Origin of the sequence: Streptomyces sp. 5K101 (assembly GCF_046506645.1) — a bacterium.
Taxonomy (GTDB): domain Bacteria; phylum Actinomycetota; class Actinomycetes; order Streptomycetales; family Streptomycetaceae; genus Streptomyces.
In genome coordinates this window covers 285,478-340,056 of record NZ_JBKFFO010000002.1, presented here as the reverse complement: position 1 = coordinate 340,056, position 54,579 = coordinate 285,478, and the positions used below count along the sequence as shown (strand labels likewise).

Sequence of the window (54,579 nt, the reverse complement as noted above, 5' to 3'; positions counted from 1 at the left end):
CAGGCCGTTCCCAACCGGAAGAGGTCGACTGGCGGTCCCCTATCTACAAGACCTTTTCCGCCGGACGCCATCCTCCAGGTGGCAAGAAACCAAACCGCAAACCGACATGGTTTGAGGTCTTCCTCACGGTAACAGCGATGCTGGGGATGACGCCCAGCGAAAGGCAGTCGTACTTCGACGGCGTGCAGCCGGGCGTGGACGCCATATGGACGGAGGGGACCGTCACCATCTGTTGGCGGCGAAGGTTACTCGCCGGCACCCGTCGACGACGAGCCCGACGACGACGCGTAGCGGTGCCTGTCCGGCCAGTTCACCCCACTCCGGAGTTCCGGTGACGTCGCGTCCAGTGCGCACGCGATAGCGGATCTTTGTGCCTGCAGGTCCCGAGGCACGAATAGTTCCCCACGGGATCGTTGACCGGTCTTGAGGCCGGTGAAGTTGCGGTCCTCGTTGACCAGGTCGAGATTGATGCCGTTCAGGCGTCGGCTGAGCGTGAGGGTGTCGCGGGGCTCAAGGATCTCGACGGTGGCCTGCTTTGCCACCGCCAGGTGCAGCTGCTCCAACCGGTTCGAGCCAATGCTTGCAGTCTTGTCCCGAACGGCCAAGACGACACCTCGTTCCTCGTCGGGACAGCGCTGCCGCGCAGCGAATTCCTTACCATGCGCCGGTGATCATAACGGTGCGTCAGCGGATACTGCGGCGTGACACGGACCGCTTATTGAGAATCACCGCACTGATCCGCTGAGAGCGCCCTGGGCGCCTGCTCCGCACGGGTGGTTATGTCGGTGATCTTGGTGAATTCCGGTGCCCCATGCCGAGGGCCCTCCTGAAGGAACGGCGTCGGGCTGCCATTGTCTGCGGGCGATCAGCACCGCCCGCCGGTCGCTGGACCGGAAGGAGAGGGATGAGCAGAGCCAGACAGGGGGACGCATGTTGAACAACTGCAGGCAACGGCGTGCCCTTACCATCGTCAGCAGCATTCTCCTCGTACTGCAGGCGCTTGTCTTCGCCGGACCCGCCCCCGCATGGGCAGGTCAGGACCAAGCACTCGAGACCGGCTTCGAGCCGCACAACGCCACGGTGAATCCTCGCAAACCATCGCAGGTCGCCGTCATGCGGGGATGCACGATCCGTATCGACAACAACTTTGGCAAGGACGGCTTCCCGATCACGCGGACGTCGACCGTCCCGTGCTCGGGGGACCCGTCTCTCGCCTTCGACTCACAGGGGAGCCTGTTCGTCACCCATCTCTCGACCAGCTTCAACACCACCCCCAACCGGTTCGGAGTGGGCGTCGGCCAGATCAACGACCTGACGACGACGGGGAACCAGACCTACACACCCGTCCAGGTGAGCGCGAACAGCCCGAACAACCAGGACAAGCAGTGGCTGGTGGCGGATGCCACGCCCACCAGCCCCTACCGGGACAACCTCTACGTCGTCTGGTCGGACCTCGGCACCCCGTGGGAGATTCAGTTCTCCCGCCTGGAGAGCGGCGCCACGAACTGGTCGGCGCCGCAAGTCCTCTCCACAGCCGGGGACGGGAACTCTTGGCCCTCCCACGCGGCTGTCGGTCCGAACGGCGACCTCTACGTCGCCTATCACGCCGACATCTGCGACGAGGGGACCGACGGGGCGCCCGGGGCGGGCACAGTACAGCTCCTCCGCGACGGCTCCGGCGGGGCCGACTTTGCCGCCGGTGCCGTTCCGCAGCGAACCTCCGCGTTCGGGCCCGGACAGGCGAGCGTCTCCTGCAACGTGCAGGACAACTCGGGGGGTGAGATCCCGGGGACCGACTTCTGGCTCCAGGGCTCCATGCAGCCGTGGGTGCTGCCCGACCCGGCCCGGCCGGGCAACGTCTACGTCGTCGCCAACGACGACCCCAACGACAACTTCGGGAACGGCGACGACGGTGACGTCCGCATCGCCCGCTCCACGGACAACGGCGTCTCCTTCGGCCCGCCCACCAGGATCGACCACGGACCGGGCCAGACCCTCGCGGTGATGCCCACCGCGCACCTGGACCAGGACGGGAACATCGTCGCCCACTGGTACGACACCCGCAGCGGCGAGCGGAACGGCGGCACCGGGCCGAACGGGAACGACAACTTCCTGCTCGAGGTCTACGGCACGGCGAGCCGGGACGGCGGACTGACCTGGTCGCAGGACTTCAGGGTCAGCGACGCCCCGTTCGACCCCGACCTCAACGCCCGGTGCCGCTTCGGGCCGACCTGCCCAGCCCGGCCGGCCGACCCCGAGCAGACTCTGCGCATCGGCGAGTACAACGGTGTGTGGACGGTCGACGGCGTCGGCTATGCGACCTGGACCGGTAATGCCACCCCGCCGACCGGCGGCAACCCGGCCGCCGGAAACCAGACCACGTACTACGACACGTTCTCGCTGCTCGGGGCCTTTCCCGACACGTTCGAACCGAACGAGTCCATCGACACGGCCGTCGCCGCCGCGCTCGGCTCGGACGACCGGTTCAACGGGGGCCGGCTCAGCCTGCACAGCGCGACCGACGTCGACTTCTTCCGGATCGCACCCCGCCACACCGGGCACCTGGCCGCCGACATCGCCTTCAACGAGGTGATCTCCGGGCTCCAGGTCCGCGCGTACGACAAGTTCGGCAACAGGGTCGCGACAGGCACGGTGGCGACGATCAGGCCGGGCAGCTCGACCAGCAGGCTCGCAATCCCGGTCATCGAGGACGAGCCGTACTTCATCGTGGTCAGCGACAGCGGCATCACCGACCCCACCAAGCCGGGTGACGCCTCGCCGACCGACCCACCGCAGGCGACGTACGACCTCTCCGTCGTCAACCGCGAGGCCCCCGAACCCTTCGGCCTCGACCTCAAGCGCGAGTCCGACTCGGGCCGGTTCGACAACGACGACGTCACCAGCACCACCGGACCGGAGCTCTTCCTCCGGGTCGACGACGCGGACCTGCGGACCGCGAATATCCCGCTGTCGCCGGAGAACGGCACGTCCACCCTCGTAGACGACGCCCCCGGCTTCAAGGTGGCCGTGGAGCGCGACGGCGAGCGCGTCGGCTTCGCACAGCCCGTGAACCCGGTCACCAAGCCGGGCCTGTACGCGATCGACCTGGACCCTGTCCTGACGGAGGGGGAGAACCTGATCACCGCCGAGGTGATCACCGTCGACCCGTCCGACGACCCGGCCGTTCCCAGCACCGCCCACGTCGTCGGCTCGGGCCCGGAGAGCGCCCACCGGCTGGGGATCACACTCGACACGACGGCACCGGCCACACCGGCCGCGGCCCCGGACCTGCTCTCGTCGAGCGACACCGGCGGCAACAGCATCGACAACATCACGACCATCACCGAGCCCGCCTTCCAGGGTTCACCGGTCGAACCGAACGCGCTGGTGCGGCTGACGGCCGACCCGCCGTCCGCCACCGGGCCCACCGTGGTCGGGAAAGACACCATCACCCCGGCCGGTGAGTACGAGGTCGTCAGCGATCCGCTTGACGACGGAACGTACGACTTCGCCGTGCGGCTCGAGGACCTCGCGGGCAACGTCAGCGCCCCGTCACCGTCCCTCGCGGTGACCATCGCCAACCAGTCGCTCACGCTCACGGGCGCCACAGCCGACCTCGTCGTCGACGTCGACCAGAACACCGTGACCGGCTACCCGGGCGTCCCCGGCGGCTTCGTCGGCATCCGCGGTATCCCCGTGGTACACCTGGACGCGGCCGGCCACGAGGTCGCCATCCAGGGCGGTGCGGGCGACGAGTCGCTCACATTCACCCCGACCAGTGCCAACAGCGGGCGGCTGACCCGGTCCAACTCTGCTCAGGTGCTCAACTTCACCGGAGTCACGGGAGATGTGGCAGTCAACCCCGACGGCGGCGACGACGAGGTCACCATCGTCGGCACCACCGGGGCCGACTCGGTCTTCGGCACCGTGGACCTGCTGACCCTGCTCCGGGTCCAGGGTCTGCTGGGCCTCGAGATCACCACCGACCAGACCGAGCGGATCGGCGTAAGCGCGCGCGGCGGCCGGGACACGGTGGACATCACCGCCATGGACACAGTCAGCGCCCTGCTGTCCGTCAACTCAGGTCCCCCGAACACGGCCGCACCGCCGCAGGGTGACACCCTGATCGTCCGCGGCGGCTCGCCCAAGGACCAGCTGGCCAACGCACCCGGCGGCCCGTTCTCCGGCGAGGGCTCGGCCTTCGTCCGCTACCCGCACACCACCGGAGCCGAGACCCGCATCGACTACACCGAGACGGAGCGCGTGATCCTCGACCACTCGTAAAACACGGAGGCGAACAACACAGCGCCCTTCCCCGGCAGCACCGGAGAAGGGCGCCGGCGCCTTGTCAGAGGTGTTCTGCGTGGCTTGCCAGGGACCTAGGTGTTGCGGGACAGGACGTTGGTGACGCAGGCCGATGCCTGTGAAACCAGGATGCTTCGACGGGCAGCGGTCGGGTAGCGTGCGGGCCATGTCGAGTCCTGAGTCAGACAAGGTGGGGGCTTTCGGTCACGCCGTCAGCCCCCTGCAGCACTGAGCTCGTAGCCCTGTCGTCGCGCCGCCTTCTGTGGTGGGACGAGTGTGCGCTCGCGGCTGGCCGCGGTGACGAGATGACCTTCTCGTGCCTCTCCTCACCTCGGAGCCACTCGATGCCTCTCCCGCTGTACCTGCTTGCCCTGGCGGTCTTCGCCATGGGCACCTCGGAGTTCATGCTCGCCGGCCTCTTGCCGGACATCGCCTCGGATTTCGACGCCACCGTCGGGACAGCAGGCGTGCTCACCTCGGCTTTCGCGATCGGCATGATCGTCGGCGCTCCCCTGGTGGCCGCGCTTGCCCGCAACTGGCCCAGGCGCCCGGTCCTTCTCGGGTTCGTCCTCGTGTTCGCGGCAGCTCACATCTTGGGCGCCGTCACGACGAGCTTCCCCGTCCTGTTCGCTACCCGGGTCGTCGCCGCGCTCACGAATGCGGGGTTCCTTGCCGTCGCTCTGACGGCTGTGGCCGGGCTGGTCTCACCCGACAGGAAGGGACGCGCGCTGGCCGTGCTGCTGTCGGGCACGACGGTGGCCACGATCGCCGGTGTCCCTGGTGGGTCGGTGCTCGGCACGGCACTCGGCTGGCGGGCCACCTTCTGGGCCGTCGCCGTTCTCTGCCTGCCTGCCGCTCTCGGCATCCCGAAAGGCATCCCAGCAGGACGTGATGAGGATGAGGCGACTGGCAGGCTGGCGTTGCGAGCGGAGCTCGCCCAGCTCGCCCGGCCGCGGTTGATCCTGGTGATGCTGCTCGGAGCGCTGGTGAACGCGGCGACCTTCGGCAGCCTCACCTTTCTTGCCCCCGTGGTGACCGACAGTGCCGGGCTGGGCCAGTTGTGGATCTCTGTCGCTCTGGTGCTCTTCGGTGCCGGTTCCTTCGTGGGCGTCACCGTCGCCGGACGGCTGTCCGACCGAAATCCCGGTCCGGTCATCGCAGTCGGCGGTCCGTTGCTGCTCATCGGCTGGCCGGCTCTGGCGATGCTGGCCAACGAGCCGGTTGCCCTTGTCACCCTCGTGTTCGTGCAGGGCGCGCTGTCGTTCGCGCTGGGCAGCACGCTGATTACGCGGGTCCTCTACGAGGCTGCGGGAGCCCCCACTATGGCCGGTTCCTATGCGACGGCGGCGCTCAACGTGGGTGCCGCCGTCGGCCCCGTTGTGGCTGCGGCCACGCTCGGCACTGAAGCCGGAGTCCTCGGGCCGCTCTGGGCGAGTGGACTTCTCGTCGCGGTCGCGTTGCTCATCGCGTTCCCCCTCCTCACCGTCGTCGCGGCCGGCCGGAGTACCGAGGTGCTGCGGTGACACATGCGAACGCTCCTTTGAACATCGAGGGACGCCGGCGGCTTGTGGAGCGCTGCCGTACCCGTCCGATCTCGCACGTCGCCGCCGAGGCCGGTGTCTCCCGCGCCGGCCTGTCCAAGTGGAAGAACCGGTACGACACGCACGGCGAAGCCGGGCTGCGGGACCGTCCGAGCGTCCCGCTGTGTTCACCGACCCAGATCCCGCCCGATGTCGTCGAGCGGATCAAGCAGTTGCGGCGGGACAACAAGTGGTCCACCCGCCGGATTACCCTTGAACTCGTGAGCCAAGGTGTGCGTAGCGAGCGCACTGTAGGCCGGTGGCTGGCGCGCCTGGCATCAACCAACGCCGCTTCCTCGACCCCGACGGCTCGACCAGCGCGTCCGAAACGGATCGTGGCCAGCTACCCGGGCCACACGGTCCACCTGGACGTCAAGAAGGTCGGGCGTAACTCTGCCGTCGATGGATTCTCCCGCCTGGGCTATACCGAGCCCCTTGCCGACGAGAAGGCCGCCACCACCGTGGCGTTCCTCAGCCGGGCCCGCGCGTTCTTCGCAGCCCACGGCATCCACCGGGTCGTGCGTGTGGTCACCGACAACGGCGCGAACTACCGCGCCGCGGCCTTCGCGCGCTCCCTGATCTCGTGGGCCTCCCGACACCAGCGGACCAAGCCCTACATGCCCCGGCACAACGGCAAGGTCGAGCGCTTCAGGCCATCCTCGCCGAAGAACTCCTGTATGCAAGGCAGTGGTCCTCACGTTCCCCTCCCCCGCCCCTTCCCAAAACCGGGACAGGCCCCGGACCCCCGTGGCCCTGCGCCCTGGCGGGCGCGGGCTTCGGGGCTTCGCCGCGGGCCCCGTACCGCGCTTCGCGCGGTGTCCTCAAGCTCCCCCTACGGCCTGGCGGCCGTGGGGCACGGCGCCTCCAGCAGGCCCTGGTCCGCGAGCAGTTGAGCGACCGGGCCCGTGCGCAGGCCCGTCGGCGTGAGCACGACCGCGTCGTCCGCCCAGCGCAGGGCGAGGTCCACGTCATGCGTCGCCATGACCACCGTCGTACCGTTCGCGGCCAGCGTGCCCAGCACCTCCAGCAGCCGCTCCTGCCCGTGCGGATCGAGCCCCGCCGTCGGCTCGTCCAGGATGAGCACGCGCGGCCGCATCGCCACCGCGCCCGCGATAGCCGCCCGTTTGCGCTGCCCGTACGACAGGAGATGCGTCGGCCGGTCCCGCAGGGCCACGATGTCCATCGCCGCCAGCGCCTCGTCGACCCGGGCGCGTACCTGCTCCTCCGGCAGCCCAAGGTTCATCGGGCCGAACGACACGTCCTGTTCGACCGACGCGGCGAACAACTGGTCGTCCGGGTCCTGCACCACCAGCTGCACGCTCGTCCGCAGCCGGGTCAGCCCGGCCCGGTCGTACGTCACCGGCTCGCCGTCCAGCCGGACATGGCCCGTCACCGGGCGCAGTCCGCCGCTCAACAGCCGCAGCAGGGTGGTCTTTCCGCTGCCGTTGCGCCCGAGCAGGGCTGTGGAGCGGCCCTCCGGGAGCGCGAGGCCGACCCCGCTCAGCACGGCGGGTCCGTCCTCGTACGCGAATCCGGCGTCGATGAGCTCAACGATCACAGGACGAACCTTTCCAGCAGGACGGTGAGCAGCACGATGCCGGCCAGCAGCGCGGCCACGGCGGCGAGGAACGGGCGGGAAACGGACGTACGCGGCACGAGGACCCGCAGCGTGCCGTCGTAACCGCGTCCGGCGAGCCCCGCCTGCAGCCGGCCGGCCCGGTCGAAGGCACGGACGAACGCGGTCGCCCCCAGCCCCGCCAGCGAACGCCACGCCGCCGCCCGGCTCGTGTGGCCGAGACGGGCCGCCTGCGCCTGACGGACCCGGCTCAGCGCGTCCAGCAGCAGGAAACTGATCCGGTACATCACCAGCGCCACGTCCACCACCGCCGGGGGCACGCCCGCCCGCACCAGCCGGGGCAGGACGTCCGACACCGGCGTGGTGAACGCGAACAGCAGCACACCGAGCGACGCCGCCGAGGTCCGCAGCAGCAACGCCGCGGCGTGTTCGGGACCGTCCGGCGCGAACGTCACCGGCCCGGCGGCGCCGCCCACGGCGAACAGCAGCGGCAGCGCTCCGGTGACACAGAACCCGAGGGGGATGCGGAAGGCCCGCCACAGCTGCCGGGGCCCGACCCCGGCCGGGCCCAGCAGGACGGCGAGGGAGGCGGCCGCCACGAGAACGGCGCCGGGCCAGGGCGGCAGGCACACGGCTGTCACCGTCAGACCCAGCCCGAGCACGGCCTTCTCACAGGGATGGCGGCGGCGCCAGCGACTGCTGTGCGCCGCCGCGTCGATCGGCAGCATCGGCGGCTACGGCAGCTTCGCGGCCGGGGCGTCCCCGCCGTCGGACGCGGCTCCGGGCGCTTGGTCGGCACCCTCTTCCTGGCGGGCGCCGGACCGCGCCGCCGCCCGCTCCTCACCCTGCCTGCGTCCTCTGCGCAGGCCGAAGTAGTACGCCAGCACCCCCGCGCCGAGCGCGGCCTGCAGTGAGAACAGAGCCGACTCGATCTCGCCCGACGGCGGCTCGTACAGCGGGGAGAACCACGGCTCGTAGTCCGGCTCCAGTTCCGTGATCGCCGTCTCCGCCTCGCCGTCGGCACCGGTGAACGGCTCCTCCTTGTGGTCGCCGAGCCCCAGCACGAGCGGCAGGACGGCCAGCGCCGCGACGGCCAGCAACAGCAGCGTGTTGATCCTCGCGTGACGGCTCATCGGGCCACGGCCTCCTTCTTCGCTCCCGGGACCAGGACGCCGAGACGAGCCAGGTCGCCCTTGCTGGACTGGCTCAGCAGCCGCATCACCAGCACGGTGAGCAGCCCCTCGCTCACCGCGAGCGGGATCTGGGTGAACGCGAAGATGCCGCCGAACTTGGCGAGCGCCCCCGCGACTCCGCTGCTCGGGTCGGGGAAGGCCAGCGCGAGCTGCACGCTGGTGACGCAGTACGTCGACAGGTCGGCGACGAACGCGCCGAAGAACACGGCGACCATCAGCGGGACGCCCGACCGCCGCAGCAGCCGGTAGACCCCGTACCCGGCCCATGGACCGACGACCGCCATGGAGAACACGTTGGCGCCGAGCGTGGTGAGGCCGCCGTGCGCCAGCAACAGGGCCTGGAACAGCAGGGTGATCGTGCCGAGCACCGCCATGACCGGCGGCCGGAACAGAATCGCGCCCAGCCCGGTGCCGGTCGGGTGCGAGCAGCTGCCCGTCACCGACGGGATCTTCAGGGCGGACAGCACGAACGTGAAGGCACCGGAGGCGCCGAGCAGCAGGGTGGACTCGGGGTGGTCCTTGACCTCGCGGGTCAGGGCGCGGACACCGTGGACGACGAACGGGGCGGCCGCGACGCTCCAGGCGGCGGCGTGCAACGGGGGCAGATACCCCTCGGCTATATGCATGGTCGGGAGACCCTCTCCAGCACCTCGTGGATGGACAACGCGCCCTGGCCGGTCTCCTGGCTGACGGGTCATGCCGCCCGTGACTCCGCCTTCCCAGGTACCGCGGTCTCCCGCGGTGGCCCAGTGACTTCCCCTGCGGGGGTGGAGCCGGACTTCCCGATCACAGTGGCGAGGGCCGCACCGGTACCGCACCGGTTTCCCGAACACCAAGGCTCCGTGACAGTAGTGCGCCGACCAGCGACATCACAAGCCGCGCACGGGTGCACCGGCCCGCGGCCGGGTGAGCCGTTCGCCACACCCGGCCGCACGCGCCCCACCCGTCACTCCTTGCGGTACCCGTACGCCTCCGAGGCCGCCGCCTCCACCGCGTCCAGGTCGGCCCCGGCGGAGGCGGTCACCACCGCGGCCACCGCGCCCTCCAGGAACGGGGCGTCCACGAGCCGGGTGCCGCGGGGGAGTTCGCCGCCCTCGGCGAGGAGGGCCTTCACGGTGAGCACGGCGCTGCCCAGGTCGACCAGCACGGCCACGCCCGCGCCGCGGTCCACCTCCGCCGCCGCGGCCGCGATGAGCTCGGAACTGGTGCCGAGGCCGCCGTCCGGCGTGCCGCCCGCCGCGGCGACCGGCGCGAGCTCCCCACCGCCCGCGAGCCCGCCTGCGAGCGCGGCGACCGAGCGCGCCACGTCCGCGCTGTGCGACACCAGCACGATCCCGACCCGCTTGCCCGCCTCGCTCATCCGGCCGCCTCCGCCGTCTCGGCGAGCGCGGCCACGAGCAGCGCCGACGACGTCGCCCCCGGGTCCTGGTGCCCGATGCTGCGTTCACCCAGATAGCTGGCCCGGCCCTTGCGCGCCTGCAACGGCACCGTCGCCAGCGCCCCCTGCTCGGCCGCCTCGCGGGCCGCGGCGAACGAGTCCGTGCTGTTGCCGAGCGCCGCCACCGCGGGCTCCAGGGCGTCCAGCATCGTCTTGTCGCCCGCCTTCGCCCCGCCCAGCTGCGCCACGGCCGCCACGCCCGCCCGCAGCGCCTCGGCCAGCTGCCCCGCGCTCACCTCGGCGTCGTCGCCGAGGGACTTGCCGGCCCGCCGCAGCAGTGTCCCGTACAGCGGTCCGGAGGCCCCGCCGACCGTCGAGATCAACTGCCGTCCCGCCAGCACCAGTACGGCTCCAGGCGCGGCCGGCGGCTCCTTGTCCAGGGCCGCGACGACCGCCGCGAACCCGCGCTGGAGATTGCTGCCGTGATCGGCGTCGCCGATCGCGGCGTCCAGCTCGGTCAGACGGTCGGCCTCACGGTTCACGGCCGCGGCGGCGGCCGCCAGCCAGCGGCGGAAGAATGCGGCGTCGAGCACGAGGACTCCTCGGGTCGGATCGATCGGGAGGGGGAGCAGGGCGGGCGGGGCTCAGCGTCCCCACCGCAGGGCGGGCGTCTGCACCGGCGCGTCCCACAACCGCAGCATCTCCTCGTCCACCTGGCACAGCGTCACCGAGCAGCCGGCCATGTCGAGCGAGGTCACGTAGTTGCCGACGAGCGTGCGGGCGACGGCCACGTCACGCTCGGCGAGTACCCGCTGCACCTCGGCGTTGAACCCGTACAGCTCCAGCAGGGGAGTGCCGCCCATCCCGTTGACGAGGGCGATGACCGGGCCGGTCGGGCGCAGGTCGTCGAAGACCGCTCCCACGGCGAAGTCCGCGATCTCCCGCGCGGTCATCATCGCCCGCCGCTCCCGGCCCGGCTCGCCGTGGATGCCGACGCCCAACTCCAGCTCGCCGGGCGGCAGATCGAAGGTGGGACCGCCCTTGGCGGGGGTGCTGCAGGCGCTGAGCGCGACGCCGAAACTGCGGGAGGACGCGTTCACCCGGCGGGCGACGGACTCGACCCGCTCCAGCGGGGCGCCCTCCTCGGCCGCGGCGCCCGCGATCTTCTCCACGAACAGGGTCGCACCCGTGCCGCGGCGGCCCGCCGTGTACAGGCTGTCCGTCACGGCGACGTCGTCGTCGACCAGCACGGTGGCGAGCCGCACGCCCTCGTCCTCGGCCAGCTCCGCGGCCATCTGGAAGTTGAGCACGTCGCCGGTGTAGTTCTTGACGACGAACAGCACCCCCTCCCCGCTCTCGACAGCGGCGGCGGCCCGCACCATCTGGTCCGGCACCGGACTGGTGAACACCTCACCCGGACAGGCCCCGTCCAGCATCCCCGGCCCGACGAACCCGCCGTGCAGCGGCTCGTGTCCCGACCCGCCCCCGGAGACGAGCGCGACCTTGCCGGCGACCGGTGCGTCCCGCCGGACGATCACCCGGTTGTCCACGTCGACATTGAGGTCGGGATGCGCGGCGGCCATCCCGCGCAGCGCATCCGCGACGACGGTCTCCGGGACGTTGATGAGCATTTTCAACGGTTCCTCCTGGGGGAGTTCCTGCGCTTCGATCCTGCTGCCGCCGCTGATGGCCGCCACAGCCAGTATCGAAGAGACGCGCCGAGGAGACACGCAGGATCGGGAAACGACGCGTTGACGGGATCCTCCGACGTGCTCGTCCGCCGATCGATCGGGCGAGGCGACGCCGCTCTGCTCACCCGTTCGCGGGCATGCTGATGCTCGGCCGGGAGCTCGGCGTCGTGCTCCGCGCCGGGCTCGGGACCGCGCTCGGGGTCGGCAGGGGCGTCGGGGAAGTGATTCCGGGTGGGACGGCCGGTGGGACGGGGCGAGGGTCGGCCACTTCGGGGCCCAGCGTCAGGTAGGCGGCGCAGGCCAGGGCCGCGGTCGCGAGGCCGGCCAGGGCGACGAGGCCGGCCCGGGACGCCGTGGACCCCAGCCACCTCCGGGTGGCGCGCGGCGGCGCGGCCGGACGCAGATCTCTCACGGTGACCGACTCCGCCCGGGCTTCCAGTGCTCGCCGGAGCCGGCGTTCCACGGGACGTTCGCGTTCCGCGTCGTGGGTCATATCCGTCCCTCCAGGATCCGTTCCAGCGCGTCCAGGGCTCGGCTGGCGTTCGACTTGACCGCCCCCCGGCTGATCCCCAGGGTCTGGGCGATCTCGGCCTCGCTGAGGTCGGCCCAGTACCGCAGGACCAGGACCTGGCGGCGGCGCGGGGTGAGCCGGCTCAGCGCCGCGAGCACCTCGCGGTGCGCCTCGTCCAGCACGACGTGCTCCTCGGCGGAGGGGATGTCGGCCGGGGCGGGTGGCGTCCAGGCGCGGGCGGTTCTGCGGCGGCGCAGCACCGAGCGGGAGGTGTTGACGACAGCGGTGCGCAGGTAGCCCAGGGCGTTGTCAACCTCGGCGATGTGATCGCCGTGCCGGCGGTAGAGGGCGGTGAAGGCGTCCTGGACGACGTCCTCGGCGGTGGCGAGGTCGTCGACGAGGAGCACGGCAAGGCGCACCATGCCGAGGCGGTGCGCGTGGTAGAGGTCGGTGACGGTGGGAGGTTGCGGGGCCATGGTGCCGTACGGGGCCACGGGCGACGGGCGGCGTGCGAGCGGGTGGTCGGCGGGCGGGGCCGAGCGGTCGCGGCGCAGCAGCAGGGCGCGCAGTGCCGCGCGCACGCCCCGCCCGCCGCCGGGCCGCACCCGGGGGATTCCGGGCGCGGCGGGGCGGAACGGCAGGGCGGGGAGCAGCACAGGGTTCTTCGGGGAGAACACGTCAGCGATGTGCGCGCCGCCGAACGACGAACAGGGTCCCGGCCCCGAGCGCGACGAGTCCGGCGGCGCCTGCCCCTATGGCGGCGTTCGTGGCGCCGGAACCCCCCGTCTGCGCGAGCTCGGGCTCGGCAGCGGGCTGCGCGGCGCCGGGGGCGCTGCTGGTGACCGGGGCGGGTGTGGCTTTCGGCGGGACGCTGACGGTCGGGGTGGGGGCGGCCGAGGGTGTGGCCTTCGGCGGGACAGTGACAGCCGGGCTCGGCGCGGTCGACGGTGTCGCGCTCGGTCCTGTCGCCGCCCACGCCGGCACGGCGACGGCGGCCAGTGCGCTGGTGGCGGCGGCGGTGACAAGTGCGCGCTTCAGGTTCTGCACGGTGGTTCTCCCGACTGGGTCCGGGGGCGCGGGATCACGCCCTTCACCCCTCACGACGCGCGAGTGGCCGGGGGGTTGCCGCCCTCCGTACATTCTTTTCGGCGGGGCGGCAGCGGACTCGCCCGGCCGGCGGCGCAGTGGCCACGAGGGAACCGGCACGCCGGTCAGATCTCCAGCACGGCATCGCAGTCGGGGCAGACCGCGGATGCGTACTCCTCGGGGAACCACTGCGTCCCAGGGCGCTCGGCGAGCCTCCGGCCGGTTGTCTCCATGGCGAAGGTGTCCTTGCCGCAGAGTGTTCGCGGTCCCGTCGCGGTGGGTGTCCCGGGGGCGGTGGGCGCCGCGTGCACGCGGCGGACGCGCCATTCATCGCCACGCGGTACGTGCGTATCCGCCGCCTTGTCGAGCTCGTACACGACGACGATCTCTCCCATGCCTCCACGATAGGCGGCCGCGCACGCCCCGTCCGACCGCTTGATCTCGGGCAGGGAGCACACTGGACATCGGACCCCGTGAACCATGAAGTCACGTGCGAGGCGAGTCATGAGCACTCTCGAAGAACATGTGGACATAGACGTCCCGCTCGATTTTGCCTGGGAGCGTCTGCACCGCGTGGAGACCTATCCGCGCTTCGTCAAAGGCATACGTCAGGCGCGTCCGGAGAACGGAGACCGAGCGCACCTCGACGTCGACACGGCTGGCACGGCCCGGGAGCTCGACGCCCGGATCACCGACCGTGTCCAGGAGCACACCATGGAGTGGCGGACGACCGGCGGGCCCGATCTCGCGGCCACCCTGTCACTTCTTCCCCTCGACGCGGAGCACACAAGGCTGCAGGCCCGGATCGCGTACGACCCCGGCACCGTCAGGGAGGCGTTCGGCGGACCGAAGGGCTTCGCCCAGGCGACGGCGATCGAACGGCTCCTGCGCGACGACCTCGATCACTTCAAGGAGCTGGTGGAGCAGGAAAGGTGACCCAGGCGCGATCGCCGGATCCGTGCCTACGCTGATGGTGTGGCTCGGTCCAACGACGAGGTCGCCGCACTCTTCCGGGAGTACGCGGACCTGATCTCGATCACCGGAGGAGACGCGTACAGGGCGCGTGTCTACGAGAAGGCTGCCCGGTCGGTGGGCGGCTACCACGCCGACGTCGCCAGGCTTGACGTCAAGGGCCTGCAGGAGATCCCCAACGTCGGCAAGTCGATCGCCGAGAAGATCCTCGAGTATTTCCGCAGCGGCAGCGTGTCCGCGGTCGACGAGCTGCGGGCGAGAATCCCCGCCGGTGTCCGGCGGCTGACGGCCATCCCCACGCTCGGCCCGAAGAAGGCCTGCCTCCTGTACGAGGAGCTGGGCATCTCCTCCGTCGAGGAACTGGCCGACGCCATCCACGAGGAGCGGCTGCGCGATCTGAAGGGCTTCGGGCCCAAGACGGAGCAGAACATCCTGCACGGCATCGAACTCCTCCAGTCCTCCGGCGACCGCGTCCTGCTCGACGTGGCCCTGGACCTCGCCGACGACATGGTCGCCGCACTGTCCCGGGCGACCGGCTGCCGCCGCTGCGCCTACGCCGGATCCCTGCGCAGAGTCCGCGAGACGGTCGGCGACATCGACATCCTCGCCACGGCCGAGGACTCGGCGCCGCTGATGCGGGCCTTCAGCGAGCTGCCGTACGTCGCGGAGGTCGTGGCTCGCGGCGAGACCAAGACGTCGATCCGCACCACCAAGGGCCTGGCCGTCGACCTGCGCGTCGTGCCGCCGGACTCCTGGGGAGCGGCGCTTCAGTACTTCACCGGTTCGAAGGCGCACAACATCCGCACCCGCGAGCTGGCGGTGCATCACGGGCTCAAGCTCTCGGAGTACGGGCTCTTCGACATCGAGAGCGGCGAGAAGATCGCCTCCGAGACGGAGGAGGACGTGTACGCCAGGCTCAGCCTGCCGTGGATCCCGCCGACGCTGCGCGAGGACCGGGGCGAGATCGAGGCCGGACTGCGCGGTGAGCTGCCCGACCTGGCGGTGGAGTCCGACATCCGGGGTGACCTGCACACGCACACCGACCTCACCGACGGTCTGGCCCCACTGGAGGAGATGGTCGCCGCGGCCGCCGAGCGCGGCTACGCCTACTACGCGATCACCGATCACGGACCCGACATGGCCATGCAACGGATGACCGACGAGCGGATGCTGGCCCAGCGCGCACGTGTACGGGAACTCGACGGCACCTGCGGCCGGGGCCGGGGCATGCGGCTGCTGCACGGCGCGGAGCTGAACATCGACCCCGACGGCGGCGTGGACTGGCCCGAGGAGTTCCTCGCGGGGTTCGACCTGTGCGTGGCCTCGGTGCACTCGCACTTCAACCAGGGGCGCGAGGCGATGACCCGGCGGATCGTGCGGGCATGCGAGAACCCGTACGTCAACATCATCGGCCACCCCACCACCCGGATCATCGGCAAGCGTCCGGGCGTCGACGCCGACCTCGACGCGATCTTCGCCGCCTGCGCGCGCACCGGCACCGCCCTGGAGATCAACGCCCACCCGGACCGGCTCGACCTGCGCGACGAGGACATCCTGCGGGCCAGGCGGTACGGGGTGAAGTTCGCCGTCGACAGCGACGCCCACGCCACCCTCCACCTCGCCAACATGCGCTACGGCGTGGGCACCGCGCAGCGCGGCTGGCTCACCAAGGCCGACCTGATCAACGCCTGGCCGGAGACACGCCTACGGCGATTCCTGAGCAAGGGACACAAGGGGCGGGTGACGCGCCGCTCCGCCGCGTGACCTGTGCTGGTGCGCAGGCCGTCCTGGGCAGTTCGCAAAAGTTGTTCGCTCGTGTCACATCGCGCCGAGCCGTTCCGTCATGTGTGTGCAAGCCACCGACGACGGCAGAGGAGCACACCCATGGATGCCCGTTTGAACATCTTCGGCAGCCCGACCGCAGGCACGTTCCTGAAGCACATCGTCTCGGCGGGCCGGGTGGTGACGGACTCGGCACTGCCGGCCGCGACACAGGAGTTGGTGAAGATCCGCGCGAGCCAGATCAACGGCTGCGGCTTCTGCCTCGACATGCACACCAAGGAGGCTGCCGTCGCCGGTGAGACCCCGACGCGCCTCAACATGGTCGCGGCGTGGCGCGAGGCCACCGTCTTCACCGACGCCGAGCGCGCCGCGCTGGAACTGACGGAGCAGGGAACGCGCCTGGCCGACGCGGCCGGTGGGGTCACGGACGAGGCATGGGCGGACGCCGCCAAGCACTACGACGGGGAACAGCTGGCCGCCCTCGTGTCGCTGATCGCCCTCATCAACGCCTTCAACCGGATGAACGTCATCATCCAGCAGCCCGCCGGCGACTACCAGCCCGGCCAGTTCGGATGACGAGAAGTACCCGTCCGAGTACCCGTCCGGTCCGGAGGGCTGCTGCCGGCACGCGCCGGCGGCAGCCCTCCGGGCTGCCGGCACCGCTCGCCGGGGACCAGCGCCCGGTCCGGACCCCTCACGTCGCCTTCGTGTCGGCACCGCCCGTCGGGCGAGCGGCGGCGTAGGTCCGGTTCGCCCAGGCCCGGAAGTGCGGGGCCTGGGCGACGAGTTCGCGGTAGGCCGCGGCCGCGTAGTGGTGGAGAGCCTCCGCCGTCACCTCGTCGACGCTGTCGCGCCGCCGGATCAACAGGTGGCGGAGCCACAGCGGCGTACCGGCCAGCGGTTTGATCAGCACGCCGTCGACGGGCACGTGGGTGGCCTGGATGGCGGAGACGCCATGACCGTCGGCGATCAGGGCCTGCAACTGGTCCAGCGGGCTGAACTCGTGCACGGCCGCCGGCGTGAAACCGGCTGCCCGGCACGCAGCGTAGAAGGCGCCCGGCCAGCCCACCCCGTCGTCGGGCGCGACGAACCAGGTGTCCTCGGCCAGCTCCTCGAGCGGCACCTCCACCCGGTGCGCCAGCCGGTGATCGGCGGGCAGCGCGACGAAGACCGGCGCCGTGACGATGGCGCGGTGAGCGAGTGCGGGGGAGTGGTGCAGATCCTGCCCCGGACAGTCGATGCCCAGTGCGGCATCCAGCTCGCCGGCCTCCACGAGTCGCGCTGTTGGCGATCGTCGGAGCCCTCCCCGGCACCCCATCCGGGGCCGTCGGCCGGCCCGTTCCCCAACCGGCCGTCTCCTCCGCCGCGTCCGTCGTGGCCGACCAGGCAGGGACAGGGACGGCGAACCCCCTGACGGACCGCCAGCTCAGGCCGCTGACGCCGGGCGAGCTTCCTCCGCAGTCCGGCCCCGGATCCGGGAACGGACCGGCCCCGGCCTCGCGGACCGCCCCGACGGCCGGGACCGCAGCCGCCTGCTCACCCACGGAGTTCGGCTCCCGTGACGGCGCAGAGCTCGTCGGTCTCATCACGTCGTCCACCGACGCCTGCCTGAATAGCCTGTTCGCCGTCGGTGCAGCCGACGCGCACAGTGTGTTCCGCGAGGCGAAGATGGTCACCGTCGCCGACGCGTTCCGCACCGCCGCGCTCCGCTACGACGGGACCAACGCGGGCGGCACCTACCAGCTCGTCCTCTTCCTCCGGGCCGGCTACTACGTCCAGTACGGTCATCCCGACCAGGTCGGCGAGTACGGAGTGCCGCTCAGGACCGCGATTCGCGGCGGGCTCGACGCGTTCACCGGGAGCAGCCACTACCTGGACGTCACCGAGGAGCACGGCCGTACGCTCAGTGAGTCGATCATTCTGGTCGACAGCGCTGCCGAGGCGGGCCGCTACCTCGGGCCCCTCGAGCGGGTCCTGAACGGCTACAACAGCAGCTGGAACACGTCGAGGAGCATGGTGGCGTCCGCCAACGCGGTGTACACACCGTTGTTCCGCGGCCACCAGTTCCCCGACTTCGTCAAGGCGGTCACCGCCGACCGGAGCATTCTGCGCACCCTGAACCGGTTCGCCCTCGGGCACCTGGACCTGCTCGGCACCGACCGCGCGTACCTGACCAGCAACGCCGGAGCCGAGCTCGCCCGCTTCCTCGGGGACGCCCCGCTCAGGAAGGCAACCCGCCCGCTGGTCAAAGAGGTGCTCGACGCCACCGGCATGACCGGGCCGACCGCCCGGCTGTGGCTGGCCACCGCGAACCTGGCCGACTACTACGACGCCGCGGCGTGTGCGTACTACGACATCTGCGGCTTCAGGGACGAACTGGCCAAGGTCGCCCTGCCGATCACCCACTCGTGTGATCCGGCCCACACCATCCGGGCCCAGGAGCTGACGGCCGCCCAGGGCTGGATGCGTCGTGCGGCAGCCTGCGGAACCAGGACGCGTACGTCCACGACATCATCGCCGACAACGGTCCGGTGGCCGACGACCACAACACCACCATCGAGGTCGTCGTCTACGACAGCCGTGCGGACTACCAGATGTACGCGGGGGTCATGTTCGGCATCGACACCGACAACGGCGGCATGTACCTGGAGGGCGACCCCTCCCGCCCGGGCAACCAGGCCCGCTTCGTCGCCTACGAACAGGACGGCGAGGTCTGGAACCTCAACCACGAGTACACGCACTACCTCGACGGCCGCTTCAACACCCACGGCGACTTCGCCGACTCCGTGGCCGTGCCCACCGTCTGGTGGATCGAGGGCTTCGCCGAATACGTCTCCTACGGCTACCGCGGCATCGACTACACCGCCGCCATCAGGGAAGCCGGCAAGCACACCTACGACCTGAGCACCGTCTTCCGGACCACCTACGAGAACGGCGACCAGGCCAGGATCTACCAGTGGGGTTACCTGGCGGTGCGCTACATGCTGGAGAAGCACCGCCCCGACGTGCTCGCCGTCCTCGCGAAGTTCCGCACCGGCGACTACAACGGGGCCTACGCCCTCTACGCCGACGGCATCGGCACCCGCTACGACGCGGACTTCGACGCCTGGCTCACCGCCTGCGCCGCGGGCGCGTGCGAGGGTGGCCCGTCCGCGACGCCGTGCACCGGTGACGACACCCGGATGCTGGGCCGGAACTGCTCACGCACCGGCCGCTCGGCCACGGCAGGCGGCACCGACCACCTCTACCTGTGGATGCCGGCCGGCTCCACCACCCTGACCGTCACCACCAAGGGCGGCACGGGCAACCCCGACGTGTACTACAACGCCGGCACGTGGGCGTCACCGACGGCGTACAGCGCCCGCTCCACCGGCACCGGCACCACCGAACGCCTCACGGTCACCAACACCACAGCCGGGTACCGCTACATCAGCCTGTACGGGGCCACGGCCTTCAGCGGCGTGACGGTGACCACGTCGTACTAGGCCGCGTTGTGCCCGGTCACAACGACGGGGCCGTACTTCCCGACGCTGCCTCGCAACGAGGCAGCGTTGGGGAGTGCGCAGCTGATCAAGCAGGCGGGACAGGCGGGCCCGGACTGCGATCCTGTCGTCGCGGCGGCGGTCGATCCGCTCAGGGGCCCTCGGGACCGAGCCCTCGGTTCTCAGTGGGCTCCAGGCGGATCACGATGCTCTTGGCGGTCGGCTGGTTGCTGGTCGCGGCCACGCTGTCCAGCGGCAACAGGACGTTGGTCTCGGGGTAGTACGCGGCGGCGCAGCCGGGCGTCGTCGGGTAAGGGACCACCTCGAAGTCCTCCGCGCGGCGCTCCGTGTTGCCGCCCCACACGCTCACCAGGTCGACGCGCCGGCCCTTCGACAAGCCGAGCCGGGACATGTCCTGCGGGTTCACCAGGACGACGCGGCGGCTGCCGTGGATGCCCCGGTAGCGGTCGCTGTCCGTGTAGGGGATGGTGTTCCACTGGTCGTGGGAGCGCAGGGTCTGCAGCAGCAGGTGCCCCTCCGGGGCGTGCGACATCTCCCAGGCGTTGCAGGTGAACAGGGCCTTGCCGGCAGCAGTGGGGTAGACCCCTTCGTTGACCGGATTGGGCAGCCTGATGCCGCCGGGACGGACCACCCGGCGGTTGAAGTGGTGGAGTCCTGGCACGACGCGGGAGATCCGGTCACGGATGGCCCCGTAGTCCGCCTCGAACTCGTCCCACGGAATACCGGCCTTGCCGTCGAGAGTCCGGCCGGCGAGCCGGCACAGGATGGCGACCTCGCTGAGCAGGACCTTGGACGCCGGCTCCAGGCGCCCGCGGGAGGTGTGCACCTCGCTCATCGAGTTCTCCACCGTGACGAACTGCTCGCCCGTGGCCTGGGTGTCCACTTCGGTGCGGCCCAGGGCCGGAAGGATGAGCGCGGTGCGGCCGCAGACCGTGTGGGACCGGTTGAGCTTGGTGGAAATGTGCGCGGTCAGGCTGCATCGCCGCATGGCGTCCTCCGTGACGGCACTGTCCGGAGCGGCCCGGACGAAGTTGCCCGCGACGCCGAGGAAGACCTTGACACGGCCTTGGCGCATGGCCTTGATCGAGTCCACCGAATCGAGCCCGTGGGCGCGCGGCGGATCGAAGCCGAACTCGCTGTGCAACGCGTCGAGGAAGGAATCCGGCATCCGCTCCCAGATGCCCATCGTGCGGTCGCCCTGGACGTTGCTGTGCCCGCGCACCGGGCAGGCCCCGGCGCCGGCCTTGCCGAGGTTCCCGCGCAGCAGCAGGAAGTTCACGATCTCCCTGATGGTGGCGACCGCGTGCCTCTGTTGTGTCACCCCCATGGCCCAGCAGACGATGACGCGTTCGCTGCGCAGCACCTCGTCCCGCACGTCCTCGATCTCTTCCCGGGGCAGTCCGGTCGCGGAGAGGATGTCGTCCCAGGCGATGGTCCGGGCGTGCTGCGCGAACTCCTCGAAGCCGCTGGTGTGGGAGCGGATGAAGGCATGGTCGAGCACGGTGCCCGGCCGGGCGTCCTCCGCCTCCAGCAGGAGCCGGTTCACGCCCTGGAACAGCGCGAGGTCACCACCGCTGCGGATCTGAACGAACCGATCGGCGATCCGGACACCGCGGCCGATCACCCCACGGGCCTTCTGCGGGTTCTTGAACCGCAGCAGACCGGCCTCCGGCAGGGTGTTCACCGCGATGATGCGGGCGCCGTTGAGCTTGGCCTGCTCCAGCGCGGCCAGTTGCCGGGGGTGGTTGCTGCCGGGGTTCTGCCCGACCACGAAGATCAGGTCGGCGTGGTGGAGGTCCTCCAGGCTCACCGTGCCCTTGCCGGTGCCCAGCGTCTCGTGCAGGGCGAAGCCGCTGGACTCGTGGCACATGTTGCTGCAGTCGGGCAGGTTGTTGGTGCCGAAGGCCCTGGCGAAGAGCTGCAGGACGAACGCGGCCTCGTTGCTGACCCGGCCGGACGTGTAGAAGACCGCCTCGTCGGGCGAGTCCAGCGCCTTCAGCTCGTCGGCCAGCAGGCCCAGGGCGTCGTGCCAGCTGATCGGCTCGTAGTGGTCCGCATCGGGCCGCTTGACCATCGGCTCGGTGAGCCTGCCCTGCTGGTTGAGCCACAGATCGGACCGCCGGCCCAGTTCGGAGACCGGGTGCCTGCGGAAGAAGCCGGCCGTGACGCGCCGTGACGTCGCCTCGTCGTTGATGTGCTTGGCGCCGTTCTCGCAGTACTCGTTGCGGTGCCTGTGGCCGGGAGACGGATCGGCCCAGGCGCAGCCGGGGCAGTCGATTCCGTCCACCTGGTTCATGGTCAGCAGCGTCACTCCGGTCCGCCGGACCGATGTCTCCTCGAGGGAGTACTCCACGGCGTGGGTCACCGCCGGCACTCCCGCCGCCCACGTCTTGGGCGGGGTCACGGTGAGTCGTTCGTCCGGCTCTCGGCTGGGTGGCTTCTTCATCGGGAAGGTCTCTCGCTCTCTTGCTCGTTTGCTTCGAGCGGGCGGATCAGCCGACGGGCCAGTGAGGGACCCGGCTTCTGGGCGGTTCCGGCTCCAGGGGCTGGACGTGGCCGTCGTGGATGACTCCCCGCCAGGCTCCGCCTTCCTGTCCCAGCCCCTCGATGAACTCCTTGAAGTGACCGAGTTCGGCCCGGACCACACGACGCGTGAATCCAGGGGCACGGGTGAGGCGGTCCCGGACGGTGTGCGGCTCGACGCTCATGCGTACCAGGACCGCGGTACGGTCCGATGCCGTCGCGCGGAACGACACCTCACCACGGTGGCCGGACCGCCGGCCCAGGCTCCGCCAGGCCACGAGGGAGTCGGGCACCTGCTCCACGATCTCGGCGTCGAACTCGTGCCGCAACGGACCGACCCCGATCACCCAACGGGTGAGATTGGGGCGGACCTGCTCGACCTTCTTCACCGCGGACATGAACCGCGGGAAGCTCTTGAACTGCGTCCACTGGTTGTAGGCGGTGCGCACCGGCACCGCGACTTCGATCGTCTCTTCGACGGTGTACATGGCCCCACCTGTTCTCGGGCGCTGCTGATCTCAGTGTCACCGCCTGCCCGCGGGGCCGCCATGTGAGGCCACGCACCGTTACCCTCGGCTACCGCGCCGACCGGTATCGCTCTGCCTCGCGCCCCCGGGGGGTATCTGAGCTGGTACGCCACGAGTCGGTGGCGACACGTGCCGGACATCGCCGCATAGGTTCCCTTCTCACGGGCACGCGCATCGAAGCCACGGCGGACGGCCGAAGGCCCACGCCGGGACACGACTTCCGAGGCGCGACAGGACGGGATGATGAACACTACGGACGGCAACGGCGGTTCGGCCGCCGAGAAACGGATCGAGGTTTCCACGGCCATGCGCCGTGCCTCCGACCAGCTCGCCGAGTTGCTCCGGTGCGAACCCGGCGCCGTTTCCGCGCTGCGCGCCACCGATGAGGGGTGGCGCGCCGACGTGGAGGTCGTCGAACTCGAAAGAGTCCCGGACACCATGAGCGTCATGGCGTCCTACCGCGTCGAACTCGACGCCGACGGCCGACTCGTCGCCTACGAGCGCAGGCACCGGTACGCGAGAGGCCGCATCGACCGCCGCTGAATCCACGGGACCCGGCCCGTCCGGAGACCGACCGGGTCCGAACCAGCTCATCGGATGGAGTTCTGCTGTGACTGTCGTCCAGCAAAGCAATGCAACGACCAGTGGGAGCGGCTCGGGAACCCTGTACGACGTCCTCGAGCTCATCCTCGACCGTGGGCTCGTCATCGACGCCTTCGTGCGGGTCTCCCTGGTCGGGATCGAAATACTCAAGGTCGACGTGCGCGTCGTCGTCGCCAGCGTCGACACCTACCTGCGGTTCGCCGAGGCGTGCAACCGGCTGGACCTCGAATCCGGGCGCAAGGCGCCCACCCAGCTCACGGAGATCGTCGGCGACATGACCGAGAACGGTGCGAAGGGCAAGTCGAAGGGCGCGCTGAGCGGAGCGGTGGAGGCCTTCACCGACACGATCAAGGGCAACCACGACGAACCCGAGGAGGAGCCGCGCAAGCGCTCCACCCGCAAGACCTCCCAGTCGTCCCAGAGCAGGGGGGAGTGACCGGTGCCCACCTATGTGTACGCCATCACCCGGGCCGACCACCCACTGCGCCTGGACGGTGTGTCCGGCGTCGGTGACCCGCCCGCGGACCTGCGCACGGTCACGGCGCAGGACCTCACGGCCGTGGTCAGCGAGGCGCCGCCGGGCCTGCGGGCCAAGCGCCGCGACGTGATGGCCCACCAGAACGTCGTCGAGCGGCTCATGGACGACGGTGCGACCCTGCCCATGCGCTTCGGCCTGCTCGGCCCCGACGACGACCAGGTGGCCGCCGTCCTCGAACAGGAGCAGTCCGGCTACCGCGAACGGCTCGCCGAGCTGGAAGGCCACGTCGAGTTCCATCTCAAGGCGTCCCGCGACGAGGACGACCTGCTGCGCGAGATCATGAAGCAGAACGATGAGATCCGCCGGCTCAACGAGCGCACCCGGGACGACCCCTCGGCCCACCAGGAACGCGTGGCGCTCGGTGAGATGGTCTCCGACGCCGTCACGGCCCGCCGGCAGAGCGAGGCCGACGAACTGGTGGCCCTGCTGGAAGGGGCCGCCGCGCGCACCGCACGGGGCGAGGCCGCCACGAGCGTCTTCCTCAACGTGTCGTTCCTCGTCAGGGACGAGGAGGCGGCGGCCTTCACCCGGCTCGTCCGGGAGGAGGCGGAGCGGCGGGGGACGACCTACCAGCTCACGCTCACCGGGCCGCTCCCGCCGTACAGCTTCGTATGACCGTCCCGTCGGAAGGGGTCAGCCGTGGGGCTCGTCACCGGCCTCCTGACGTTCCCGCTCGCCCCCGCGCGCGGTACCGCCTGGGTGCTCGACCAGGTCGTACTCGCCGCGGAACGCGAGTACTACGACCCGGAACCGGTGCTCAGGGAACTGGCGGCACTGGAGCGGGACCTCACCGGCGGCCGTATCGGGGCCGAGGAGTTCGACCGGCGGGAGGACGAACTCCTCGACCGGCTGGAGGCGATCGAAGCCCACCGGCGCGGAACGCGCGGCCCCTGAACGGGGCCGCGCGGCCCGGTGACCCGCCGCGCGACGCGGCACCGAGACAAGGAGGGATGCGGACAATGACGGACAACGCCGGGCCGGGCGCAGCCCCGGCAGGGGATCGCACCACGTCGCCGGGCGAGGCGCAGGCGGTGCGGAGGGGACGGACACCGTGACCCACCCGCTCACCGGCCGCGCGGCCGCTTCCCCGTACGGACAGCAGGGCTCGTCGACCAATCTCGCCGACATCCTGGAACGCGTCCTGGACAAGGGCGTCGTCATCGCCGGCGACATCCGGATCAACCTGCTCGACATCGAGCTGCTGACCATCAAGCTCCGGCTGCTCGTCGCCTCCGTCGACAAGGCGAAGGAGATGGGCATCGACTGGTGGGAGCACGACCCGTCGCTGTCCTCCCGGGCCGCGCCGCCGCGGCAGGCCGCCCCGGGCGGTCCCCGGCCCGCCGTGGTGGAGGCCGCACACGACGGGCAGGGGGGCCTGGCGGACGAGAACGAGCGGCTGCGCGCCGAGCTCGCCGCGCTGCGGGCCGCGGCGGGACTGCCCGGCGCGGCCGCCGGCACGGACGGGCACGCCACCACCGAAGGGCGGGACGAACAGTGAACACAGCGGCCGACACCCCGCCGGTTCGCCGGATCGCCGACGAGCTGTCGTACGTGTACGCGGTCGGCCGGGACCACGACGCGCTGCGGCGCACCGCCGCGCAGCTCGCCGGTGTGGACGACCGGCCCGTGCGCGTGGTGTCCTGCGTCGGCGGACTCGCCGCCCTCGTGTCACGCGTACCGGCCGCCGCGTACGGCGAACACGGCCTGAAGGCACAGCTGGAGGACCTGGCCCGGCTCGAGGCGGTCGCCCGTGCCCACCACGCGGTGGTCGACGCCGCGTTCGCGACGGCGACGGTGCTGCCCATGCGGCTGGCCACGGTGTACCTGGACGACGAGCGCGTGACCGCGATGCTGTACGAACGGCACCACGAGCTCGACGAACTGCTCCGACGGCTCGACCGGCACGTCGAGTTCGGGGTCAAGGTCTACGCCGACCCGAGCGGCGCCGCCGTGCCGGAGACGGCCGGGTCACCGGCGGCCGAGAGCCCCGGGCGCGCCTACCTCCAGCAGCGGCGGGCGCAGCGGCGCGCGGGACGGGAGGCCCACCGGGCTGCCGCGGCCGCGGCCGCAAAGGCCGCCCCGGCCGTCCGCGACATCGCTCCCGAGCGGGTGGTGCACCGCCCCCAGCAGGGCGAACTATCCGCCCGGAACGGGGAGAACGTCGCCAACGAGTCCTACCTCGTGCCCGCGGACCGTGCCGACCTGTTCCGTACGAGGCTGGAGGGCATCGTCCGTGACACCCCGGGCGTACGGCTCGAGGTCACCGGACCCTGGGCCCCGTACTCCTTCGCGACCCCCGTCGCCGGCTCCGGCTCCGGCTCCGCACGATGAGCGCCGAGCCGGACCGGTGGGGCTCCGGCGGGGCGGGCCCGCCGGTCGCTCTCATCGATCTGCTGGACCGCCTCCTCAACGGAGGAGCGGTCCTCACCGGCGACCTCGTCCTGTCCGTCGCCGACGTGGATCTGGTGCACATCAATCTCCGCGCCGTCATCCGGTCGATCACGGCGGACGAGCCGGGCCCGTGGTGAGGCGGACCCGGCACCCGGCGGGCCGGCCCGCACGGTCACACCCGAGGAGGACCCAGTGAGCGGCGAAGCCCGCGCGACGCCCCGGCGTCTGGAGACGGATCCGGAGACGGTGGAACGGGATCTGATCAAACTCGTGCTCTCCCTCGTGGAGTTGCTGCGGCAGCTGATGGAGCGCACGGCACTCCACCGCGTCGACGAGGGCGACCTGAGTGAGGACCAGGAGGAACACATCGGGATGACGCTGATGATCCTCCAGGAGCGGATGACCGAGCTGTGCGACCGCTACGACCTCACCATGGACGACCTGAACATCGACCTCGGCCCACTCGGCTCCCTGCTCCCGCCGCCGGGCGGCTGAACCGCCCTCGCAGGACAAGTGCCGTGCAGGCTCCGGGACTTCGCCGCGAAACCCGGTTGTCGTAGCCGGGCGGATCACGTAACGTCCCCGGACATGAACACCGGACCGGCGTCGCTGCGCCACACACGGACGGGCGATCCGGTGGAGGGCTGATCGCTCGGCGGGTGCCGGGAAGGCACCCCCTCCCTTCGGCACGCGGACCTCCCGGTGCTTGCGCACCGCGAGTCCCTTTTTCGTGCCGAACACCAGCGAGGTCAGCCGTATGCCAGTCACCTTCAACCACACCATCATCGCCGCCAAGGACCGCGCCGAGTCGGCGCGGTTCTTCCGGGAGCTGCTGGAACTCCCGGAAGCACCGTCCTGGGGTCTGTTCACCAACATCCAGCTCACCGACGGCGTTCTGCTGCAGTTCGCCGAGCCGCCGGTCGAGATCCAGATGCAGCACTACGCGTTCCTGATCGACGACGAGCTGTTCGACCGGGCGTACCGCCGTCTGTGCGACGGCGGCATCGTCCACTGGGCCGATCCGCAGATGCGGCGCCCGGGCGAGATCAACCACGGGCACGGCGGTCGAGGGGTGTACTTCAAGGACCCCGCGGGCCACGCGATCGAGCTGATCACCCGCCCGTACCTGTAGCCCGACCAATGCCCGGCCGGCCCCCGCCACGGGGTGCCCGGCCGGGCACCGGGGCCACCTCTTCGCAGGCGGCCACGGTGTTCCCGTCCGCCTGGTCCGGTGCCGCCGCCGGCTGCCCGTCCACCCCGGCCGGTGCCACCGGCAGGCCTCGCCGGTGCCGCTGCCGGGCCCGGTGCCACCGCCCGTTGCCCGGCGGCCGGCCCTGGCAGGGGATCACCGCCCCGCCGGGTCCCGGAGCGACGACGCGCGGGCGATCACCTGCGGCTCGGGCGCCGTCGCCACCGTCGCGGCGGCGTCCCCGCGCAACCGGCCGAGCAGCAGCTCCACCGCGTCGGCCGCCGCCCGGTCCAGGTGCAGGTCGACGGCCGTCAGCGGCGGCTCGCAGGTACGGGCGCGCAGACCGTCGTACCGGGTGACGACCATGACGTCGCCCGGGACGGTGCGCCCGCTGTCCCGGATCGCCCGGACTGCGCCCACCGCGAACGCTTCCACCAGGGCGCACACCGCGTCGATCCGGGGGTGCTCGGCGAGCAGGGCCGCGCACCGCTCGTAGCCGGCCTGTTCGCCGCCGGCCTCGGGCGCGGTCGCCACGATCGGCACCCACCCGCGCTCCTTCGCCACCCGCTCGAAGGCGGCGCGCGCGTCGACCGCCGAGTGCCGTGCGCCGGAGCCGATGATCATGGCCGGCTGCCGGGCCCCCTGCTCGTGCAGATGGGCCAGCAGCAGCTCGGTGACGAGTCCGCCGCGCAGATCGACGTACGGCGCGTCCTCGTCCGGCGACACGGGCCGGCCGAGTGCCACGTACGGCAGCCCGCGCTCCTTCAACTGCCCCGCCGCCGCGTCGTCCACGTCGGGCTCGACGACGATGGCCCCGTCGATGTCGACCGAGTAGCGCGGACCCGGACTGCACGGGCGGCACGAGGACCAGCGCGTAGTCGTGCAGCAGCGCGCTCTCGGCGGCGGCGGCCGCCACCTCCATGTAGAACCCGAGCCGGGACGGGCCTCCCGCCACCGCGAACGGCATGGACGAGGCGAGCGCGATGGCCCTGGCCTGCCCGCGCCGCAGCCGCTGCGCCCGCAGGTTCGGCCGGTAACCGAGCTCGGCGGCAACCCGCTTGATGCGTTCCCAGGTCCGGGGGTCGACCTTGCCGAGCCCGTTGAGGGCGTGCGAGACCGTCGTGCGCGACACCCCGGCGACCCGCGCGACATCGGCGATCGTCGGCGGCCTCGGACCGGAACCGGAACTGGGCATCTGCGCGGACGCTCCTCGCATGCTGAGGACGGGTGACATCCCTATCTTCGCCGAATCGCCGCGGCGGCCGTCCCGGGCCCCCGGGGACGGCCTCCGCAGGCGAACCCTTACGACCCCTGCGTCAGCGGCTCGATCCACACGGAGCGGTAGCACACCTTGTCCCCGTGGTCCTGGAGGCGGATGGCGCCCGCCGTCGGCCTCTCGGGAGCGCCCGCACCGGTCGGGCCGGTGATCGCGATGGCTGTCGCGGACCTGTCCGGCCTCCCCAGCTCGGACGCACCCGCGTCATGTGTCCGCGGATCCTAGCGACGTTCAAGGGGGCGGCGTCCACGGGCCGTGGCGGTGACCAGGGCCGGTTCCGTGTCCGGCGGTGCGAACGGACGGTCAGTCCAAGAGGGGGTGTGACGGAAATCGGAGCCCTGCGGGTGATGCGGTGACACGCATACGATGCGGGGGGCCGGGCTGCGATCCCCACAAGCAGAAAGGTGGGGCCGCCGACCCGGAGAGCGTTCGTGGGCACGGGCGCCAGAAGAGGCATCGCAAGAAGAGCTGACGACCCTGCTGATCATCCCCGTCCAGGAAAGCATGACATGGCCATGGTAATTGACATCGATGCCCGCGGTACGCAGCACTGCGAGACGACGGCACTGGGGGTGCTGCTGCGGCACCAAGGACTGGAGCTGTCCGAGCCCATGCTCTTCGGCCTCGGCTCCGGTCTGTCCTTCATCTACTGGGACAGCAAGAACATGGGCTTCCCCTTCCTCGGGGGGCGGGTCAAGCCCTTCGCCCTCACCAGGAACCTGGCCACCGAACTGGGACTGAAGCTCCTGGTTCGGGAGACCACTTCGCCCCGTAGGGCTTGGGAGAACGCGGTCGCCCCCATTGACGCCGGTCAGCCCGTCGGACTGCAACTCGACAGCTACTACTTGGACTACTTCGCCTCGAAGGTGCACTTCGGGGGTCATGTCGTCGCCATGTACGGCTACGACGACCACGACGCCTACCTGGTGGACACCGACCAGCAAGGCGGAACGGTGTCGACCAGCCTGACCAGCCTCGCTCAGGCCAGAGCCGCGCGCGGCCCGATGGCCGCCAGGCACCGGTCCTTCACCCTCACCGCTCCGAAGAAGCTCTCCTCCCCCCACGACCGGATCGTTCCCGCCATCACCGCCTGCGCCGACGCCTTCCTCAACCCGCCCATCGCCAACCTCGGCCACCGAGGCATCGAGAAGGCCGGCAAGCTGGTGCGCACCTGGCTCCAGCGGACCGACAACCCGCAACGGGACCTGCCGCACGCCGCCCTCTTGATGGAGAAGGCCGGTACCGGCGGCGCCCTGTTCCGCAACCTCTACCGCGACTTCCTCGTCGAATGCACCCAACTGCTCGACAGCAGCGACCTGCGCACCGGCCACCGGCTGTACACCGAGGCAGCCACCCTGTGGACGGAAGTCGCAGTACTGATCACCGAGGCCGGTAATTCGGGCAATGCGCGGTGCCTCGCGCAGGCAGGCACCATCCTCGGCGAGCTCTCACGCATGGAGCGCGAGGCCATGCAGGCGCTGAGCCGCCTGGGCGGCAACGCGTGGCCACACGCCGACCGCGGCGGCTGACGCCCCGGGGGGCTGGTGCGCGGGCGCGCGGTACGGGCCGGGCCCAACTCCGGCCCGTACACAGCCGCATCGCGGCAGTCGCGGCCCGTGCCCCGGTACACGTCGAGTTCGCCGTCGAGTTCGACGGCGAGCACGGTCGCGTACTCGTCCGCGTCCCGTGCCGACGGAGTGTCGATCATCCAGGTCACGCCCGGCACGTCGCCGAGCCCGCCGATGACGCGGTGCGCGCCGTCACACCGGACGGCCCCGGGTGACGGCGCGCGCCCCCTCACGCCGTCAGCGAGGCGATCGTGGCGTCGAGATCCGCCTCCTTCGGGCGGTTGTGGGGCAGCTTGGCCAGGACGTGGGCCATGCCGCAGGTGTCGGTGAGGGCCGAGAAGACGAGCCCGCCCGCGATGCCCGCGGACAGCAGCCGGGCCGCGGGCCGTACCCGGCCGAGGGCGAGCCCCGCCAGGACCAGCGAGCCGGCCGCCAGCCGGACCTGCCGCTCCATGGCCCACGCGGTCCGCGCCCCGGCCGGCCGGTGCAGGTCGTGACCGAGCTCGGCCCAGCTGTTGGTGCCCCCGGCCAGCGTCGACGCGGTGATGCCGTGCCCGGCGAGGGTGTCGCACGCCTGGGCGGAGCGGGTGCCCGAGGCGCAGACGAGCAGCAGATCCCCGCGCTCGGCCGCGGTCTTCAGCGCGGGCAGCGCCCGGTCCAGACGGTCGAGCGGGATGTTGTGGGCGCCGGGCAGATGGCCGGAGGCGTACTCGCCCGGTGTGCGCACGTCGATGACGGTCAGCTCGTGCAGCCGGGGGCGTGCCTCGGAGGCGGTCAGGGAGGAGCTCGGCATGGTCGGTTCCCTCTTCGTTGTCTTCCTGTGTTCCTGCTCGGACGTACATCCCACTGAACCAGGTGTCCAGGGGGTGTCCGGCGCCGGGTGCCGTGGGCCCGGGCCGGGATCCGCCGGAGAGCCGCTGACCTAGGAAGGCCCGTCCGAGGGGACGTCCCGGCTCTGCGCCATCCGTTCGCCGAGCCGCCCGCGCAGTGTGCGGGTGAGCGCGGTCGTGGCCGCGGTCAGGAAGACGAACGTGTAGAGGATCTGCACCATGGTCACCACGCGTGCCGTCTGCCCGGAGGGCGTGATGTCCCCGTAGCCGACCGTCGCCAGGGTGGTGACCGTGAAGTACAGGGCGTCGATCCGGGTGGTGAGACCGTCGAACTGGCCCGGCTGCTTGGCCAGTGCGTAGTACGCGCCGGCGAAGATCGTGACCGACAGGCACATCAGCAGCGGGATCACGATCCCGGGCCTGGCCCGCGTGCCGCCGGCGACGACCTCGCGGACCTGAACGAGCATCAGTACGCCGACACCTGCCAGCGCCAGGACGAAAAGCGTCCAGCTCGCGACCGGGCGGCGCGGGCCGATCTCGTCGAGCGGCAGTACGAAGTACGCCGAGGTCATGGCGGTCACGGCGACGACAGCGAGTAACCGCCACCGTGCCGGCGCCGAGCGGCCCGCGCCGCCCGGCGCCTGGCGCGGACTCGGTGTGTCCGTCATGGTGCCTCCCGGAGCCGGCGTCCGCACCAGTCAACGCCCGTGCCGCCCCGACACGCCCCATGTGCTGCGGAAACCGGGTGAGACCGGCGCTCCCGCGGCCGGCCGCCGTCACCCGTCCGGATTCCTCCGCATGGCGCACGGGACGGCGCCGCCGGACGCTCGAAACCTGTGCGCATCCGCGCACCGGAGAACGCGAGGAGTGATCATGAGCCAGCAAACGCCGCCGGTCGGCGCCACACCGCCCGCACCGGAACGGACCGAGGGGTGGGTGACCGGCGGAGTCGTCTTCGCCGGCGTCCTGATGCTGTGCGGCGGCGTCCTCGCCGTGTTGCAGGGCATCGCGGCGATCGTCGAAGACGGCTGGTACGTCAGGCTCGGCGACTACGTGTACCGGGTCAGTCTCACCGGCTGGGGCTGGATCCACCTCATCATCGGGGCCCTCGTCGCGGTCACCGGCGCCGGGGTGCTGAAAGGCGCCGAATGGGCCCGGCTCACCGGCATCCTGCTCGTCTCGTTGAGCCTGATCACCCAGTTCCTCTTCCTGCCGTACGCGCCGATCTGGTCGGTGGTCGTGATCGCGCTGGACATCTTCATCATCTGGGCGCTCGCCGCCTACAGGAGCCCCCGCCGGGCCCTGTGACCCGCGATGCCCGCCCCCGGCCCGGCGAAATCCCCGTCATCGAGGCCGAGTTCACCCTTGCGCCTCGCCCGCCGGGCCGGGTGCGCGGCGCGGGCGCCGGGCGCGGACCGGGCGCGATCCGCCGCGACGGATCGGTCCGAAGGGCTGCGGTGCACGCCGGTGCGGAGAGAATATGGGAGGTATCCCGTCATCCGGTGTGAGGACGTGAGCGAACGGCCGTGCCTGTGCATCGTGACAGGGGAAGGAGCGATTGTGGGCAGCGCTGACCTGTTCCGTGCGGGCCTCGCAGCACCCCGCCGTACGGACGCCGCGCTGTCGCCGCCGGGCGGGCTCATGGACGTGCTCGCGGTCGCCGCCGTCGTCCTCGACTCACAGGGCCGCATCGTGCTGTGGAGCCCGCAGGCGGAGCAGCTCCTCGGCTACACCGCACAGGAGGCACTGGGGCAGTACGCCGCGCAGCTGCTGGTCGCCGACGAGCACTTCGACCTGGTACTGAGCCTGTTCCAGCAGGTCATGGAGAGCGGGCAGGGCTGGGAGGGCGTCTTCCGCGTACGGCACAAGGACGGCTCCACCCGGCTGCTGGAATGGCGCAACATGCGCTTGCAGGACGACCTCGGCGGCTACTACGCCCTGGGGCTCGCCACCGACCAGGCCACCCTGCGCCGCGTCGAACGCGACCTGGCGCTGTCGGTGCGCCTGGTGGACCAGTCCCCGATCGGGCTCGCGGTGCTCGGCAGCGACCTGCGGTACGTCGCGGTCAACCCCGCCCTGGAACGGATCGGGGGGCGGCCCGCCGGCGACCTCATCGGCCGCAGCGTCCGGGAGACGCTGCCGTTCGGCGACGCGGACAGCCTGGAGGCCGCCATGCGCGAGGTCCTCGCCTCCGGTGCGCCGCTGCTCGACCGCCACGTCCTCGGCCGGGTCCCCTCCGACCCGATGGGTGAGCGCGCCTGGTCGGTGTCCCTGTACCGGCTGGAGGACCCGGGCGGACGCTTGATCGGGATCGCCCTCTCCGTCGTCGACGTCACTGACCGGCACCGCGCGGCCACGGAGGCGGAACGCGCGCGCCGGCGCCTGGCCCTGGTCGCCGACGCCTCCGTACGGATCGGCACGACCCTCGACCTGGAGCAGACGGCCCGCGAGCTCGCCGACGTGGCGGTGCCCGAGCTCGCGGACGTGGCCGCCGTCGACGTCCTCGACAGCGTTCTCGCCGGCCCCGACGACCACCCGGACCGCAGACCCGGCGACGGCCCGCTGCTGATCCGCGCTCTCGCGGTCGCCGCCGCCTACCCCACCGTCGCCGTCGACGCCGCCGACCGCCCGGGCGAACTCGCCCGGTACGACGCGGGGCGCCTCGTCACCCAGTGCGTCAACACGGCACGCCCCGTCACGATCCCGCGACTCGGCGAACACGACCTGCACGACATAGCCCGCGACAGCAGGGCCGCCGGAATCCTCGCCGAAGCCGGTGTGCACTCCTACATGGCCGTGCCGCTGATCGCCCGGGGGGAGGTCCTCGGGGCACTCGACCTCAAACGGGCCCGCAATCCCGACCCGTTCACCGAGGACGACGTCCTGCTGGCGACCGAGTTCGCCTCGCGCGCCGCCGTCTGCATCGACAACGCGCGGTGGTACCGCCAGCAGCGCCAGACCGCGCTCACCCTCCAGCGCAGCATGCTGCCCGCCACGCCCGAGCATCTCGTCGGACTCGAAGTGGCCTCCCGCTACCAGCCGGCACGCGCGAACAGCGAGGTCGGCGGCGACTGGTTCGACATCATCCCCATGGACCGGGAATGCACCGCCCTGGTCGTCGGTGACGTGATGGGCAGCGGGATCAACGCCGCCACCGCCATGGGCCGGCTGCGCACCGCCACCCAGACGCTCGCCCGGCTCGCCCTGGACCCCGCCGTCGTGCTGCGCCACCTCGACGAGATCACCGCCGGACTCGACCCGTACATCGCCACCTGTATGTACGCCGTGTACGACCCGCACCGCGCACAGTGCTGCATCGCCAACGCGGGCCACCTGCCCCCGGTCCTGGTGCGCAGCGGGTGCGCGCCCCGGCTGCTCGACCTGCCCACCGGCACCCCGCTCGGCGTCGGCGGCGTCGGCGGCGTCGCACTGCGCAGCATCACCGTCGGCATCGACCCGGGGGACGTGCTCGTCCTGTACACGGACGGCCTGGTCGAGACGCGCGACCAGGACATCGACGCCCGACTGGACATGCTGCTCGGCCTGCTCCAGACCGCCGACGCCACGCTGGGGGAGACCTGCGACCGGCTGCTGCACGCCCTGCGCCGGCCCGATGCCCCGGACGACGTCGCGCTGCTCATCGCCCGGGTGACCGGCTCGTAGCAGCGGCTCGCCCCTGCTGCCGCGCCGGCGCTCCACACATCCGCGGGCCGCGCCGCGAGGCGGGGATGACACGATGAGGGAGCGGTGTCGCGCCGATCACCGCACCTCCCCCGTAGGCAAGCACGACGCGAACGAACAAGGAGGACGGGCCGTGCCCGCTCCCCGGATGAGCACGACACCCCTGCCAGGCATCGGAGTCCAGTACGACCTCACCACCCGCGAACACCGGCACCTGTCGGTCATCGCCCACCGCGACGGCACCCGCTCGGTGAACGTCTACCGGCCCGACGACCCCGATGCCTGCGCGCAGTCCCTGCACCTGACGAGCGCCGAGGCGGCGTCGCTCATCGACGCGCTGATGCCCGACCACCACAGCTCCAACGTCCTGCACACCACCGACCTCGGTCTGGTGGCCGAACGCGTCGAGCTGTCGGCGCACTCGGTGTGGAACGGCCGTGTGATGGGCGAGATGCGGCTGCGCACCGAGACCGGTGTCTCGGTGGTGGCCGTACTGCGCCGGGCCGAGGCCATCCCCTCGCCGGGGCCGGACTTCCGGCTGGCCGGCGGGGACACGCTGATCGTCATCGGCACCCGTGAGGGCGTCGAGGCGGCCGCGGCGATTCTCGGACAGGAGTGACCCGTGCACTCCGCGGTCTTTCTCATCGAGTTCGGCGCGATCATCCTCGGCCTGGGACTGCTGGGCAGATTCGCGGGGCGGCTGCGGTTCTCGCCGATCCCGCTGTACCTGCTCGCCGGTCTCGCCTTCGGTACGGGCGGTCTGCTGCCCCTGGGCGCGAGCGAGGAGTTCGTGGCGATCGGCGCCGAGATCGGCGTCATCCTGCTCCTGCTGATGCTCGGCCTCGAGTACACGGCGACCGACCTGGTGTCCAACCTCAGGACGCAGTACCCGGCCGGCCTCGTCGACTTCACCCTCAACGCCCTGCCGGGCGCGGCGGCGGCACTGCTGATGGGCTGGGGCCCGGTGGCTGCCGTCGTCCTCGGCGGCGTCACGTGGATCTCGTCGTCCGGCGTCATCGCCAAGGTGCTCGGTGACCTGGGCCGGCTCGGCAACCGGGAGACCCCGGTCATCCTCAGCATCCTGGTCCTCGAGGACCTGGCGATGGCCGTCTACCTGCCGATCATCACCGCGCTGCTCGCCGGCGTCGGTCTCGCCGCGGGCAGTGTGACGCTGGCGATCGCGCTGGGCGTCGCGGGCGCGGTGCTGTTCGTCGCCGTCCGCTACGGGCGGCTGATCTCACGCTTCGTCAGCAGCGACGACCCGGAGAAGCTGCTGCTGGTCGTGCTCGGCCTCACCCTGCTGGTGGCGGGCATCGCGCAGCAGCTCCAGGTCTCGGCGGCCGTCGGCGCGTTCCTCGTCGGCATCGCGCTGTCCGGGGAGGTGGCCGAGGGCGCGCACACGCTGCTGAGCCCGCTGCGTGACCTGTTCGCCGCGGTGTTCTTCGTCTTCTTCGGGCTGCACACGGACCCGTCCAGCATTCCGCCGGTGCTGCTGCCCGCCCTGGCGTTGGCCGTCACGACGGCCCTCACCAAGATCGCCACCGGCTACTGGGCGGCGAAGCGCGCGGGAGTCGGCCCCAAGGGACGCTGGCGTGCCGGCGGCACGCTGGTGGCGCGCGGCGAGTTCTCCATCGTCATCGCGGGGCTCGCCGTCTCGGCGGGGATCCAGCCGTCGCTGGGTCCGCTGGCGACGGCGTACGTCCTGATCCTGGTGGTCGTCGGCCCGCTGACGGCCCGTTACACCGAGCCGGTCGGGCTGTGGCTGACGTCCCGGCGCCGCCGGCCCGTCGCCGAGCCGGTCCCCGAGCCGGCCAAGGTGGAGGTCCGCGACTGACACCCCGGGCCTGCCCCGGCGGTGGCGGCCCGGGCCCCTCGCCCGCGGCCGCCACCGGAGGTTGCGCGCACCCGTCCCCTCGCCCGCGGCCGCCACCGGAGGCTGCGCGCACCCGTCCCCTCGCCCGCGGCCGCCACCGGAGGTTGCGCGCACCCGTCCCCTCGCCCGCGGCCGCCACCGGAGGTTGCGCGCACCCGTCCCCTCGCCCGCGGCCGCCACCGGAGGTTGCGCGCACGGGCGCGTGTCACGCCGCGTCGTGGAAGACCAGGCCCAGCGAGCGGCGCAGGCCCGAGCGGACGGTGCTCACGCCGTGCCGGACCGCTCCGGCGGACCAGCCGCGGCGGGTGGCGACCGGACGGTCCCGGGTGGTGAAGACCAGCCCGTGGCCCTGCTCCAGCACGCGGACCGTGCCGCGGGACTGCGCCCGGGGCCGCTGCTCGACGAGGAGGAACTCGCCGCCCGTGTAGTCGCGGCCGTAGGCGTCCAGACCGATGACGACCTGCAACGGGAAGACCATGTCGCCGAACACGTCCCGGTGCAGGGCGTTCCAGTCGCCCCGCTCGTACCGCAACAGGATCTGCGCCGACCGGTCCTGGCCCGCGGCGTGACACATCGCGAGCCACTCCTCCAGCGTGTCGGGCCACGGCGCGGGGCGGCCCAGGCGTTCGGCCCAGTCGCGGGCGACGCCCAGCAGGTGGGGATAGAGCGCGGCCCGCAGCTCGGCGACCGGCTCGGGCAGCTCGTGCGTGAAGTACCGGTACGTCCCCGAGCCGAAGCGGTGCCTCGCCATGTCGATCGTGCTCCGGAACAGCTCCTCGCGGTCGTACAGGCGGGTGATCGCCTCGCACTGCGCGTCGGTGAGCAGCCGCGGGGTGAGCGCGCAGCCGTGTTCGTCCAGCTCCTGTGCGAGAGAGGGCCAGTCGGCGGCGTCCACGCGCCGGTGCGGCGTCGTGCGGGCGGCGGTCGTGGTGGTCATCGTTGTACTCCGGGGTCCTGTCGCGTCCTCGTGTCCGCTCTCCAGACTGCGACCGGGCGTCCCGCACGTCCGGCGGAAATCGGACGTCGCTGTCGCCTCAGAGCGCGCCCCACAGGTGGGCCCTGGTGCGCAGGTGGTCGTGCACGAGCGCGAGCGGGGGGTGGACCAGGGCACCCGCGCGGACCGCGAGGTAGAGGGTGTTGAGCGGTGGCGCGTCCGGTTCGTGCAGGAGCTCCACCGAGCCGGCGGCGACGGCCGGTTCCGCCAGGTAGCGCGGGAGCGTACTGACGCCCGCCCCCGCGACGACGGCGGCGAGCACGGCCCGCAGATCGGGGACGGTCACCGCGATGCCGTTCGGCGGACGCCGGCCGAATTCGCTCAGCCAGTAGCGCCTGACGATCGGCAGATCGTCCGCGTACGCGACGAGCGGCAGATGGGCCAGCGCCCTCACCGGGTCGGCCGCGAGCCGCACGGGGTCGATGCTGCGGGCCAGCGTCGGCGGCCCCACCAGGACGAACTCCTCGTCGACGAGCGGTGTGGCGGCGATCTCCTGCTGCGTCGGCCGCACGGCGGACACCACCAGGTCGACCCGCCCCGCCGACAGCGCCTCCAGCAGGTCCGCCGCCAGCCCCGGCGTCACGTGCAGGCGCAGCCCGCGCGTGGTGAGGGGCGCCAGCGTGGGCAGCACGCGCAAGGCCATCAACTCGGCGGCGCCCGCGATGCGTACGGTGCCGACATGGGCGGCGCCCTCGCCCGAGGTGTCCAGCGCGGCGCGGAGCTCGTCCAGATGCGTGCCGATCCGCGCGGCGAGGTCGGCCGCCCGGGCCGTGGGCGTCGCCCCCTTGCGGGAGCGTACGAACAGCGGCTCGCCGAGCTCCTGCTCCAGTCGGGCCAGCTGTCCGCTGACCGCGGGCTGGGTCAGGCCCAGTCGTTCGGCCGCGGCGGAGAGGGAGCCGCAGCGGTAGATCTCCAGGAACGTCGAGAGCAGATCCAGCGCGGGCACGCAACACTCTTTCCATAAGGGAACTTATGACGGCCATGATGCCCGCGGATGGAGTCGGGTGAAAGCTGGTGTTGTCCGCTTCGAGGCCTCGAACAACCGACATCCATCAGTGAAGGACCCATTCCTCATGTCGAAGATCCTTATGGTCGTCTCCGGTGCCGACAGCCTGGAACTGGCCGACGGCTCCAGTCATCCGACCGGCTTCTGGGCGGAGGAGGTCGCCACGTCGCACGAGGTGCTGCGCGCCGCGGGTCATGACGTGACCATCGCGACGCCGGGCGGGGTGCGGCCGACCCCCGACCCGATCAGCCTGGACGCGCGGGGCGGTGTCGAGGAGGCGGACGCCCGCCGCTTCGCCGCCTACCTGGACGCCATCGACGGCGAACTCGGCGCGCCGCTCGACCTCGCCAAGGTCTCGGCGGACGACTACGACGCCGTCTACGTCCCCGGCGGCCACGCGCCGATGACGGACCTCGCCGACAACGCCGACCTCGGCCGGCTGCTGAACGACGCGGACCGCGGCGGCAGCGTCGTCGCCGCCCTGTGCCACGGGCTCGCGGCGCTGCTCAGCGCGCGCCGGGAGGACGGCTCGTTCACCTTCGCCGGACGGGAGGTGACCTCGTTCAGCGACGAGGAGGAGCGCCAGGGCGGGCTCGGTGACCGGTCGCCCTACTTCGTCGAGTCGCGGCTGCGCGAGCTCGGCGCGAAGGTCACGACCGGCCCCGCGTGGTCGAGCACCGTGGTCGAGGACGGCAACCTGATCACCGGCCAGAACCCGCAGTCGAGCGCGGACACGGCGCGGCGCGTGGTGGGCGCGCTCGCCGCGCGCTGACACGGCTCAACCGGTGCGGGCGCCCGCGCCGGGGGTGGGCTCCAGCGTGAAGGAGTGCCCGGCCGGGTCGGCGTAGACACGCGCATGACCCGGACCGGGCCCGGTGCCGTTGTCGACCGGCACCGCACCGAGGCTCACCGCCTCGCGCTCCGCCGCGTCCAGGTCGCCCTCCGCCACCCGGATGTACAGGTGCGACTGCTGGGAGTCCTCGGGGCGCGGCCAGCTCGGGGGTGCGTACCCGTGGTCCCGCCGCACGGCCAGCACCACGCCGTCCCGCCCGGCCACCTCCACGAGGTCCGGATCGTGACCGATGCGGACCTCGGCGTGGAGCAACGCGGCGTAGAAATCGGCGAGTTGCCGGGGCTCGGCCGAGTCGAGGACGAGGACTGCTGTCTTCGTAACCGTCATGCGGTCCGCCTACCCCGGCGACTGCGCCGCACACGACGGGGCGGGCGGGCCGCGCCCCGTGCCGGGCATCACCGCCGTCGCGGCACCCAGGCCCCAGGCCGGGGTGATGCCGAGCTGCGTGAAGACGGTCGCGCGGCAGCGACGAGCCGGGTGTCCACCCGCGGCGTGTCGGCGCCGACGAAACGGGCGTGCACCGGCGTCGCGACACCCCAGACGGCGGGCACGGTCTCGGGGCGGGTGCCGGGCGTCGCGGGGTTACCGATCCCGCGAGTGGGGCACCAGCAGGGCGACAGTCGGTGCGGTGGCACCGGCCGGTGGAGGTGCTGGACGGTGCGGCCGTGGTGACACGGTCACCTGCAGTGATCACCGGGCTCGCCTCCTGCCGCCGCACGGAGGAACATGGGTTCCGGGACGCGGCCCCGCCAGGTGCCGCACGTCCCTGCGACAGGCCCCAGCCGAGCCCACGACAGCCGGACATGGTGATGAACGACAAGACGACCCCGGCCCGGTCCGCGACCGCCGCGCAGAGCGCGGCCGTGTTCGGCGCGCCCTGCTGGGTCAGCCTCATGGCCCGCGACCTCAAGGCCGCCCAGGACTTCTACGGGGCGGTGCTCGGATGGAAGTTCCGCAAGGGCAGGCTCGGTGAGGACTTCAGCGTCGCCCTCTCCGACGGCAAGCCCGTCGCCGGAATCGGCGCGCTCGCCCCACGCCTGACGGTCGCGGTCGCCTGGACCCCCTACTTCGCGGTCCAGGACGCGGACGAGGCGGCCGGCCGGATCAGGGAACGCAGCGGAACGGTCGCCGTCGGCCCCCTCTCGCTGGCCACCGGACGCGGCGTGCTCGCCGCGGACCGCGACGGAGCGGTGTTCGGCATCTGGGAGGGCGAGGTCGTCAGGGACTGGCCCGCCTGGCGGGACCACGCGCCCGCCTGGATCAGGCTGCTGGCCAGGGACGCCTTCGAGTCCGCGATCTTCTACGGCGAGATCCTCGACTGGGCCTCCGACCGCGCAGGCTGCTGCGAGGTCAGCTACGCGGAGGACGCGGTCCTGCTCCACCGGTCCGGACACGTCCTCGCCCGGCTCACCTCCGGTGCCGACGGCACCGCGATCAACCCCCTGCTGCATCCGCGCTGGCACGTCCACTTCGCGGTGAAGGACGTCGAGGAGACCGCCCACACGGCCCGCAGGCACGGCGCGACGCTGCTCGGCGAGCGCTCCACGGCACGCGGGAAGGAGGCGAGCCTGCGCGACCCCGACGGGGCGATCTTCACGGTCAGCTCGGTGGACGACGCGGTACCCGGCCCCGATCCCTCCCTCGTCGGCCCGTAGAGCGCCCGCCGGTGCCGCAGAGCGGAGAAGGACCCGTACCGCAGCAGTCGGCAGACGCAGGAAGGGCCGCCATGGAACGAGCCGCTGTCTTCGACGTGGACGGGACCCTCGTCGACACCAACCACCTGCACGTCGTCTCCTGGTGGGAGGCGTTCCGGCAGGCCGGCCACCGTGTCGCCATGCACGACATCCACCGTGCCGTCGGCCTGCCCGGCGGCGACCTCGTCGCCCACCTGCTCGGCGACGACCGCGACCGCGACCAGGACGACGCCGTCAAGGCCGCGCACCAGGCCCTGTACGCCGCGTACTCGGACCGGCTGGCGCCCCTGCCGCAGGCCGGGCAGCTGCTGCGCACCCTTTGCCGTTCCGGCTGGACCGTCGTGCTCGCGACCTCGGCGTCCGGGACCGAGCTCGCGGCCCTGCGGCGGGCCGTCGACGCGGACGACGCCATCAGCGCCATGGCGAGCGCCGACGACGTCGCCCAGGGCAAGCCCGCGCCCGAGCCGGTCCAGCAGGCACTGGAGCTGGCCGGGGTGCCCGCCGAACGAGCCGTCTTCGTCGGCGACACCGTGTGGGACATGCGGGCCGCCCGGCGCGCGGGCGTCCTCTGCGTCGGTCTGCTGTGCGGCGGCATTCCCCGGGCGGACCTCGTCGAGGCGGGCGCGCACGCGGTCCACGACGACCCGGCGGATCTGCTCAGCGCCCTGCACACCGGCCCCTTCGCCGAGATCGCCCGCCGCACCACGAGCTGAACGCCGCGCGGCCCTCGTCAGCGCGCCGGCGACCGCGCCCACAACGCGTGCCGCGCCAGGCCGCCCGATGGACGCGCCCGGGTCGGCGCGCCCGGTGCTCCCGCCCGTGTGCGCCCGGTGACGCGCCCACGCGTACGCCCGGCAATGCGTGCCCCACCCGTGCCCGGCCGTGTGCGCCCGCGCCCTGCACGCCGGCGGTTCGCCGAGATCACACGCCGCAGCACGCACGCGCGCGGCCTCGTCAGTGCACCGGTGCCTCGCACCCGGGCCGGCGCGCCGTACGCCCTGTGACGCGCCCGCGCCCTCAGCGGCCCGCGCCGGTGCGCTCGGTGACGCGCGGCCGGCAGGCGCGCGCCCCGGCGGCCCCCGCCCTGCACGCGCGCCGGGCAACGTACGCCCGCGCCTGTACTCCCGGCTGCCCGCGCCAGGCCACCCATGGCCGCGCCCCGCGCCATCGCCGGCGCGCCTCGCCACGCAGGCCCGCGCCCACGTCGCGCCCCCACCCCCGCGCGCCTCAGTGCGCCCGGTGCCCCGCCAGGGGAGCCGTGGGCTCGCCGCTGCCCTCGCGGACGCCCCGCAGGAACTCCCGCAGCGCGTCCACCGACGTGTGCTCCGGTCGCCACTCGAGCTCCTCACGGGCCCGCGAGGAGTCCATCAACGGCAGCCGCAGCACCGCGTCGAAGAGCTGCGGCGACGCCGGCACGAGACGCATCGCCCAGGCCGCCGCCAGCGCGGCGTGCACGGGACCCTTCGGCACCCGCACCACCCGCGCCTCCAGCAGCTCGCCGAGCACGTGCGCGTCGACCACCGGATCGGCGGTCAGGTTGAACGCGCCGCGCGCGTCGAGGAGGACGGCCATGAGGTAGGCGCGTGCGGCGTCCTCGGTGTGCAGGACCTGGAACCGGAGCCCTTCGATGTCCGGCACCACGGGGACCAGCGACGGCCGGATCAGCGGTCCGGGCAGGAAGCGCCCGGTGAAGATGCGGCGCTGCTCGCTCGCGGAGCTCTCCTTGAACAGGAAGCCGGGACGCATCCGCACCACCCGCAGCTGCGGATGCCGCTCCTCGAAGGCGTCGAGCACCCGCTCCAGATAGGCCTTCTCGCGGCAGTAAGCGGCTCCCGGCACGCCGTGCGTCGGCCAGGACTCGTCCACACCGGGCAGGGACTTGGGCCCGGGGGCGTACGCGCCCACCGACGAGGCGTGCACCAGCACCGGTACGCGGGCAGCGACGACGGCGTCGAAGACCCGCAGCGAACCGAGGACGTTGCTCTGCCAGGTGGTGCCGGGATCATGCGTGGGCTGGAACCGCCAGGCCAGGTGCACCACCGCGTCGGCGTCCTCGAAGTGCCGGGCGAGGTCCGCCGCCGCCTCGTCGGCGGACAGGTCGGCGCTCGCCCACTCCGTCCGGGACAGCCGCAGCTCCGGCGTGCGCCGCGCCAGTCCGAGGACCGACGCCACCCGTGAATCCTCCGAGAGCGCCCGCACCACACTGGTGCCGACGTTCCCCGTCGCCCCCGTGACCACCACTCGCAGCCCTGTCGTCGTACTCATCGGGCCTCCGTCGTGCCGTCGTGCCGCAATCGGATGTTCGGTGGTTTCCGGGTCCCCGCGGCGGACGAACCGAAACAGCCGGGACACGAGTGACGGGGATGAAAACCGCCGATGCGGGCACACGGGGAGCACGGTCGGGCGACGACCGCCCGCACGAGACCCCGAGGTGGCGACGATGGTGACCGCTGTGACGCCGGAGAGGACGCTCCCGCGCCGGCTGCTGCGCACCCCTGGGGTGTACGTCCCGCAGATCGACACGTACCTGCTGGCCGGTGCGCTGGCCCGTGAGCCGCTGCGGCCGGGGGCTGACGTGCTCGACCTCGGGACCGGCTCCGGAGCGCTGGCGCTCGTGGCCGCCCGGCGCGGCGCCCGGGTGACCGCCGTCGACACCTCCTGGCGGGCCGTGCTCACCGCGCGCGTCAACGCGGCGCTCGCCGGTCAGCGTGTCGAGGTGCTGCACGGCGACCTCCTCGCCCCGGCGGCCGGCCGCCGCTTCGACCTGATCGTCGGCAACCCGCCGTACGTGCCCGCCCCCCAGCCGCGGCCGCCCCGGCGCGGCGCGGCCGTCGCCTGGGACGCGGGCCCCGACGGGCGCGCGGTACTGGACCGGATCTGCGACGGGGCCGCGGCGCTCCTGCGCCCCCGCGGGGTGCTGCTGCTGGTGCAGTCCGCGCTGTGCGGCGTGACGCCCACCCTGGAGCGGCTGCGGCGCACAGGGCTCGAACCGGCCGTCGTGGAGCGCGAGCGGGTGCCGTTCGGGCCGGTCCTGACCTCGCGTGCCGCATGGCTGCGACAGCGGGGGCTGATCGCCCCCGACGAGGACAAGGAAGAGCTGGTGATCGTTCGTGCCGACCGGAACTGAACGGCCCTGCCGCATCACACCCACCCGAGACGGTCCGCTGCTCGTCGAGGGACCGGTCGACGTCGTCCTCGACGACGGCACCGTCGCCACCTCGGACCGTTTCACGGTCGCCCTGTGCACGTGCCGCCGCAGCCGGACGTACCCGTGGTGCGACGCGAGTCATCGGCGGAAGGCCAAGGAGTGAGCGCCGTGCAGCAGGCCCCCACACCCCTCGGCCGGGGCACGACGGAGCGTGAGCTGCCGCAGGCCCGCGGAGATCTGTCGGGCGCCGTCCTGGACGCCCTGCGGATCTCGCCTGCCGTGGCACGCCTCCCGGCCACCTCGGAGGCCGAGCGCGCCGATCCGCTCGGCGACGACCTGCAACTCGCGCTCTACGCCTGCTACGAACTGCACTACCTCGGCTTCACCGGCGTCGACCCGGCCTGGGAATGGGACCCTGGCCTGCTGCGGCTGCGCGCGGCCATGGAGGAGAACTTCCTGTGCGCCCTCCGCGCCGGTACCACCGGCCACCGGGGCCTCGACGACGCGCTCGAAGCGCTGCTCGTCGAACCGGCCCGCGGCACCGGCGTCAGCCGGTACCTGCACGACGAGGGCTCGCTGTGGCAGCTGCGCGAGTACGCGGCCCAGCGTTCCCTGTACCACCTGAAGGAGGCCGACCCGCATGCCTGGGTCATCCCGCGCCTGCGCGGCCGGGCGAAAGCGGCGTTCGTCGCCGTGGAGTTCGACGAGTTCGGCGGCGGCCGCCCCGAGCGCGTCCACGCCCGGCTCTTCGCCGACCTCATGGCCGATCTCGGCCTCGACACCGCCTACGGCCGCTACGTGGACGCCGCGTCCGCGCAGATGCTGGCGACGGTCAACCTGATGTCCCTGCTGGGGCTGCACCGCGCCCACCGCGGCGCTCTCGTGGGGCACTTCGCCGCCGTCGAGGTCACCTCGTCGCCCGCGTCGAGGCGGCTGGCCGCGGCGATGCGCCGTGCCGGGGCGGGCCCTGCCGCCGAGCGCTTCTACGACGAGCACGTCACCGCCGACGCCGTCCACGAGCAGATCGTGCGCCGGGACGTCATCGGCGGACTCCTGGAGGACGAACCCTCCCTCGCACCGGAGGTGGCGTTCGGGATCGCCGCGGCGGAGTTCGTCGAGGACCGGTTCGCCGAGCAACTGCTGGGCGCCTGGCGGCAAGGGGCCACCAGTCTGCGGACACAGGTGTGAGATCGGACGGCGCCGCCACGCTGTTCGGCCGTACGGATGCGAAGCGCTACGCAACGTGATGCCCTGCGTGGCGGAAAGAGGCGCCCCGGATCACAATGAGGCACCGGACGGACTCTCGTTCCGCCGTGTGGCTGGGGGCCGCAGACACCGGGAGACCACGATGCTGATGCCCGACACGAGCGTCATCACCAGGCTGATTGCCCGCTACCGGGCCCAGGAACACCACCTCCTCGCCGCTCCGCACGACGAGCACGCCCGAAGACGGTTCGAGGACACCGCGTACACGCTGTGCGTCCTGATGTGCGAGCGCACGGCCCGTGAGGCGGTGCTGGCGGCCGAACGCTACGTGCACCGCCGCATCCGATCCGGCGTGCAGCCCATGGGCGAGCGCGCGGCGTCCGGCGGCCGCTGACCGGACGGACGCCCCGGCAGCCGGCCGGACCGGCGCGGGCGAGCCGACCCGGACCAGGAAGGACCAAGGTGCCCGACGTCCGCACAGCGCTTACCGGACCCGTCGCCGGCTTCGTGCGCCGGCGCAAGGAACCCGTCGTCACCCAGACCCTGCGCTCCACGGCCGCGGCGACCATCTCCTACGTGGTCGCCTTGTACGCGGTCGACAGCACCGCCCCACCGCTGACGGCCCCCCTGACCGCGCTCCTGGTCGTGCAGGTCACCCTCTACTCCACGCTCACCACCGGCATCCGGCGGGTCAACTCCGTGGTCGTCGGTGTGCTCATCGCCATCGGGTTCAGTGTGCTCGTCGGACTGAGCTGGTGGAGCCTCGGCCTGATCATCCTGGCCTCCCTGGTGGTCGGACACTTCGTGCGCGTCGACGAGTTCGTCCCCGAGGTCGCGATCAGCGCCATGCTCGTGCTCGGCGTGACCCAGGTCGCCGACACCGCCTGGGACCGGGTGCTGGAGACGCTCATCGGAGCCGTGGTGGGTCTGCTGTTCAACGTGGTCTTCGTACCGCCCGTGTGGGTCGAGACCGCCGGCGACTCCATCGAGGACCTGGCGCGGCGCATGCGGCGGCTGCTGCTGCTGATCGGCGAGGAACTGACCCACCCCACCGCCGTCGAGCGGGCCGCCGCCCGCCTCCACGAGGCCCGACGGCTCGACAACGACGTCGCCGACGTCGACGCCGCACTGCGGCAGGCGGAGGACAGCCTGCGGCTCAACCCCCGGGTCAAGGAAGGGCTGCTGCACCGCATCGTGCTGCGCACCGGACTCGACACCCTGGAGATCTGCGCCGTCGTCCTGCGCGTGCTGGCCCGCACGATCACGGACCTCGCCAGGCAGCGCAGGGACGAGGCCCTGTTCACGGACGAGGTGGGCGTCGCCCTGCAGGAACTCCTCGGTCATGTCGCCGACACGCTCGTGAGTTTCGCCGTCCTCGTCACGACTACGACCACCGGCAGCGCGGACGCCGCCGAGGCCCGGCTCACCGGTGAACTCGCCGCCGCCCGCACCAGCCGCGACAACGCCGCCGACCTGCTGCTCCAGGGCGTACAGGAGATGCCCCGCCACTGGCAGCTGTACGGCGCGCTGCTCACCGAGATCGACCGCATCCTCGACGAACTCGACCTCGACCACCGCTCCCGGCGTCTGATGGAGGAGCTCGACCGTCACACCAGGGAGCAGCGGGCGCGCCGCCCGAGACTCTCCGCCCTGCTGGACCGGGCGCGCGGCCGCAAGCCGCGCAGGTCCCCCGCCCAGTGACCGGACGCCCCAAGTTCCGCGCACCGCAGGGGCGATGAGAGAGTCCCGAGGGACAGAGTCAGTCCTCCGGAGCGGACCGCACGTCGATCACGAAACCGTCGACGGGGCGGGTGGGCATCCGGCTCAGCGGGATGGACAGGTCCTGCGGCGGCACCTCGTACCCGAGCCGCGCCAGCCGGACGGCCAGCGTCGCGAGGAGCGCGACCGTGACGTCCTCGCCCGGACAGCGGTGGCCGGTCGCCGCGTCGCCGCCGCCCTGCGGGATGAGCGCGTACGGGTCGGTGGGAGCGCCGCCGGTGAAGCGGCCCGGGTCGAAGGCGTACGGGTGGGGCCACAGGGCCGGGTCGTGCTGGTGCCCGTACACGTCGAGGACGACCAGGGTGCCCTCGGCGATGTCCTCGTCCTCGTACCGCACGTCGGCCGCCGCCAGACCGACCACGAAGGGCGTGAACGGGTAGAAGCGGCGCACCTCGTGGACGAACGCCTCGGCGTACGCGGGATCGCCGGTGCGCAGGGCGTCGCGGTGCAGGGGCCAGCGGTGCAGGGCGTGTGCGGCGAAGGTCAGGTACCAGGCGACGGCGGCCGTCGGGCGCAGGACGTTGAGCACCTCCACCGCGGCCGTGTGCGTGTCCAGCGGCCGGCCGTCCGCGTCCCGGTGCAGGGCGACCGCCCGCAGGGCCGAGCCGCGCGGCGCGCCGTCCTCGTCCGGGACCGCGTCGCCGCGCACCGCCTCGACGAGCTCCGCGATCCGCGCCTCCTGCCGGGCGCGGGCCTGGCGCGCTCGCCAGTGCCGGGGTCCCGCTGCGGCGAAGCCGTCGACCATGGCCACCAGGTCGTCCGCCACGGCCGGGACCTCGTCGTCGCCGAGCGGCATGCCCGCCCATGAGCAGGCCGCGCGGGTGATCACCCGCGCGGCCTCGGTGAACAGCTCGGTCCGCGCCGTGGCGGCCCACGACCGGGACGCGAGGTCCCACTCCGTGCCGGCGTGCTCCGCGAGCGAGCCCACGGCTGCCTCGTCCTTCAGCAGGGACAGGAGCAGCACCTTGCGCACCCGGTGGCTCTCGCCGTCCAGCGTGTGCACGCCCCCGTGCCCGAGCAGGGTGTCCAGCACGGGTCCGGGCAGCGCGGAGCGGCGCCTGACGTGGCGTTCGTCGTAGAAGAAGCGGGCCGCGTCCACACCGTGCAGCACGATGGCGCGGCGGCCGAACAGCCGGATGCGGACGGGTGCGCCGCCTTCCCGGCGCAGCAGGTCCGGGAGCCAGGCGTAGCCCTGGGTCAGAGCGGAGAGTGTGGCGTCGGGGCGCAGTGTCTCGCGGAGATCCATGCGCTCAGGGTTCCCCGCCGCCGGGGCAGAATGCTCGCTTATCCGGCATTACCGCTCATGCGGCGTCCCGCATGACCTCGTTGCGCAGCTGGTCGCAGCAACGGCTGATGAGCCGGGAGACGTGCATTTGGGAGATGCCGAGCGTCTGGGCGATGCTGCTCTGGGTCATGTCGCGGAAGAAGCGCATGTAGAGGATGTTCTGTTCGCGCTCCGGCAGCTTGCGCAGGCCGGGTTTGACCGCCTCGCGGTCGACGAGGACGTCGATCGCGGGATCCGCGGAGCCGAGCGTGTCACCGATGGAGTAGCCGTCGTCCGCGCCCGGCAGCTCGGCGTCGAGGGACAGGGCCGTGAAGCTCTCCAGGGCCTCCAGGCCGAGGAGCGCGTCCTCCTCGCACACACCGGCACGTTCGGCGATCTCGGCGACCGTGGGAGAGCGGCCGGAGATGGTCTGGCTCAGGTCCTGGCGCGCGAAGCGGACCCGGTTGCGCAGGTCCTGCACCCGGCGGGGTACGTGCAGGGCCCACATGTGGTCGCGGAAGTGGCGCTTGACCTCGCCCACGACGGTGGGGACGGCGAAGCTCTCGAAAGCCCCGCGCGAGGGGTCGTAGCGGTCGACGGCCTTCACCAGGCCGAGTGCGGCGACCTGTTGCAGGTCCTCCAGGGATTCGCCGCGGTTGCGGAACCGCCCCGCGATCCGTTCGGCCATGGGCAGCCAGGCCGCCACGATCTCCTGTCGTAGCTCCTGCCGTTCCGGGCCCTCGTCCAGCTCGGCCATCCTCCGGAAGGCGTCTGCGGTGTCGGGTGCATCGGAGTGCGAGTGCTTGCCTTGTGCCAGCGTGCGCATGATGTCGGGTCTTCCTGCAGGGTGTGGTGCCTTGAAGGATTCGACTCACCCGCGGAAGCGGCCGCCGGGCCGGTCTCCCGCACCCGGAGCCTCGGCTCCCGCGGGGTGTGCTCCGGTCCGAAGCACAACACGCGGCTGCCCGGGACTTCACGGCCAAAACGTGCCACAGGGGGCGCTTTCGCCGCCGGGGGCCGGCTCACAGGGCGGCGGGCGCCCGCACCGGCAGGTGGTACACGGCGAAGGCGTGCCCGATGACCGGCTGGGCCACGTTGCGCACCTTCACACCGCCGGCGGTCAGCCCGTGCTCGGTGCCCAGATGCGCGTGCCCGTGCACCGCGAGGTCGGCACGGGCCTCGTCCACCGCCTCGGCCAGCAAATAACTGCCCAGGAACGGGTAGATCTCCGGCGGCTCACCGGCGAGCGTGTCCGGCACGGGGGAGTAGTGCGTCAGCGCGATCCGCGCGGCGCAGCCGCGGTCCTCCAGCTCCAGCAGCGAACGGCACAGGTCCGCCGCGCACCGCCGGGTGTAGCGGACGAACGCCTTCATCTCCGACTCGCCGAACTCGCCCGCGCTGCGCCCCGCGAACCCGCCGCAGAAGCCCTTCGTCCCGGCGACCCCGAGCCGGGTGCCGTCGACGTCCAGCACGGTGCCCGAGCCCTCGAGGACCGTGACCCCCGCCCGCTGGAGGACCGTGGTGACCTTGTCCTCCTGGTCGCTGTGGTAGTCGTGGTTGCCCAGCACGGCGACGACGGGAACGGGCAGTCCTGTCACCTCGGCGGCCACCACCTGCGCCTCCTCCACCGTGCCGTGCCGCGTCAGGTCGCCGGCCAGCAGCAGGACGTCGGCACTCTCGCCGAGCGTGTCGAAGGCCGGACGCAGCGAACCCTGGCTGTCCGGGCCCAGATGGATGTCTCCGACGGCGGCTACGCGAATCACTCCAGCTCCTCGGGGCGTTCGGGGGCCGTCGCGCCGGCGATCATCAGATCGGCCCGCATCGGCAGCCCGCCGAGTTCGGCTTCGGCGATGCGCAGGATCTCGGCCCTGCACGACACGCTGGACACGATGCCGTTCAGGTGCACGTATCCGCCGCGCATGTCGATCTGGACGCCCAGTTCCGCGACGTCCTCCTCCGCGAGCCGCTCGCGCAGCCGCGCGATGCGGTACTCGGACGCCTCGAGGCCCTTCATGGCAGACCTCCCGTGCCGCCGGCGCGCGGCGAGATCACGTCGAGCCGTTCCAGCAGGTACAAGAACGCGTCCGGCATCGGGGACGCCGAGTACTCGCGGCGCAGCGCGTCCCAGTCGACCCGTTCGCGCAGCGCCCGCGCGACGGGCAGCAGCCGGCCGAAGTCGCAGTGGTGCTCGGAGAGCGCCGCGAGTCTGCTGCTCATGAGGTCCGTCGGCGCCAGCACCGGCATGTGTACGGAGTCCACCGGCAGGATCTCGGCCCGGTCCAGCATCTCCTTGGTGACCGGGCGGTGTGCCAGCTCGAAGATCAGGTCGATCTCCTCGCCGCCCGTCCGCGCCTTCACGAGCCAGTCCTCCGGCGGCGACACCACCTCGACCCCACCCTGCGTGAGGGCCCGCACGACGCCTTCCGCATCCTTGCGCCGCAGGCAGAAGTCCGAGTCGTGCTGCAGCCGCAGCGGCACCCCGTAGGCGTACACCGCCACGCTCCCGACGAGCGCGAACGGGTAGCCCGACGCCTTGAGCAGCGCCGCGACCTCCTTGGTGGCCTGGAGGATGGCCTGCGTGTGGTCCTCGGGCAGCGGCTCGGTTCCGGTCCGGTTCGGCGGGGCCGCCGCGATGCCCGCACCCGTGACCCGGCCGGAGACGGGCCGCATGTGCGCGGCGCGGGGCGTTTCCTTGATGGGGTTCATCGCCGGTGCTCCGTCCAACGTCGGGAACGTCATGTACCCCTTCGGCGGCTGTTGATCCATGGTCGCACCAGTCCGGGTGGATTTCGCGGGGGACCGGTGTGCCGGAGCGGTGGGCGGGTACCCGCAGGTGCCACCGGTACGGAGTAGTCGAGGAGGCGGGAACCCATGGGCCCGGAAGCCACCAGAGGGGCCGGAGACGAGGCGGCCACCGGAGGCGATCGGTTCTCCGTGACCACTGAGCGGCGGGCGGACGCCGTCGTCCTCACGCTCAGCGGCGAGCTCGACCACGACACGGCCGAGCCGCTGCGCGAGGCCCTGGCCCTGCACGTGCGCCAGGGGGCCCGGCGCATCCTCGTGGACTGCGGCCCGCTCGGCTTCTGCGACTCCACCGGCCTGAACGTCCTGCTGCACGCGAGGCTGGCCGCGCTGGAGGCGGGGGCCAGGATCGAACTCGCCGGGCTTCGCCCGCCGGTGGCGCGGATGTTCGAGATCACCGGAGCGCACGCAGTCTTCCAGGTGTACGCCGGCGTCGAGGAAGCGCTGGCGGACGAGCGGCCGGCATAACGGGGGGCCCGATGGACAACACGACCCTCCGCGGCCCGGGACAGACCCGCAGGCTGGCGCTGCACGGCACGAAGGGCGTGGTGAGCCGGTGCCGCGACTTCACGCAGGACGCGCTCTACGACTGGGGCTGGACGCAGGCCAGGGACCAGATCGGGCTCGACGACGAGAACGGCGAGGTCGTCGAGGACGTGCTGCTGCTCGTCTCGGAGATCGTGACCAACGCCTGCCTGCACGCGGGCGGGCCGCGGGAGCTCGTGCTCCACCAGTCGGGGCCGCGGTTGCGGATCGAGGTCGCGGACGCCAGCCCCGAGCCGCCGCGCCGCCGCCCGCCGAACGACCTCGCCCAGCCCGGCGGCCACGGCCTGATCATCCTGGAACGCCTCGCCCGCACCTGGGGCTCCGAGCCCCGCGGCTCGGGCAAGGTGGTCTGGGTCGAGGTCCCGGTCCCCCCGCCCGCGCACCGCGGGACAGCCCGCCCGCCCGGCGCCGGGCAGCGGCCGGCGGAGCGGGACCGGTCGGGCCGTGACCTCGCGCCGTGATTCCGCCGTGACTCCGCGCCGTGTCACCGCCGTGCCGTCATTCCTGCGGTGTCAGGCCATGATGCCGTCGCGCAGCGTGGCCAGAATCCGCGCGAGCAGCCGGGAGACGTGCATCTGCGAGATGCCCAGCCGCTCGCCTATCTCGGCCTGGGTGAGCTCCTCGCGGAACCGCAGCGACAGAATCAGCCGGTCGCGCTCGTCGAGCGTCGCGATGAGCGGCTTGAGCGCTTCCAGGCAGTCCACGATGTCGAACGCCGGGTCCTCCACGCCCAGACGGCGCGAGACACCGGTCGAGGCGTCCTCGTCGTTGACCGCCGTGTCCAGTGACTGGGCGGTGTAGCCGTTGGACGCGCGCTCGCCCTCCAGCACCTCCTCCTCGCTGACGTGCAGGTGCTCGGCCAGCTCGGCGGTGGTGGGCGTGCGGCCCAGCCGCTGCTCCAGCACGTCGAGTGCCTTCGCGAGCTCGATGCGCAGCTCCTGCAGCCGCCTCGGGACACGCACCGACCAGCTGGCATCGCGGAAGTACCGTTTGATCTCGCCGACCACGGTCGGCAGCGCGAAGGAGGCGAACTCCACCTCCCGCCGCACGTCGAAGCGGTTGATCGCCTTGATCAGGCCGATCGTGCCGACCTGGATGATGTCCTCCATCGGCTCGGCCCGGTTGCCGAACCGGGCCGCCGCGAACTTGACCAGGCTCAGGTTGAGCTCGACCAGCGTGTTGCGGACGTACGCGTACTCCGCGGACCCCTCGTCGAGCTCGGCCAGGCGTCGCAGGAGCGCCGCCGAGAGCGGTCGGGCGTCCGCGGGGCTGACGGCCCGCGGATCACGGATCTCCGGCAGCCCGGCCACCGCGGCGCGGGCGGCGCGGCCGGGACACGGCGGCGCGGCCTCCAGAGGGGGAGACGGCTGGGCGTCTGTGGTGCTGGACATCAGGTTTCCTTCGACGGGGCAGAAGGCCGGCGCTGTGGGCTGCAGCGGGACCGTCGGGCGAATCCCTGTTGTGAGGGGGCATTCCCATTTTTGCGTGCTTTGATGCAGATTTGGTGGGCACTGGCACGTTATGGGTAGCCCACCGGAACTGAGCCCGGTCTCGACCGGCCGCCGGTTCGCCCTCGAAGGCGGACCGGGGGTCGTGGCGCGCTGCCGGGACCTGACGCGGGAGGCCCTGCACGACTGGTTCCCGCAGACCGGACCCGGCATGGCCATGGCCGTGGGCGACGTGCTGCTCCTGGTGTCCGAGGTGGTGACCAACGCCTACCGGCACGGCGGCTTCGCTTACGAGCTGGAGCTCGCCCCGGGGCCCGGCCGCATCTGGGTCCAGGTCAGCGACACCAGCGCCGTCCGGCCCCGTCCCCACGGCCCGCACCGCGCCGCCCGGTCCTCCGGACACGGTCTCTACCTGCTGGAGCGGCTCTCCGCCGAATGGGGCTCGGCCCGGCACGGCACCGGCAAGACCGTGTGGTTCGCCGTCGACATCCCGGGATGAGCCGACCGCGACGGCCGGCGAATCGTGAGCGTCCGCGGGGGTGTCCCACCCATGCCCGCGTGCCACAGTGGAGGAAGCCGTAGACGACGCCGTCTGCCCTCGTGACGCGCGGCGCCGCGCTCCCCACAGCACGAGGTCTGCGATGGATGTGTCCGCCCCCGCGCCGGGCCCCGAACCGGGCCGGCCGCCCGCCGAACTGAGCGAGGAGGAGCTGAGGAAGCTGCTCGCCGGCCTCGTCGCCGTGCGCGACGGAGACCTGTCCGTCCGGCTGCCGAGCGACTCCTCGGACCTGCTCGGTGAGATCGCGGGGATCTACAACGAGATGGTCGACCAGCTGTCCCTGGTCACCTCGGAGGTCACCCGCGTCGCCCGCGAGGTCGGCGGCCAGGGGCTGCTCGGCGGCCAGGCACGGGAGACACGCGGCAGCGGAGTGTGGACCGAGCTGACGTCGGGCGTGAACACCATGGCCGACAACCTCACCTCCCAGGTCCGCAACATCTCCCAGGTCGCCACCGCCGTCGCCCGCGGCGACCTCACTCAGAAGATCCGCGTCGACGCACGGGGCGAGATACTCGAACTCAAGGAGACCATCAACACGATGGTCGACCGGCTCTCCTCGTTCGCCGAGGAGGTCTCCCGGGTGGCCCGCGAGGTCGGCACGGACGGCAACCTCGGCGGACAGGCCAACGTCCGCGGTGTCTCCGGCACCTGGAAGGACCTCACCGACAACGTCAACTCGATGGCGAACAACCTCACCAACCAGG

At 72.0% G+C, this 54,579-nt stretch carries 58 protein-coding genes, 4 pseudogenes and 1 riboswitch (1 of these 63 only partly in view); of the genes and pseudogenes, 34 read left to right on the top strand and 28 right to left on the bottom strand.

The window, feature by feature from the left end; translation table 11 throughout:
* Nucleotides 1-245: 245 nt before the first annotated feature.
* The gene (locus tag ACLB9X_RS04570) at nt 246-563 is read right to left on the bottom strand and encodes a hypothetical protein (protein WP_410358906.1); all 318 of its coding nucleotides are present in this window, start codon (nt 561-563) and stop codon (nt 246-248) included.
* Nucleotides 564-1,113: 550 nt separating this feature from the next.
* Here ACLB9X_RS04570 and ACLB9X_RS04565 point away from each other — a divergent pair.
* The 3 genes and pseudogenes from ACLB9X_RS04565 to ACLB9X_RS04555 all read left to right on the top strand — a co-directional run.
* Nucleotides 1,114-4,284: an Ig-like domain-containing protein gene (locus ACLB9X_RS04565; protein ID WP_410358905.1), complete on the top strand. Its 3,171-nt coding sequence runs from the start codon at nt 1,114-1,116 to the stop codon at nt 4,282-4,284.
* Between the two features lie 365 nt (nt 4,285-4,649).
* Nucleotides 4,650-5,828, top strand: coding sequence for a Cmx/CmrA family chloramphenicol efflux MFS transporter (locus ACLB9X_RS04560; protein ID WP_410358904.1), 1,179 nt, complete (start codon nt 4,650-4,652; stop codon nt 5,826-5,828).
* Nucleotides 5,825-6,582: pseudogene (locus tag ACLB9X_RS04555) on the top strand (helix-turn-helix domain-containing protein); the annotation flags it as partial. The gene ACLB9X_RS04560 and the pseudogene ACLB9X_RS04555, both read left to right, overlap by 4 nt.
* Before the next feature lie 135 nt (nt 6,583-6,717).
* On the opposite strand, the gene ACLB9X_RS04550 reads toward ACLB9X_RS04555, so the two are convergent.
* The 10 genes from ACLB9X_RS04550 to ACLB9X_RS04505 all read right to left on the bottom strand — a co-directional run bounded on the left by ACLB9X_RS04550 (nt 6,718) and on the right by ACLB9X_RS04505 (nt 13,715).
* Nucleotides 6,718-7,443: an energy-coupling factor ABC transporter ATP-binding protein gene (locus ACLB9X_RS04550; protein WP_410358903.1), complete on the bottom strand. Its 726-nt coding sequence runs from the start codon at nt 7,441-7,443 to the stop codon at nt 6,718-6,720.
* A complete protein-coding gene (gene cbiQ, locus ACLB9X_RS04545; protein WP_410358902.1) occupies nt 7,440-8,189 on the bottom strand; it encodes a cobalt ECF transporter T component CbiQ in 750 nt (249 codons plus the stop codon). Before cbiQ ends, ACLB9X_RS04550 begins: the two co-directional genes overlap by 4 nt.
* A gap of 6 nt (nt 8,190-8,195) precedes the next feature.
* Complete coding sequence (locus tag ACLB9X_RS04540; RefSeq protein WP_410358901.1) at nt 8,196-8,594, bottom strand: energy-coupling factor ABC transporter substrate-binding protein; 399 nt, start codon at nt 8,592-8,594, stop codon at nt 8,196-8,198.
* A complete protein-coding gene (locus ACLB9X_RS04535; protein ID WP_410358900.1) occupies nt 8,591-9,280 on the bottom strand; it encodes an energy-coupling factor ABC transporter permease in 690 nt (229 codons plus the stop codon). The genes ACLB9X_RS04540 and ACLB9X_RS04535 overlap by 4 nt, the downstream gene beginning before the upstream one ends.
* Nucleotides 9,281-9,308: 28 nt before the next feature.
* A riboswitch (cobalamin riboswitch) is annotated at nt 9,309-9,506 on the bottom strand.
* A 94-nt stretch (nt 9,507-9,600) separates the two neighbouring features.
* Nucleotides 9,601-10,014 (bottom strand): PTS-dependent dihydroxyacetone kinase phosphotransferase subunit DhaM, encoded by a 414-nt coding sequence (locus tag ACLB9X_RS04530; protein WP_410358899.1) that lies wholly within the window; start codon nt 10,012-10,014, stop codon nt 9,601-9,603.
* On the bottom strand, nt 10,011-10,625 hold the full coding sequence (gene dhaL, locus ACLB9X_RS04525; protein ID WP_410358898.1) for a dihydroxyacetone kinase subunit DhaL: 615 nt from the start codon (nt 10,623-10,625) through the stop codon (nt 10,011-10,013). Before dhaL ends, ACLB9X_RS04530 begins: the two co-directional genes overlap by 4 nt.
* A gap of 51 nt (nt 10,626-10,676) precedes the next feature.
* Nucleotides 10,677-11,669, bottom strand: coding sequence for a dihydroxyacetone kinase subunit DhaK (gene dhaK / locus ACLB9X_RS04520; protein ID WP_410359140.1), 993 nt, complete (start codon nt 11,667-11,669; stop codon nt 10,677-10,679).
* A 543-nt stretch (nt 11,670-12,212) separates the two neighbouring features.
* Nucleotides 12,213-12,848, bottom strand: coding sequence for an RNA polymerase sigma factor (locus ACLB9X_RS04515; protein ID WP_410359139.1), 636 nt, complete (start codon nt 12,846-12,848; stop codon nt 12,213-12,215).
* Between the two features lie 64 nt (nt 12,849-12,912).
* A complete protein-coding gene (locus ACLB9X_RS04510) occupies nt 12,913-13,281 on the bottom strand; it encodes a sortase-dependent protein (RefSeq protein ID WP_410358897.1) in 369 nt (122 codons plus the stop codon).
* A 164-nt stretch (nt 13,282-13,445) separates the two neighbouring features.
* Entirely contained in the window at nt 13,446-13,715 is a 270-nt protein-coding gene (locus tag ACLB9X_RS04505) for a hypothetical protein (RefSeq protein ID WP_410358896.1), read from the bottom strand.
* Between the two features lie 109 nt (nt 13,716-13,824).
* On the opposite strand from ACLB9X_RS04505, the gene ACLB9X_RS04500 reads away from it, so the two are divergent.
* From ACLB9X_RS04500 to ACLB9X_RS04490, 3 genes are all read left to right on the top strand, one after another.
* Nucleotides 13,825-14,256, top strand: a complete 432-nt coding sequence (locus ACLB9X_RS04500; RefSeq protein WP_410358895.1) for an SRPBCC family protein — start codon at nt 13,825-13,827, stop codon at nt 14,254-14,256.
* 39 nt (nt 14,257-14,295) lie between these two features.
* Complete coding sequence (gene polX, locus ACLB9X_RS04495; protein ID WP_410358894.1) at nt 14,296-16,056, top strand: DNA polymerase/3'-5' exonuclease PolX; 1,761 nt, start codon at nt 14,296-14,298, stop codon at nt 16,054-16,056.
* Between the two features lie 120 nt (nt 16,057-16,176).
* Nucleotides 16,177-16,650: a carboxymuconolactone decarboxylase family protein gene (locus ACLB9X_RS04490; protein ID WP_410358893.1), complete on the top strand. Its 474-nt coding sequence runs from the start codon at nt 16,177-16,179 to the stop codon at nt 16,648-16,650.
* 118 nt (nt 16,651-16,768) lie between these two features.
* On the opposite strand, the gene ACLB9X_RS04485 is transcribed toward ACLB9X_RS04490, so the two are convergent.
* A complete protein-coding gene (locus ACLB9X_RS04485; protein WP_410358892.1) occupies nt 16,769-17,347 on the bottom strand; it encodes a LysR family substrate-binding domain-containing protein in 579 nt (192 codons plus the stop codon).
* Between ACLB9X_RS04485 and ACLB9X_RS04480 the strand changes: the two are divergent.
* Together ACLB9X_RS04480 and ACLB9X_RS04475 are read left to right on the top strand one after the other, a co-directional pair.
* A pseudogene (locus ACLB9X_RS04480) lies at nt 17,275-18,471 on the top strand (M9 family metallopeptidase N-terminal domain-containing protein); the annotation flags it as partial. The gene ACLB9X_RS04485 and the pseudogene ACLB9X_RS04480 overlap by 73 nt on opposite strands.
* A 62-nt stretch (nt 18,472-18,533) precedes the next feature.
* Entirely contained in the window at nt 18,534-19,559 is a 1,026-nt protein-coding gene (locus ACLB9X_RS04475) for a collagenase (RefSeq protein ID WP_410359138.1), read from the top strand.
* A 148-nt stretch (nt 19,560-19,707) separates the two neighbouring features.
* Here the strand turns inward: ACLB9X_RS04475 and ACLB9X_RS04470 are convergent, their stop codons facing one another.
* Together ACLB9X_RS04470 and ACLB9X_RS04465 are read right to left on the bottom strand one after the other, a co-directional pair.
* Complete coding sequence (locus ACLB9X_RS04470; RefSeq protein WP_410358891.1) at nt 19,708-22,023, bottom strand: FdhF/YdeP family oxidoreductase; 2,316 nt, start codon at nt 22,021-22,023, stop codon at nt 19,708-19,710.
* A 46-nt stretch (nt 22,024-22,069) separates the two neighbouring features.
* Nucleotides 22,070-22,588 carry an SRPBCC family protein gene (locus tag ACLB9X_RS04465; protein WP_410358890.1) on the bottom strand — a complete coding sequence of 173 codons (519 nt, stop codon included), beginning with the start codon at nt 22,586-22,588 and terminating at the stop codon, nt 22,070-22,072.
* A gap of 282 nt (nt 22,589-22,870) precedes the next feature.
* On the opposite strand from ACLB9X_RS04465, the gene ACLB9X_RS04460 reads away from it, so the two are divergent.
* The 9 genes from ACLB9X_RS04460 (at nt 22,871) to ACLB9X_RS04420 (ending at nt 27,291) form a co-directional block, all read left to right on the top strand.
* Entirely contained in the window at nt 22,871-23,170 is a 300-nt protein-coding gene (locus ACLB9X_RS04460; protein WP_410358889.1) for a gas vesicle protein, read from the top strand.
* Between the two features lie 67 nt (nt 23,171-23,237).
* Nucleotides 23,238-23,666 (top strand): gas vesicle structural protein GvpA, encoded by a 429-nt coding sequence (locus ACLB9X_RS04455; protein ID WP_410358888.1) that lies wholly within the window; start codon nt 23,238-23,240, stop codon nt 23,664-23,666.
* 3 nt (nt 23,667-23,669) lie between these two features.
* Nucleotides 23,670-24,383, top strand: a complete 714-nt coding sequence (locus ACLB9X_RS04450) for a GvpL/GvpF family gas vesicle protein (protein WP_410358887.1) — start codon at nt 23,670-23,672, stop codon at nt 24,381-24,383.
* 24 nt (nt 24,384-24,407) lie between these two features.
* Nucleotides 24,408-24,662 carry a gas vesicle protein GvpG gene (locus tag ACLB9X_RS04445; protein ID WP_410358886.1) on the top strand — a complete coding sequence of 85 codons (255 nt, stop codon included), beginning with the start codon at nt 24,408-24,410 and terminating at the stop codon, nt 24,660-24,662.
* A gap of 157 nt (nt 24,663-24,819) precedes the next feature.
* Nucleotides 24,820-25,266 (top strand): gas vesicle protein, encoded by a 447-nt coding sequence (locus ACLB9X_RS04440; protein WP_410358885.1) that lies wholly within the window; start codon nt 24,820-24,822, stop codon nt 25,264-25,266.
* On the top strand, nt 25,263-26,099 hold the full coding sequence (locus tag ACLB9X_RS04435) for a GvpL/GvpF family gas vesicle protein (protein ID WP_410358884.1): 837 nt from the start codon (nt 25,263-25,265) through the stop codon (nt 26,097-26,099). Before ACLB9X_RS04440 ends, ACLB9X_RS04435 begins: the two co-directional genes overlap by 4 nt.
* Nucleotides 26,096-26,296 carry a gas vesicle protein gene (locus ACLB9X_RS04430; RefSeq protein ID WP_410358883.1) on the top strand — a complete coding sequence of 67 codons (201 nt, stop codon included), beginning with the start codon at nt 26,096-26,098 and terminating at the stop codon, nt 26,294-26,296. Before ACLB9X_RS04435 ends, ACLB9X_RS04430 begins: the two co-directional genes overlap by 4 nt.
* Nucleotides 26,229-26,654 carry a gas vesicle protein K gene (locus tag ACLB9X_RS04425; RefSeq protein WP_410359137.1) on the top strand — a complete coding sequence of 142 codons (426 nt, stop codon included), beginning with the start codon at nt 26,229-26,231 and terminating at the stop codon, nt 26,652-26,654. Before ACLB9X_RS04430 ends, ACLB9X_RS04425 begins: the two co-directional genes overlap by 68 nt.
* 262 nt (nt 26,655-26,916) lie before the next feature.
* The gene (locus ACLB9X_RS04420) at nt 26,917-27,291 is read left to right on the top strand and encodes a VOC family protein (protein ID WP_410358882.1); all 375 of its coding nucleotides are present in this window, start codon (nt 26,917-26,919) and stop codon (nt 27,289-27,291) included.
* Nucleotides 27,292-27,504: 213 nt separating this feature from the next.
* Here ACLB9X_RS04420 and ACLB9X_RS04415 read toward each other — a convergent pair.
* Nucleotides 27,505-28,543 (bottom strand): annotated as a pseudogene (locus ACLB9X_RS04415) (LacI family DNA-binding transcriptional regulator).
* Between the two features lie 590 nt (nt 28,544-29,133).
* Here ACLB9X_RS04415 and ACLB9X_RS04410 point away from each other — a divergent pair.
* A complete protein-coding gene (locus ACLB9X_RS04410; protein ID WP_410358881.1) occupies nt 29,134-30,153 on the top strand; it encodes a BtrH N-terminal domain-containing protein in 1,020 nt (339 codons plus the stop codon).
* A 77-nt stretch (nt 30,154-30,230) separates the two neighbouring features.
* On the opposite strand, the pseudogene ACLB9X_RS04405 reads toward ACLB9X_RS04410, so the two are convergent.
* From ACLB9X_RS04405 to ACLB9X_RS04395, 3 genes and pseudogenes are all read right to left on the bottom strand, one after another.
* Nucleotides 30,231-30,377, bottom strand: a pseudogene (locus tag ACLB9X_RS04405) (alpha-L-fucosidase); the annotation flags it as partial.
* Nucleotides 30,378-30,421: 44 nt separating this feature from the next.
* On the bottom strand, nt 30,422-30,985 hold the full coding sequence (locus ACLB9X_RS04400) for a rhodanese-like domain-containing protein (protein WP_410358880.1): 564 nt from the start codon (nt 30,983-30,985) through the stop codon (nt 30,422-30,424).
* 129 nt (nt 30,986-31,114) lie between these two features.
* The gene (locus tag ACLB9X_RS04395) at nt 31,115-31,690 is read right to left on the bottom strand and encodes a potassium channel family protein (RefSeq protein WP_410358879.1); all 576 of its coding nucleotides are present in this window, start codon (nt 31,688-31,690) and stop codon (nt 31,115-31,117) included.
* 205 nt (nt 31,691-31,895) lie between these two features.
* On the opposite strand from ACLB9X_RS04395, the gene ACLB9X_RS04390 reads away from it, so the two are divergent.
* The 4 genes from ACLB9X_RS04390 (at nt 31,896) to ACLB9X_RS04375 (ending at nt 36,537) form a co-directional block, all read left to right on the top strand.
* Nucleotides 31,896-32,330: a hypothetical protein gene (locus ACLB9X_RS04390; protein WP_410358878.1), complete on the top strand. Its 435-nt coding sequence runs from the start codon at nt 31,896-31,898 to the stop codon at nt 32,328-32,330.
* Nucleotides 32,331-32,582: 252 nt separating this feature from the next.
* Nucleotides 32,583-34,685 carry a SpoIIE family protein phosphatase gene (locus tag ACLB9X_RS04385; protein ID WP_410358877.1) on the top strand — a complete coding sequence of 701 codons (2,103 nt, stop codon included), beginning with the start codon at nt 32,583-32,585 and terminating at the stop codon, nt 34,683-34,685.
* Nucleotides 34,686-34,851: 166 nt separating this feature from the next.
* Entirely contained in the window at nt 34,852-35,322 is a 471-nt protein-coding gene (locus ACLB9X_RS04380) for a cation:proton antiporter regulatory subunit (protein WP_410358876.1), read from the top strand.
* Between the two features lie 3 nt (nt 35,323-35,325).
* Nucleotides 35,326-36,537 (top strand): cation:proton antiporter, encoded by a 1,212-nt coding sequence (locus ACLB9X_RS04375; protein WP_410358875.1) that lies wholly within the window; start codon nt 35,326-35,328, stop codon nt 36,535-36,537.
* 244 nt (nt 36,538-36,781) lie between these two features.
* On the opposite strand, the gene ACLB9X_RS04370 is transcribed toward ACLB9X_RS04375, so the two are convergent.
* Both ACLB9X_RS04370 and ACLB9X_RS04365 read right to left on the bottom strand, forming a co-directional pair.
* Nucleotides 36,782-37,513, bottom strand: coding sequence for a 2OG-Fe(II) oxygenase (locus ACLB9X_RS04370; RefSeq protein ID WP_410358874.1), 732 nt, complete (start codon nt 37,511-37,513; stop codon nt 36,782-36,784).
* A gap of 97 nt (nt 37,514-37,610) precedes the next feature.
* Nucleotides 37,611-38,516: a LysR family transcriptional regulator gene (locus ACLB9X_RS04365; protein ID WP_410358873.1), complete on the bottom strand. Its 906-nt coding sequence runs from the start codon at nt 38,514-38,516 to the stop codon at nt 37,611-37,613.
* Between the two features lie 127 nt (nt 38,517-38,643).
* Between ACLB9X_RS04365 and ACLB9X_RS04360 the strand changes: the two genes are divergently transcribed.
* Nucleotides 38,644-39,348, top strand: coding sequence for a type 1 glutamine amidotransferase domain-containing protein (locus ACLB9X_RS04360; RefSeq protein WP_410358872.1), 705 nt, complete (start codon nt 38,644-38,646; stop codon nt 39,346-39,348).
* Between the two features lie 6 nt (nt 39,349-39,354).
* Here ACLB9X_RS04360 and ACLB9X_RS04355 read toward each other — a convergent pair whose 3' ends face one another.
* On the bottom strand, nt 39,355-39,756 hold the full coding sequence (locus ACLB9X_RS04355; protein ID WP_410358871.1) for a VOC family protein: 402 nt from the start codon (nt 39,754-39,756) through the stop codon (nt 39,355-39,357).
* Between the two features lie 482 nt (nt 39,757-40,238).
* On the opposite strand from ACLB9X_RS04355, the gene ACLB9X_RS04350 reads away from it, so the two are divergent.
* The gene (locus ACLB9X_RS04350) at nt 40,239-41,084 is read left to right on the top strand and encodes a VOC family protein (protein ID WP_410358870.1); all 846 of its coding nucleotides are present in this window, start codon (nt 40,239-40,241) and stop codon (nt 41,082-41,084) included.
* 71 nt (nt 41,085-41,155) lie between these two features.
* Nucleotides 41,156-41,836: an HAD family hydrolase gene (locus tag ACLB9X_RS04345; RefSeq protein ID WP_410358869.1), complete on the top strand. Its 681-nt coding sequence runs from the start codon at nt 41,156-41,158 to the stop codon at nt 41,834-41,836.
* Between the two features lie 514 nt (nt 41,837-42,350).
* Here the strand turns inward: ACLB9X_RS04345 and ACLB9X_RS04340 are convergent.
* The gene (locus ACLB9X_RS04340; RefSeq protein ID WP_410358868.1) at nt 42,351-43,388 is read right to left on the bottom strand and encodes an NAD-dependent epimerase/dehydratase family protein; all 1,038 of its coding nucleotides are present in this window, start codon (nt 43,386-43,388) and stop codon (nt 42,351-42,353) included.
* Nucleotides 43,389-43,563: 175 nt separating this feature from the next.
* Here ACLB9X_RS04340 and ACLB9X_RS04335 point away from each other — a divergent pair, with 175 nt between their 5' ends.
* From ACLB9X_RS04335 to ACLB9X_RS04315, 5 genes are all read left to right on the top strand, one after another.
* Entirely contained in the window at nt 43,564-44,250 is a 687-nt protein-coding gene (locus tag ACLB9X_RS04335; RefSeq protein ID WP_410358867.1) for a HemK2/MTQ2 family protein methyltransferase, read from the top strand.
* Entirely contained in the window at nt 44,234-44,434 is a 201-nt protein-coding gene (locus ACLB9X_RS04330) for a CDGSH iron-sulfur domain-containing protein (RefSeq protein ID WP_410358866.1), read from the top strand. The genes ACLB9X_RS04335 and ACLB9X_RS04330 overlap by 17 nt, the downstream gene beginning before the upstream one ends.
* Before the next feature lie 5 nt (nt 44,435-44,439).
* Nucleotides 44,440-45,459, top strand: coding sequence for an iron-containing redox enzyme family protein (locus tag ACLB9X_RS04325; RefSeq protein ID WP_410358865.1), 1,020 nt, complete (start codon nt 44,440-44,442; stop codon nt 45,457-45,459).
* 160 nt (nt 45,460-45,619) lie between these two features.
* Complete coding sequence (locus tag ACLB9X_RS04320) at nt 45,620-45,871, top strand: DUF5133 domain-containing protein (RefSeq protein WP_410358864.1); 252 nt, start codon at nt 45,620-45,622, stop codon at nt 45,869-45,871.
* 68 nt (nt 45,872-45,939) lie between these two features.
* On the top strand, nt 45,940-47,178 hold the full coding sequence (locus ACLB9X_RS04315; protein WP_410358863.1) for an FUSC family protein: 1,239 nt from the start codon (nt 45,940-45,942) through the stop codon (nt 47,176-47,178).
* Between the two features lie 58 nt (nt 47,179-47,236).
* Here the strand turns inward: ACLB9X_RS04315 and ACLB9X_RS04310 are convergent, their stop codons facing one another.
* From ACLB9X_RS04310 to ACLB9X_RS04290, 5 genes are all read right to left on the bottom strand, one after another.
* Entirely contained in the window at nt 47,237-48,502 is a 1,266-nt protein-coding gene (locus ACLB9X_RS04310; protein ID WP_410358862.1) for a cytochrome P450, read from the bottom strand.
* A 55-nt stretch (nt 48,503-48,557) separates the two neighbouring features.
* Nucleotides 48,558-49,346: an RNA polymerase sigma factor SigF gene (locus ACLB9X_RS04305; protein WP_410358861.1), complete on the bottom strand. Its 789-nt coding sequence runs from the start codon at nt 49,344-49,346 to the stop codon at nt 48,558-48,560.
* Nucleotides 49,347-49,542: 196 nt separating this feature from the next.
* Nucleotides 49,543-50,283 (bottom strand): metallophosphoesterase, encoded by a 741-nt coding sequence (locus ACLB9X_RS04300; protein WP_410358860.1) that lies wholly within the window; start codon nt 50,281-50,283, stop codon nt 49,543-49,545.
* Nucleotides 50,280-50,534, bottom strand: coding sequence for a hypothetical protein (locus tag ACLB9X_RS04295; RefSeq protein WP_410358859.1), 255 nt, complete (start codon nt 50,532-50,534; stop codon nt 50,280-50,282). Before ACLB9X_RS04295 ends, ACLB9X_RS04300 begins: the two co-directional genes overlap by 4 nt.
* On the bottom strand, nt 50,531-51,226 hold the full coding sequence (locus ACLB9X_RS04290; protein ID WP_410358858.1) for a nucleotidyltransferase family protein: 696 nt from the start codon (nt 51,224-51,226) through the stop codon (nt 50,531-50,533). The genes ACLB9X_RS04295 and ACLB9X_RS04290 overlap by 4 nt, the downstream gene beginning before the upstream one ends.
* Before the next feature lie 165 nt (nt 51,227-51,391).
* Here ACLB9X_RS04290 and ACLB9X_RS04285 point away from each other — a divergent pair, with 165 nt between their 5' ends.
* Both ACLB9X_RS04285 and ACLB9X_RS04280 read left to right on the top strand, forming a co-directional pair.
* Complete coding sequence (locus ACLB9X_RS04285; protein ID WP_410358857.1) at nt 51,392-51,790, top strand: STAS domain-containing protein; 399 nt, start codon at nt 51,392-51,394, stop codon at nt 51,788-51,790.
* Between the two features lie 11 nt (nt 51,791-51,801).
* On the top strand, nt 51,802-52,329 hold the full coding sequence (locus ACLB9X_RS04280) for an ATP-binding protein (protein WP_410358856.1): 528 nt from the start codon (nt 51,802-51,804) through the stop codon (nt 52,327-52,329).
* A gap of 51 nt (nt 52,330-52,380) precedes the next feature.
* On the opposite strand, the gene ACLB9X_RS04275 is transcribed toward ACLB9X_RS04280, so the two are convergent.
* Complete coding sequence (locus tag ACLB9X_RS04275; RefSeq protein WP_410358855.1) at nt 52,381-53,259, bottom strand: SigB/SigF/SigG family RNA polymerase sigma factor; 879 nt, start codon at nt 53,257-53,259, stop codon at nt 52,381-52,383.
* Nucleotides 53,260-53,389: 130 nt separating this feature from the next.
* Between ACLB9X_RS04275 and ACLB9X_RS04270 the strand changes: the two genes are divergently transcribed.
* Nucleotides 53,390-53,815 (top strand): ATP-binding protein, encoded by a 426-nt coding sequence (locus tag ACLB9X_RS04270; protein ID WP_410358854.1) that lies wholly within the window; start codon nt 53,390-53,392, stop codon nt 53,813-53,815.
* Nucleotides 53,816-53,957: 142 nt separating this feature from the next.
* Nucleotides 53,958-54,579 carry the 5' portion of a HAMP domain-containing protein gene (locus ACLB9X_RS04265; RefSeq protein ID WP_410358853.1) on the top strand. 2,333 nt of this gene lie beyond the right edge of the window, so the window shows 622 of its 2,955 coding nt (coding positions 1-622); its start codon is at nt 53,958-53,960; the stop codon falls past the right edge of the window.

What these genes read in the sequence shown, in the direction of transcription:
- ACLB9X_RS04565 (WP_410358905.1), top strand. Translation starts at nt 1,114, where the DNA reads ATGCGGGGATGCACGATCCGTATCGACAACAACTTTGGCAAGGACGGC.
- ACLB9X_RS04560 (WP_410358904.1), top strand. Translation starts at nt 4,650, where the DNA reads ATGCCTCTCCCGCTGTACCTGCTTGCCCTGGCGGTCTTCGCCATGGGC.
- cbiQ (WP_410358902.1), bottom strand. Translation starts at nt 8,189, where the DNA reads ATGCTGCCGATCGACGCGGCGGCGCACAGCAGTCGCTGGCGCCGCCGC.
- ACLB9X_RS04540 (WP_410358901.1), bottom strand. Translation starts at nt 8,594, where the DNA reads ATGAGCCGTCACGCGAGGATCAACACGCTGCTGTTGCTGGCCGTCGCG.
- ACLB9X_RS04535 (WP_410358900.1), bottom strand. Translation starts at nt 9,280, where the DNA reads ATGCATATAGCCGAGGGGTATCTGCCCCCGTTGCACGCCGCCGCCTGG.
- ACLB9X_RS04530 (WP_410358899.1), bottom strand. Translation starts at nt 10,014, where the DNA reads ATGAGCGAGGCGGGCAAGCGGGTCGGGATCGTGCTGGTGTCGCACAGC.
- ACLB9X_RS04505 (WP_410358896.1), bottom strand. Translation starts at nt 13,715, where the DNA reads ATGGGAGAGATCGTCGTCGTGTACGAGCTCGACAAGGCGGCGGATACG.
- ACLB9X_RS04500 (WP_410358895.1), top strand. Translation starts at nt 13,825, where the DNA reads ATGAGCACTCTCGAAGAACATGTGGACATAGACGTCCCGCTCGATTTT.
- ACLB9X_RS04490 (WP_410358893.1), top strand. Translation starts at nt 16,177, where the DNA reads ATGGATGCCCGTTTGAACATCTTCGGCAGCCCGACCGCAGGCACGTTC.
- ACLB9X_RS04470 (WP_410358891.1), bottom strand. Translation starts at nt 22,023, where the DNA reads ATGAAGAAGCCACCCAGCCGAGAGCCGGACGAACGACTCACCGTGACC.
- ACLB9X_RS04465 (WP_410358890.1), bottom strand. Translation starts at nt 22,588, where the DNA reads ATGTACACCGTCGAAGAGACGATCGAAGTCGCGGTGCCGGTGCGCACC.
- ACLB9X_RS04460 (WP_410358889.1), top strand. Translation starts at nt 22,871, where the DNA reads ATGAACACTACGGACGGCAACGGCGGTTCGGCCGCCGAGAAACGGATC.
- ACLB9X_RS04430 (WP_410358883.1), top strand. Translation starts at nt 26,096, where the DNA reads ATGAGCGCCGAGCCGGACCGGTGGGGCTCCGGCGGGGCGGGCCCGCCG.
- ACLB9X_RS04420 (WP_410358882.1), top strand. Translation starts at nt 26,917, where the DNA reads ATGCCAGTCACCTTCAACCACACCATCATCGCCGCCAAGGACCGCGCC.
- ACLB9X_RS04410 (WP_410358881.1), top strand. Translation starts at nt 29,134, where the DNA reads ATGGCCATGGTAATTGACATCGATGCCCGCGGTACGCAGCACTGCGAG.
- ACLB9X_RS04400 (WP_410358880.1), bottom strand. Translation starts at nt 30,985, where the DNA reads ATGCCGAGCTCCTCCCTGACCGCCTCCGAGGCACGCCCCCGGCTGCAC.
- ACLB9X_RS04395 (WP_410358879.1), bottom strand. Translation starts at nt 31,690, where the DNA reads ATGACGGACACACCGAGTCCGCGCCAGGCGCCGGGCGGCGCGGGCCGC.
- ACLB9X_RS04390 (WP_410358878.1), top strand. Translation starts at nt 31,896, where the DNA reads ATGAGCCAGCAAACGCCGCCGGTCGGCGCCACACCGCCCGCACCGGAA.
- ACLB9X_RS04380 (WP_410358876.1), top strand. Translation starts at nt 34,852, where the DNA reads ATGAGCACGACACCCCTGCCAGGCATCGGAGTCCAGTACGACCTCACC.
- ACLB9X_RS04370 (WP_410358874.1), bottom strand. Translation starts at nt 37,513, where the DNA reads ATGACCACCACGACCGCCGCCCGCACGACGCCGCACCGGCGCGTGGAC.
- ACLB9X_RS04360 (WP_410358872.1), top strand. Translation starts at nt 38,644, where the DNA reads ATGTCGAAGATCCTTATGGTCGTCTCCGGTGCCGACAGCCTGGAACTG.
- ACLB9X_RS04355 (WP_410358871.1), bottom strand. Translation starts at nt 39,756, where the DNA reads ATGACGGTTACGAAGACAGCAGTCCTCGTCCTCGACTCGGCCGAGCCC.
- ACLB9X_RS04350 (WP_410358870.1), top strand. Translation starts at nt 40,239, where the DNA reads ATGAACGACAAGACGACCCCGGCCCGGTCCGCGACCGCCGCGCAGAGC.
- ACLB9X_RS04345 (WP_410358869.1), top strand. Translation starts at nt 41,156, where the DNA reads ATGGAACGAGCCGCTGTCTTCGACGTGGACGGGACCCTCGTCGACACC.
- ACLB9X_RS04340 (WP_410358868.1), bottom strand. Translation starts at nt 43,388, where the DNA reads ATGAGTACGACGACAGGGCTGCGAGTGGTGGTCACGGGGGCGACGGGG.
- ACLB9X_RS04335 (WP_410358867.1), top strand. Translation starts at nt 43,564, where the DNA reads ATGGTGACCGCTGTGACGCCGGAGAGGACGCTCCCGCGCCGGCTGCTG.
- ACLB9X_RS04320 (WP_410358864.1), top strand. Translation starts at nt 45,620, where the DNA reads ATGCTGATGCCCGACACGAGCGTCATCACCAGGCTGATTGCCCGCTAC.
- ACLB9X_RS04310 (WP_410358862.1), bottom strand. Translation starts at nt 48,502, where the DNA reads ATGGATCTCCGCGAGACACTGCGCCCCGACGCCACACTCTCCGCTCTG.
- ACLB9X_RS04305 (WP_410358861.1), bottom strand. Translation starts at nt 49,346, where the DNA reads ATGCGCACGCTGGCACAAGGCAAGCACTCGCACTCCGATGCACCCGAC.
- ACLB9X_RS04295 (WP_410358859.1), bottom strand. Translation starts at nt 50,534, where the DNA reads ATGAAGGGCCTCGAGGCGTCCGAGTACCGCATCGCGCGGCTGCGCGAG.
- ACLB9X_RS04290 (WP_410358858.1), bottom strand. Translation starts at nt 51,226, where the DNA reads ATGAACCCCATCAAGGAAACGCCCCGCGCCGCGCACATGCGGCCCGTC.
- ACLB9X_RS04285 (WP_410358857.1), top strand. Translation starts at nt 51,392, where the DNA reads ATGGGCCCGGAAGCCACCAGAGGGGCCGGAGACGAGGCGGCCACCGGA.
- ACLB9X_RS04280 (WP_410358856.1), top strand. Translation starts at nt 51,802, where the DNA reads ATGGACAACACGACCCTCCGCGGCCCGGGACAGACCCGCAGGCTGGCG.
- ACLB9X_RS04275 (WP_410358855.1), bottom strand. Translation starts at nt 53,259, where the DNA reads ATGTCCAGCACCACAGACGCCCAGCCGTCTCCCCCTCTGGAGGCCGCG.
- ACLB9X_RS04270 (WP_410358854.1), top strand. Translation starts at nt 53,390, where the DNA reads ATGGGTAGCCCACCGGAACTGAGCCCGGTCTCGACCGGCCGCCGGTTC.